The organism is Aquimarina megaterium XH134, from assembly GCF_000520975.1.
GTDB lineage: Bacteria > Bacteroidota > Bacteroidia > Flavobacteriales > Flavobacteriaceae > Aquimarina > Aquimarina megaterium.
In genome coordinates, this window is sequence record NZ_JACB01000062.1 from 1 (window position 1) to 55236 (window position 55236).

Below are 55236 nucleotides of genomic sequence, written 5' to 3' on the forward strand. Positions count from 1 at the left end.
AGCGAATTTTTCAGATGTTTTATATTGAGGATATAGTGCTAGTCCGTAAAACCCAGAAGCATCTCCGCTTTCTTGTGGTTCTGTAGATACGTAGGTTGTGTTTACGCCGAGATAAAAATCTTGTGTAAGATCCCATCCTGTAGTAAGATCTACCTGAAAAGTAGGACCTACTTCTCCTGGTTCTCCTTCATTACCATATCTAAAATTTAGAAAAGCACTACCATTATCCAGGGTATATCCTATTTGTGCTCCAGCGATATAGGTGTCAAAAGGGTTATTGTCTGTATAATCACTAGGGTTCATTACAGCAAGCATAGCAGACCATTTTTCACTTATTGCAATATCTGCTTTCAAACCAGTATGTGAGAAAGGGCCGTATGAGAACATATACGAAGTAGAGTAATTGAAATTTCCAGTTGGTGAAATCACTTCATACCCTATAAAAGTATTGAAATTACCGAAGGTTAGTTTAATGCTTTTGGTTACATTCCAGTAGACAAATAATTGGTTAATGATTTGAGCAGAATCATCAGAATTAAATACAGCATCTTCGCCTCTGGGTCCAAAGACAAGATCAGCTACGAACCCAACTTTTTCGCCTTCATATTCCAAGACGGTATTAGCCATACCTAATGCAAAGCCATTATCGTTTGCAAATGATGTTTTTGGAGCTACCGAGTTGTCATTAGGCGCTCCAAAATTGTACCTGTAGTATCCGTCGATAGATCCTGATAAGTTTATGTTAGATAATAACTTATCTAGTGTTGATTTTGGTTTTTCTTCCTGGCTAATAACTTTGGAACTTAACAAGATTAAAGTAAAAAGAACTACTTTTTTTAAAAATGTGGTGGTTTTTGTTTTCATAATAAACATTGATTACCGTTATAATTAGTTTTTAATTGGAACGATAAAAATATATAAAAACAAATTTGACCCTATAAAAAATAGGGTATGATTGTGTATTTTTATTTATTTTATAATTTATACCCTATTAAAATTAGGGTATAACTTTTATTTTGATGTATTTTGAGAATTTGAAAGCGTATTTTTAAGCTTTTCTTACAATATGTGCTTGTTTTGGTCTAAAAAATTTTAATAAATAGATTAGAAAGTAGAAGGTGATCAAAAAAACGATATGTATATATTTAGATGAAAGGTATTGAGGTGATTAATGTGCTAAACACTTAATGTAATGCCTGATTGCCTTTTTCTTCGGTTCTAATTCGGTAAGCATCCTGGATATTTGATACAAATATTTTCCCGTCACCGACTTCTCCGGTTTTGGCAGAATCAATTAGTGTACGAATTGTTTTTTCTTCAAATTCATCAGAGACCACTACAGATAAATAACTGCGGGGAATATCAGATGTATTATAGGAGGTCCCCCTATATATACGACTTTTCTTTTCATTACCGACACCAGTTACATCCCAATAAGTAAAGAAATTTATTTCAATTTTATGTAGAGCTTCTTTTACAGCTTCGAATTTTGATTTGCGTATAATTGCTTCAATTTTTTTCATAAGCCTTTATTTGAATTAATCTCTGGTATATTTTTATAGTATTATTTTACTATAAACATCCCTAAAAATATGAAAAGAACTCCAGCTACAAATGATCCAATAGCATAGATCATGAAATTGATAAAATCTCCAGATTTTAGTAATACATGATTTTCATAAGCAAATGTAGAAAAGGTAGTAAATCCCCCGCAAAAACCGGTTGCTAAAAAGGTAACTGTGTTTTGCGATATTACATTGTTTTTAAGAGCTAGCCCAAGAATAATCCCAATAAAGAGACTACCTAAAATATTAGCTGTAAAGGTACCATATGGGATTCCTGTAGAAGAACTATTAAGGTATTTACTTATAAGATAACGTGCGATGCTGCCTGTGCCACCTCCGATAAATACCAAGAGTATTTGTTTCATCTGTTTTATCTATTGTTTTTTTAAGCCCAGGGTAGCATTGATGTATGTTTGTATAAAGCTTCCAATGATATAGGATCAACTAAATTGCTCTATAGTATAGTGTTTAATGTATTAAACTGCATTCTATCAAATCATAGAATGCAGTTTATAAGGTGCTATTTTATTGGAATATAAATTTCGGTAACCCACTCAGCAGGATTTGGTTGTAATGTTGGTTCTACTCGATATACTTCGAAAGCTGCAGATTCTGTATTTGGCTCTAAGTTATTTTCTGCAATATACTTATAACCAGCCTCCCATGCTTCTTTTAGATTGTTGTAATCTCCTTTAAGTGTGGTTTTAACCACTTTCTGTCTTGGTAAAAAATCACAAAGAATAGCGCTTTCTTTTGGAGTAACTACTTTATCTCTGGTTGGTATTGCAGTAGAGAAAATTGCAGTTCCCTGTTCTTCGTTATACTCGTTATATAGTGTAAATGGCATTCCTGTTCGTGGAAGATTGTTTTGTTTCATATACGTATCTACCGCAGGGATCATTTCCTTCATTTTTTCAGGAATTACAGCTATTGAAGAAGCAGTAGCACTGTACATATAGAAACCGCCCCCATGCTCTGTGATTCCATCTACATGAACCGTATATTTTTTCATTTTTTCATCAGTAAATGCATCGAGTTTTTCGAGTCCGCGAGCATACATAGGTTTTAGCATTTTCGATATACTACTATCTTGAGTAGCCCAGAATGCTTTTTCCATAAAAGATTGTTCACCTTTCATACCCCAGGTTACTTTAGTCTTTTTATCTTCAATTTTTTCAAATTTCCAGTACACATCACTTATGCTTTCACCCATAGGAGTGATAAAGGTAATTTTTTGATCTATGCTGGTAAACGGAGAAGTTTTTATGGTCTCCATTTTACCATCTCCTTCTGTTTCACTTTTCCAGCTATAAGAAGCTCCTTCACCACTTGTTTTTTCTGGATATTCCATGATGAAATCATCAGATTCATCCATCCAAGGCCCCCATTTATCCCAGGTTCTATACTCATTGATTGTAGCAAATAACAATTCATCAGGAGCATCGATTACTCTACTTTCTTCTACTTGAAACTCACCGTCTATGGTAGCAACATAAACAGCTCCGCCAATTATTACTAATAATAATAGAAAAAATAAATATTTTACTATTTTCATGTTAGTTAGTTTAGATTGTTTGGTCAGCTAATATAAACAATTTTAACATCCTTTTATTTTGTTACATTTGTCAAAACAATAAAATAAAATAAATGAAACTCGACAGAATATTATTTTTTATAGCGATCACTAGTTTAATGATTGCGTGTAAAAAGGATCCAAGTGTTAAGGATCAAATTGACCAACAGGAACAAAAGCAGGAGGTAACAGAGGAAAAGTTTGATTATGTTGTAGAGCAATTTGCAGATCTTAAAATTTTAAGATACCAAATACCAGGCTGGGATAATCTTACTTTGAAAGAACAAAAATTAGTATATTATCTTACTCAGGCTGGGTTAAGTGGAAGAGATATTATGTGGGATCAGAATTACCGTCATAATCTTACTATTCGAAAAGCATTAGAAAAAGTCTACACTTCTTATGAAGGTAATAAGAGTGATGCAAATTGGAAAGCTTTTGAAACGTATCTAAAACGAGTTTGGTTCTCTAATGGGATTCATCACCATTACAGTAATGATAAGATCAAGCCAGAATTTAGCCAGGATTATTTTAGCTCTCTGCTTGCAGCTACAGGTACAGAAGTATCTAAAGAGGTATATGAAGTGATTTTTAATGATCAAGATGCTAAAAAAGTAAATCAAGCAAAAGGAGTTGATAATGTAGCACTATCTGCAGTTAATTTTTATGGACCTGGCGTTACCAATAACGATGTTACTTCGTTTTATGGTAAAATGAAATCTCCAAATGAAGAGAAACCTTTGTCCTTTGGTTTAAACTCTCAGTTGGTAAAAGAAAATGGAAAATTAAAAGAACGAGTATATAAGTCAGGAGGATTATATGGATCTGCAATCGACGAAATTATCAAATGGTTAGAGAAAGCAAAAGGTGTAGCAGAAAATGAAGCTCAGGGAGATGCTTTGGGATTATTGATCGAATATTATAAAACAGGAAATTTACAAACCTGGGATGATTATAATGTGGCATGGACAGCAGCTACTGATGGTAATATAGATTACATTAATAGTTTTATTGAAGTGTATAATGATCCATTAGGATATAGAGGTTCTTATGAAACTATTGTACAGATCAAGGATTTTGATATGTCTAAAAAAATGTCTGTACTATCAGAAAATGCACAGTGGTTTGAAGATAATTCTCCATTAATGGATGCTCATAAAAAAGATAGTGTGGTAGGAGTTTCATATAAGGTAGTAGCTGTTGCAGGAGAAGCAGGAGATGCATCACCAAGTACACCTATAGGAGTAAACCTTCCTAATGCAAATTGGATTAGAGCTGCTGTTGGTTCTAAATCTGTATCCTTAGGAAATATTATCGGAGCTTATAATAATGCTGGCGGTTCGGGACGTTTAAAAGAATTTGTACATGATGATGAAGAGTTCGAACTAGAAGAAAAATATGGACAATTAGCAGATAAATTACATACGGCATTACACGAAGTAGTTGGTCATGCATCTGGAAAATTAAATCCTGGAGTAGGTGAAACTAAAGAAACATTAAAGAACTATGCTTCTACTATGGAAGAAGGTCGTGCTGATTTAGTTGGATTATACTATTTAATGGATCCAAAATTACAAGAGCTAGGATTGGTTGAAGATTGGGAAAAGACAGGTAAAGCTGCTTATGATGGGTATATTAGAAATGGATTAATGACACAATTGATTCGTTTAAACTTAGGAGATGATGTAGAAGAAGCACATATGCGTAATCGCCAGTGGGTAAGTGGCTGGGCTTTTGAGCAAGGAAAGAAAGATAATGTAATAGAAAAAGTAACCAGAGAAGGAAAAACCTACTATAATATTAATGATTATGCTAAGTTGCGCGAAATTTTTGGACGTTTATTAAGAGAGACACAACGTATCAAATCTGAAGGAGATTATAAAGCGGCAGAAGCTTTGGTAGAAGGATATGGTGTAAAAGTCGATCAGGCAGTACATGCAGAAGTGTTAGAGCGTAATAAGCAATTTACATCTGCACCATATAGTGGTTTTGTAAACCCTGTTTTAGTACCTCAAACCGATGAGGCAGATGAGATTACAGGTTTTGAAGTATTCCAACCTAAAACCTTCGAAGAACAAATGTTATGGTACAGTAAGAATTATAACTTCTTACCAGAGGTGAATTAGAGAAAAACTAAATTATGCTAAACGCCCTTTTCTGTATAGGAGAAGGGTGTTTTTTTATGACAGCATCCAATATTTTGTGTAAATGAATAAAAGTTGTTTTAATTAGGATTGGGAGCAACATTGTCTGAGCCATTTCCTTTCCCTTCCGAGAGAGAGAATCCTATATTGATACCAATACCTAGCCAAGGCTTTTTATTGTATTTCCAATTTACTTCTTTATCATTATTACCTAAAAAATCTAATCCAGAAAAAATTCCAAGATTAATGTTTTTGTCAAAATGAAGAATTAAACCAAATGAAGTAGAAAAAGCACTAGCGGTTCGTTCTTCAGTAACATCGCTATTTTTATTACTTAGGTTTATCGAAGAAAGACCAATACCAATAGAGGGTTCATATAACCAACGATCTTCAATTTTTTTATTGAATCTAAATTGAAAACCGATATTCATTCCAAAGTTTATATTCTGTTCGAAATCAAAATCACTTATTCTTATCTTAAAAGGAATGGTGTAAAAACCAGCTCTAACACCCCTGAAAAAGGGGTAGATTGGATTTGTATACGTATTAAAATCTTTTCTACTCATGTTATGATTAATTATAGCATCATCTTTTTCATAGAGCAACCGATTTAGTTTGTACCCAGAGTCACCAGTAGTATCTGTATGGAATTTGTTTACCGTAAATATTATTGTATCATTTTTTTCATTTCCATCGGATGAAGGCAGAATATTTATCACTTTGATTTTGTAACCTTCTTTATAGCTTATGGTTGTGGATTTATCCTTATAATTGGTGTTGAAAATATAATTAGTTTGCAATTCTTGAGAAATACAATAATATGCCCCAAGCAAACTTATTGTTAGTAGTAATACAATTTTTTTCATGAGTATGAGTGTTTAATATATTATAAATCCACATTGAAGATGTTGTAAAAGGTTATTAGAGTTTTTTTAACTTGTTCCAGGATTTTTGTTAGAACCAGGTGTTAGTAATCCTGCAATCGCACCAATTGCTGTAGAAGCGGTAGCGATTAAAATGTCAGGCACATCAAAATTCTCATTGATTTTCTCCTGACTGGTTAGTATAATTACCCCAACACAAATGGTGAGTACAATAATTCCAAGAAATAGAACTACAAGTCTATAAATGAGTTTATCGTTGAACCATGGTTCAGATTTAAACTTTTTAATTGCGGCTACAGGATCTGATTTAAATTCTTGCTGAAGGGTAGCATCTTTTTCCAGAACAGTTTTGAATTGATTGAAAGAACGGACTTTGTTTTGCATGACTTAATGTTTTAATCCAAATCTACTTCACAATCAAGCACAAAAAAATACCCATAGCAGGGTATATTTATCTTTTAAGGAAGGGAAGATTATCTAAAAATCATACTTTTTTTCTATGGCATAGCGCAATAATTCCCCTTTGCCGTGTAGACCTAATTTGCGAATTATATTTTTACGATGTGTCTCTACTGTGGATACCGAATTAAAACGAATAGCAGCGATCTCTGATGAGGTTTTTCCTTGCCCGATAAGTGTTAGGATTTCCCGCTCACTTTTTGATAACAGTTGCTTTTTAGAAGGTTGTTTAGCATCTTTAGAGAAGAGTGTTGGGCTAATAGCAGCATCAAAATAAGTCTCTCCTTTTGCAATCTGTTGTATTGCTGTTAACACTTCTTCCAGGGGTGAGTTTTTAAGCAAATATCCAGATGCACCTGCTTCGATCATTTGTCGAACAGCATCTTCCTGATCAAACATAGAGAAGGCAATAACTTTGGTGTGAGGAAATTCTTTTTTTATGATTTTGGTAGCAGCAATACCATCAATTTTTGGCATTCTAATATCGGTAAGCACAACTTTGGGTTGTTTTCTTCTTACAATATTGAGGAGTTCTTCTCCATCATTAGCCATACCAACAATACTAATTTCTTCTTCATACCGAAGAAGAAGTTCTACACCATCAATAAGAGATTGGTGATCTTCTGCAATAGCTATTGTGATCATATGGGTATATTTATAATGATGTTAGTTCCTTTTCCTATGGTAGAATCAATCTCGAAGGTACCTTCGAGGTGTTCTACTCGTTTTTCGATATTTCTTAACCCCATTCCTTCTTTTTTGGGTAATATTTTGGCATCAAACCCTTTACCATTATCTTCTATGATAATATTTAAAAGAGAATCATGATTGGTTAAAGAGATGTGTATTTCTGAAGCTTCAGCATGTTTAATAGTATTGGTAATGAGCTCCTGTATCATTCTAAAGATTGAAATTTCTAACGTATTGTCCAATCGCTCCTCCAATCCATAATCTTGTATTTCTATGTGCAAACCATCTCCATTAGATACTTGTTTTGCTAAGTTTTTTATAGCGGGGAGCAACCCTTGATTTGCCATCACTCCACTATTTTTCTCATGAGCGATAGTGCGTACTTTTTGATAAGCTTCATCTAACAGTGCATTCGTTTTAGTATATAATTCTTCTACATGTTCAACTTTGGGGTTGTCTCTATTGTTTTGCAAATGTTGAAAATGAAGTTTAACAGTTGCTAATGTGCTTCCTAGGTTGTCATGTAGCTCATTAGCCAGGCGTTGTCGTTCTTTTTCTTGCCCGGATATCATTGCATCGATAGCAGCGAGCTCTTGTTCTTTAAGTAGTTTTTCTGTTTTTTGGATTTGTATTTCTCGTTCTTGTTCTGCAATACGTTGTTTGCGTTTGGTATTTTTATAGATAAGAAGCGCTATAATGATACCAATTATAATAAAAACAATAGAACCAATTAATAAGTTTTTATTCCGAATTCGACTCGTTTCGGTTTTTAGGTTTGTATTTAATAGTTGTACTATTTTTTTTTCGTTTTGAATTATTTCATTTTCTTTTTCTGAGGTCTGAAGTCTGACATTCAATTCTGATATTTTAATTGTATTTTTTCTGAAATCTAACTTTTGTTCATCTCTTATAGATTCTTTTAAGTATATGTAAGCAGAATCATACTTTTTTAAAGGCTCGAAATAGTTAATTGCAGTATATTTTTTTTGTATAAATCTGGACCGAATAGTATCTGAAATATTCCATTCTTTTTTTGCTTTTTCTAAATTTGATTTTGATTTTGAGAAATTATTATTTATTGAAAACAGTTGACTTTTTTGTATTAAACTACTAAATTTTAGATATTTTAAAAAAGATTTTTTCTCCGTTAGTTCTACGACTTTTTGATAGTTTATGATCGCATTATGAATATCTCCTTGTAATTGATGCCTGAGCCCGTCAAAATATTTATAATAAGAGCTTAAATTATCATTGTATTTTTTTTTTTGAAAATGCTTTTGAAGATTAATGAATGCTTTTTCAAATTGTTTTATAGTGTCATCTCCCTTATTGCGTTTAGAAATCAATTTAATATTATAAATATGAAACCAAAATTGTTCTGTATCATTTTTTATTAGGGATTTAAATTCTTTTAAATAATATAGATGGGTATCACTACTTTGTACGATTTCTTGTGAATACAACTCTAAAAAAAAGAACAATGTTATTTTTTGCCATTTGATTTCTTTATTTTGTTTTGCATGTATAAGAGAGTTAGTTAAAAATTTAAAAGTTTGTTCATTTGATGTATTGTTGTAAAGGTGATACATACCTAATGTGAGATTATAAAGTAACAGGTTATTCCTTAATTTAGCTTCCTTAAGTTGATCATATATTTTTTTATCTTTTTTGGGTTTTTGACCTGAGTTATATACTATTTGTTTCATAAAACTGAAATAAGGAAGATCAACCCCCTTGTCCAGTTCTGGAGCAATTTCATTTAAACGCTCAAAATTTAAACTAAATAAGTTATTGATAAAATCAACTTCTTTATAGTTGGATTGTCCTGCAATGGGACACGTAATTATAACAAAAAAAAGGAGTGCTATTTTTTTCACATAAATATAATTTTATTATTAGATGGAACACAGTTTAAGGATGGATAAGAGCCTGATTGGTTTCCTATAAAAGTGTCATCAGAATATTCAAATTTTTTTCTTTCATTTACATAATACCCGTCTCGCTTAAAACATTCACTATCAAAAACGCCATTATTAAAAGCGCGTTTTATCCAATGTTGCTTAGGATCGTTTGCTATATGACCATTCATAGGAATCAAAACACGATATAAGGTAATGAAATCTTCATCTTTTACAATCATTCCATTAGTTTCAGGAAAAAATCTGGTTAGATCTAGCTCGACATTTTCTTGGAAAGAGTTAGCATTAATGTTATGTTGTACTTTAAGGTCAATCACCCAGCCAGGAATATCATCATTGTCGGATTTTTTAGGTTTATCAAAAGGAGTAATTATCTTCAAGTTTTTTTCACCTTTGTAATTAATTAGAAAGAATTTGATCTTAGTAACGACTCTATCATTTGAGCCTTTTATAGGTTGAACATAAAATCTTGAGAAGACTCCAAAAAAGGTGCCATACAATTGACTTGCATAGGTTGCTTGGATTCTGGGTTCTTTTTCATTATTTGTTAATTCTAAAATGATGTTAGAAGAATAGTCCATAAGTATTACTTTATTTAATTAATGATTAGATTTTTGCTAGAGATGCTGATATATTCAATATTCCTTCACCCCATTTTTTGGTTTCCCATCCTGCTGGTTTTAGTACACTACTAAGTAGGATATCTTTAATCTTGTCTGGTTTGAGATCAATATTTTTTCTTTCAGCTAAGGACAACATAAGCCCAATACCCCCACCGACAATGGGAGTCGCAGCTGATGTGCCCTTGAAAGTGCAATAATCAAGGTATTCTACCCCATTTAATCTATAGTTTTTCCCAGCTTCCCCGGAAAAGTCAGTTGTGATCAAATGTTTTCCAGGTGCCGCTATGTCTACTTCATCTCCCTCATTAGACCACCAACCTCTACTTTGTTTAGCGATGTATTTCCCATCTAAATCTACTGCTCCTACAGATATTACTTCTCTAATTGTAGCCGGAAACTTTACAGATTTTGAGTTGTTTCCTACAGAAATTACAAAGGTTACATTGTTGTTATTGATGTAATATTTAATGCAGTCTGTTATACTTTTTTCCCCTGCAGGCTTAAAAGAATGTTTATTCCAGGGTATTATTATTACTTTCGAGTTTTTAGAATTTACTAACCAATCTATAGCTTTAATAATCATTTCTGGTGTATAAAGATTTTCATTAAAACAGCATTGTAGATGTTCTCTTACAACGGCAGAGGCAATGGAACAACCTGCTCCTAAATTAATCAAATCTTTATTTAAAATTGCATTGGTGGTCATAGCTGTAGCAAGTCCAATACATTGCATCCCATGAGGTCTTTTTTTATTTATTTGATTTGGAGTTTTGGAAGATGAAAAATTTTTTTGAGTAATACCTCCCGTAATAGAGTTATTTTTTATAGCATTATGGTTTATGTCGATAATCGAATCCAGAATACCTATTGTAATATTTGGAGTATTGATTTTGGTTATATCTTTTACTGAGGTATTTATAAGTCTATGTGCACATTCATTTAAAAAGCTTGATTTTTCTATGAGTGTATGTGCTTCTTTTTTATCATCATCGGGCTCCGAAGGATCAAAATCTATTTTTTGGTATGTTTTAAAATTAGGTTCAATATATTCAATGGGTGATGCATTTTTATTGGTTAAGTTAAAAAGCTTATTGAAATCATTTACAGATTTGGCTTCAGAATCATACCTAAAAATGAATAATTGATTTTTTATATTCTCAATATTTTTACATCCATGGTTTTCTCTAATATCTTTTAGTTGAACATTTTTATTAAGTTTAAGCAGGAAAGAAGATGTTCCAGTAAAAAAAATTTCATCTTCATCTTCATCAATATTAAATTTAATTTCTATTTGAACACCCAGAAATTTTTCATCAGTAATTTCCTTTTTTAGATCTAGGTAATCTAAGGAATCTTTTGTACTTATAGTAAGTATGTAATTGTCTGTTTTTTGAATATCAAATTCTGGAAATTCTTGTTTTTTAACTTGTATATATTCTTCCACTAATTCATGTTCCCAATCTGTAGGTAGAAAGATGGCCAGAGATGAACCACTTATTCTCTGTTTTTCTTTCTTATGCCAAAAATAATATGATATTTCTTTCATCTCTAGGTTATTTAGTTACTCCAAAACTCTCAAAAAACAGAGTGTTAATCCATACCCAATACAAGGTATTTTATCCTAATGGTTTAAGAAAAACCAAAAAGATAAGCAGATTACGTACCAATACGGTAGTAACCAAAATGCAACTATTTTGACTGAAATTCTAGGGGTGTTTATGGTTTACTCGGGTTGTAAATACGTTTTTAACGCAAAAAGCAACAAAATAAAGATAATAAAACCAATGAGAATAAAAAGACTACCCTTATAATATTTGCGATGTAGTTTGATATCTTTTCGATAGCTAAATATCATTAAGATGATAAATGCTACGACAAAAAATCCTGCAAATATTAACTGGCCCTGACTAAACATAAATTGTTATTTTTACGGCAAAGATAATCTATAAAAATATACTGATGAAAGATAAAATTGCTGCGGTACAAGAATTTCACACTTCATTTAAACTAGGATATAAAAACGAACCCATAGCCGATCTAGGAGAGGCTAAAAACACACTTCGATTTAACCTGATGAAAGAGGAGAATGAAGAATATTTTGAGGCTGCTCAAAACAATGATTTGGTAGAAGTTGCTGATGCTTTGGGCGATATGTTATATATTTTGTGTGGTACTATTATCGAGCATGGTATGCAACACAAGATAGAAGAAGTGTTTAATGAAATCCAGCGTAGTAATATGAGTAAACTGGGTGAAGATGGACAACCTATTTACAGAGAGGATGGTAAGGTGCTTAAGGGGCCTAATTATTTTAAACCCAATATCAAAGAAATCTTAGATCGATAAATAACTAAAACTCCCGAAAAAATATTTTTTCGGGAGTTTTGTTTTCATAATATAGTCGGTATAATTTTCATACCTCCAAACTACACTTTATATCTCCAGCCAAAAGTATCTTCGGCTTTATTGTATTGAATATCCATTAGTGCTTTTTTGAAATAAGAAGCATAAGAATTTTCTTGCTTTTCGATTTCGTAATGCTCTCCTTTATAACCAAATGCTTTTACAGGGCTCACCACAGCAGCAGTTCCTGCGCCAAAAACTTCTTTTAAACTTCCGTTTTTTGCAGCTTCAACAATTTCGCTAACCTTAACAGGTCGTACATCTACTTTAATACCTTCTTTTTCGGCAATAGTAATCAAGCTTTTACGAGTGACCCCATCAAGAATTCTATCACTAACAGGAGCTGTAAGTAAGGTGTCATTAACTCTAAAGAATACATTCATTGTTCCTGCCTCTTCCATATATTCATGAGTACTAGCATCGGTCCAGATCACTTGTTGGTATCCTTGTTCTTGGGCTAGTTTTGTTGGATAGAATTGCCCTGCATAGTTTCCGGCAGCTTTTGCATATCCAAAACCTCCGTTAGCAGAACGACTAAATTTTTCTGCAACCAATACACTTACATCACCACTATAATAGGATTGAGCAGGTGAGCATATGATCATAAACTTATATTCATCTGCTTCAGAAGCAGAAACACTTGCCTGGGTTGCAATCACAAAAGGACGTATGTATAATGAATTTCCATAACCAGGCTTAATCCATTCATTATCCAATTTTAACAAGGCATTTAGTCCTTCAAAAAAGTAATCTTCAGGAAATTCTGGTATAGCCAAACGTTCTGCAGATATATTGATACGTTTAAAGTTTTCATCGGGTCTGAATAAAAAAGTATCTCCATTATCATCTTTATACGCTTTCATCCCTTCAAAAACTGCTTGGCCATAATGAAAAACACGAGCAGAAGGTTCCATAGTGAGCGGACCGTAAGGAACAATTTCTGGATTTTGCCATTCTCCATTCACATAATCACAGACAAACATATGATCTGTAAAAATTTTCCCGAAATTAAGATTTTCAAAATCTACTTGTCCGATTTTGGACTCACTTACTTCACTAATTTTCAAGGCTTGAGAAATTGTGTTTTTCATTTGTTTCAGTCGTTTTAATTATTTTACATTACATTGATTAAAAGGTTAAGAATGAGTGTAGTCACTACATACTATGGTAAGAGATTTAAAATAGCTACTTTGAAGAAAAGAATATCTAAATTTCTTAATGCTCGTTTTACTTGGTTATCTTTTAAAAGTTAATGATAGCATTAGGCTTTTTTACAGCTTGTTATCATATTCTTTGTCTCAAAACCAAAGGAATACTAACATCCTTTTAATTCACTACAAAAATACCCTTTTCTTATAAAATAAGAATTTTAAAAATGTTTAATTTTGCAAAACATAAAGATAATAAAGGATTATGAAAAAAAATGCACTGTTTTTTGTAGGATTGTTAGTACTAATAGGTTGTAATTCATCGACTAAGACAGAAAACTTTTTTTCTGTTAACGATATTTCAAGTGAAAATTATAAAAGTTTTGGTGATAAAGTATCTTCAGATCATATTTACAATAGAGATGCAATAGCAGAAAAATATGAAAACTTAAAAGAAGGCGATACAGTAGCAGTTGCTTTTTCGAGTACGGTAAATGCTGTTTGTAAGGCTAAAGGTTGTTGGATGAAAGTAGCTTTGGATGGTGATAAAGAAACTATGGTGAAGTTTAAAGATTATGGTTTTTTTGTGCCAAAGAACATAGAAAATGATACTATCATTGTTCAGGGTAAAGCATTTGTGACTGAGATGTCTGTAGATGAACAACGCCATTTTGCCAGTGATGCAGGAAAAACCGAAGAAGAAATTGCCAGTATTACAACTCCTAAGAAAACGTATTCTTTTGTAGCAGAAGGTGTTTTGATAAAAGAATAATGCAAGAAGAGATACAACGTAAAATTATTACCACTGCCGATGGTTCAAAAACCATTCATTTGCCAGAGTTAAATGAGCATTACCATTCTAAACATGGTGCAATTAATGAAGCAAAGCATGTGTTTATTAAAAGTGGATTCGATCATATTCTGAGTAAAAATAAGTCGGGTTCGCTGGATATTATGGAGATAGGTTTCGGAACAGGTCTAAATGCTTTTATAACATTTCTTGAAGCAGAAAAAAATAATCTACCAATTTATTATGTTGGAGTAGAAGGATATCCAGTAGCACTACCAGAGGCCAAACTAATGAATTATCCCGAAGTACTTGCTGTAAAAGAGAAACAACAGGTTTTTGATACAATGCACCAATCATTATGGGAATTGCCAGTAGATATCACTTCAAACTTTAAACTCGTTAAGCGTAAGCAGTTTTTTGCAGATATAATAGATGAAAACAGTTTTGATTTAATCTATTTTGATGCTTTTGGAGCTAGGGTACAACCCGAACTTTGGACAATAGAGATTTTTAGGAAGATGTATGAAGCACTTCGTTCGAGAGGAGTTTTGGTTACTTATGCGGCAAAAGGCAGCGTAAGACGTGCAATGCAAGAGGTAGGTTTTGTAGTAGAAAGACTTCCCGGGCCACCAGGAAAACGAGAAATGCTTAGAGCTACAAAAGTAAAATCATAAATATACTATTTATTAGGAAGTTAGAAGAATACTAAACGTATGTTAAACCTATAATAAAGAGATAGGTTTTATTGTAAGTCGGTAGTATTTTGCAGTAAATTAATTATCTAATAATCACTAAAATTTAGACATGTGAAAGTTTTAATTACTGGTGCAACAGGTTTGGTAGGCCAGGAAATAGTTAATCTGTGCCATCAATCTGGAATCGAAGTAAACTACCTTACCACTAGTAAAGATAAGCTAAGTTCTAAAACGAACTATACAGGTTATTTTTGGGATCCAAAAAAAGGGGAAATCGATACCAATTGTTTTAATGATGTCGAAGTGATTGTTAATCTAGTTGGAGCAACGGTAGCAAAACGGTGGACATCTTCTTATAAAACAGAAATATTAGAAAGCAGAACACATACTGCTTCTCTTATTTTAGAATCATTAAAAAATATAAAACATTCGGTTCGTCATATTGCTTCTGCAAGTGCTATTGGTATATATCCAGATTCTTTTCAGAATTATTATACAGAAGATGCTCCAGAGTGTGACACTGGATTTTTAGGAGAAGTAGTTACCCAATGGGAGAATGCTGTCTTGCAGTTTAAAACGTTAGATATCGAAGTTAGTCTACTTCGTATTGGATTGGTTTTATCTGAGAAAGGAGGAGCTTTTCCCAAAATGGCAAAACCTATTCGATTTGGAATGGGAGCTTTCTTTGGAAATGGTAAACAATGGCAAAGTTGGATTCATGTTAATGATCTGGCCCGCATGTTTATGTTTGTTATAGAAGAAGAGTTAACAGGAGTTTTTAATGCGGTGGCTCCTAATCCTGTTTCTAACAAAAAACTAATGAATACTATAGCAGAGAAATTAGATAAAAAAATAATTTTGCCTAATGTACCAAGGCTAACAATGAAATTGTTTTTAGGAGAAATGCATAGCCTTTTGTTTTCTAGTCAGCGGGTTAGTAGTAGTAAGATTTCTACTACAGGATTTGATTTTAATTTTGATAATATTGCTTCAGCAGTAGATGTGCTTATCGATAAAGAGGCTAGATAAAAAAACCGATACTCTTATGAGTACCGGTTATAGTTTTTATAAAGAAAACAGGATTAAGCTTTATTAGCTTTAAGGCTAAGTTTTATTTCGATATCGTCATTAATGAATTTATCTCCCAGGTTCTCAAAAACCGATTTAGATCCATAATTTACGCCCCATTCTGTACGATTAATAGTAAACACTTCAGTGTTTAATGTTATTACATCACCTTCAACAGAAGTTGTGGCAGGAAATGAGATGTTTTTCTTAGTACCTTTTATAGTTAAATTTCCATCAATAAAAGTTTTTCCTTCTTTTTCACTAATTCCGGTTACTTCAAAAACAGCTTTCGGAAATTTAGCAACATTAAAGAAATGATCTTCTTTTCCTTCTCCTTCTCCTTTAAGGTGTCCTTCCAGATAGGCTTTATCATCTCCTTCAAGATCAGTGACATTTATAGAGGTCATATCAATGGTAAAAGATCCACTTGTGATTGCTCCTTCTTTAGTTTCAAATGTACCACTAGCTAGCTTTAAGGTTCCTGTATGCTTTTCTAAAGGCTTAGATCCAACCCAGTCTATAGAACTTGATGCAACATCGACATTATACGTAATAGCTTCTACCGGAGCTTCTTTTACCTCCTCTGGAGTATTAGCTTTTGTTTCGTTTTGTTTTTCTCCTTTACAAGAATAAACAGTTATTAGAAGCACAGTGATAACAAGTGTGCTAACAAATTTAATTTTCATAAATATTAGTTTTAGTTAAAAATGATGTCAAAATTATTTTTTTATAGAAGGAATACTCTTAAATATATACTAAAAAAATCCTGTGACATTATGACATTAATTCAAAAATGGCAGTACTTTTGCTTATTCAAAATGAAAACGTATAAAAGGTACGAGTTACATGAGTAAGAAAAATAAAAACACTGAAGATGTAAAAGATCAAGTAGAAGAAGTACTTGATGCTCCTGTTGAAGAGACAGAGAAAGAAGAGGTAGTAGATGCAGAAACACTACTAAAAGAAGAACTTGAAAAGGAAAAAGACAAGTTTTTAAGACTTTTTGCCGAGTTTGAAAATTATAAAAAAAGAACCTCTAAAGAGCGTTTAGAATTGTTTAAAACTGCAAGTCAGGACGTTATACAGTCAATGTTACCTGTGTTAGATGATTTTGATCGTGCATTAAAAGAAATTGAAAAATCAGAAGATACAGCGCTTATTGAAGGCGTAGAGCTAATCCATAACAAACTGAAGGAAACTTTAAAAAGTAAAGGTTTATCTGAAGTAGAAGTATCTGCGGGAGATGTTTTTAATGCTGATGATCATGAGGCAATTACCCAAATACCTGCTCCAAATGATGATCTAAAAGGAAAGATTGTAGACGTTATAGAAAAAGGATATAAGTTGGGAGAGAAAGTAATTCGTTTTCCAAAAGTTGTGACTGGTCAATAAGAAATTATGAAGGAAGATTTTTATGACATATTAGGTGTTAGCAAAAATGCTACAGGAGCTGAAATAAAAAAAGCGTATCGTAAGAAAGCTATAGAATACCACCCCGATAAAAACCCGGGGGATAAGACTGCCGAAGAAAAGTTTAAAAAAGCTGCAGAGGCATATGAAATTTTGAGTGATCCTGATAAAAAGGCACGTTATGATCAGTATGGACACCAGGCTTTTGAAGGCGGCGGCTTTGGTGGCGGTGGAATGAATATGGATGACATATTTAGTCAGTTTGGTGATATTTTTGGTGGTGGCTTTGGTGGTTTTAGCGGTTTTGGCGGCGGAGGCGGAAGACAACGCAGAGCTAAAGGAAGTAACCTTCGTATTCGTGTTAAGCTTACATTAGAGGAAATCGCAAATGGTGTTGAAAAGAAGATTAAGGTAAAACGAAAAATTCAAGCACCAGGTACCACCTATAAGACATGTAGTACATGTAATGGAGCAGGACAAGTAACCAGAATTACTAATACTATATTAGGGAGAATGCAAACATCTTCTCCGTGCCCTGCCTGTGGAGGAGCTGGTCAGACAATAGATCATAGGCCTGCCGATGCAGATGCTCAAGGTTTAAAAGCTATAGAAGAAACAGTAAGCATAAAAATACCAGCAGGAGTAGAAGATGGGATGCAGCTTAAAGTTGCTGGAAAAGGTAATGAAGCTTCTGGTAATGGAATCGCAGGAGATCTTTTGGTCGCTATAGAAGAACAGGAACATCCCGAATTGCAGAGAGAAGGAAATAATTTACACTATGATTTATACATTAGTTTTTCTGAAGCTGTTTTAGGAGCGTCCAGAGAAATTGATACGGTATCGGGTAAAGTGAGAATTAAGATAGAAGATGGAGTACAAAGCGGTAAGATTTTGAGATTGAGAGGAAAAGGAATTCCAAGTCTTAACGGTTACGGAAAAGGAGATCTTTTGGTACATGTTAATGTCTGGACACCAAAAGCCCTAAGCAAAGAACAACGAGAATTTTTTGAAAAAATGGCTAAAGATGATCATTTTAGACCTAGCCCCGATAGTGGAGATAAGTCATTTTTTGAAAAAGTAAAAGATATGTTTTCTTAATAAAATTATGTGATTAGACCTACTTTTAATCATTATAATTCTATTAACGTTTGATTAAGAAAAATTCGTATATTTGAGACATCACTAGCGCATTTAGTGATAATTTTTCTTTTTCATAGCAATTTTTTTCCCATCCTTAATACTTGTATTCAGGGTGGGTTTTGTTTTTAGAATTATGTACTTACGTAATTCAGGCTAAAAAAGAGAGACCAAATTTATTGCTGTTTTATCTTATTAATCATTAACATAATTAGCATAAGTTTTTAAGTTTTCGTATCATTCGGGTTTCATATTAAACTACAATCATATTTTATATCTATGGCTAATCTTTTAGAGGTACAACAAGCCACTAAACAATTTGGAAATTTTACAGCATTGCAAGATGTATCAATCCAGGTACCTAAAGGAAGTATATTTGGATTACTTGGTCCTAATGGAGCTGGCAAAACAACACTAATTAGAATCATTAATCAAATCACTTTGCCTGATAGAGGAAGTGTATATCTGGATAATGAACCGTTAAAACCACAGCATATTAGAGATATTGGTTATCTACCAGAAGAAAGAGGTCTGTATAAATCTATGAAAGTAGGTGAACAAGCATTGTATTTGGCTCAACTTAAAGGTCTTAGTAAAGCCGAAGCCAAAGAACGTTTGACATATTGGTTTGATAAATTTGATATTTCACATTGGTGGAACAAAAAAATACAAGAGCTCTCTAAAGGAATGGCACAAAAGGTACAGTTTATTGTAACTGTACTTCATAAACCTAAGCTACTAATTTTTGATGAACCATTTAGTGGTTTTGATCCCATAAATGCCAATGTTATTAAAGATGAAATTCTACAACTACGAGATGAAGGAGCAACAGTCATATTTTCTACTCACCGTATGGAAAGTGTTGAAGAATTATGTGATCATATTGCCCTAATAAATAAGTCTAAAAAAATACTAGAAGGGAAGGTAACCGATATAAAGAGAGCCTATAAATCTAATACATTCGAAGTAGGTATTTTAACCGAAAATAACACCGATTTATATACCACATTACAAGGTAAGTTTGATGTAACCCCCGCAGATTTTAAAACAATTGATGATCAATTGAAAATGAAAATAACTTTAGATAATAATACATCCTCGAATGAATTATTACAGTATTTATCAGATAAAGGCCAAATAATGAGATTTAATGAAGTGATCCCAGGAGTTAACGAGATATTTATTAAAACCATTACAGAGAATGAGTAATCTAAAATTAATTATCAAAAGAGAATTTATAGCTCGAGTTCGGAACAAGACCTTTGTAATGATGACCTTTTTAAGTCCTTTGATCATGGTAGGTATGATTTCTTTAATTGCCTGGCTCGCGACCTTAAACAATGATGAAATTCGTAAAGTAGCATTCTATGATGAAACAGGATTGTTTAGTACTGATTTTAAAGATTCTGGGGATGTCGACTATATAGATTATAGTCATCTAACTTTAAACGATGCAAAAGATTCTGTAGTTATCAAAAAACTTGATGGACTATTGTATGTGCCAAAGAAAAACTCTAATAGTGAACTTGCCAAATCAATACAGTTTTATGCAGATGAAGCACCAAGTATTTCAATACTTAATAGAATTGAAAAAATTATAGCTAACAAGTTAACCAATCAAAATTTTGAAGAAAAAGGACTGGATCTGGATGCCATAGAAAACTCAAAAGCCAAAGTAAATATTCTAATAGAAAACTTTTCTGGAGAGAAAACATCAAAGATGTCTAGTTATATAAAAATGATTTTTGGTGGTGTAGCGGGGTATTTCTTAATGATGTTTATTATCATTTATGGTAATATGGTAATGCGATCTGTTATCGAAGAAAAATCTAATCGAATCATAGAAATTATCATTTCTTCTGTAAAACCATTACAACTTATGATGGGTAAAATTCTGGGAACTTCTTTTGCAGGGATTCTTCAGTTTCTCATATGGGTGATTTTGGGTGGAGTGTTACTTGCTGTAGTATCTTCGGTTTTTGGGATAAATCCACAACCTGTGGGTATAGATCAATCGATGGCTATGCAAGGAGATAGTCAGCAAGAAATACAACTAATACTTCAAGATATCATGAAGCTTCCATTAGGGACTTTAGTGTTGTCTTTTTTTATTTATTTTATAGGAGGATACTTTTTGTACAGTTCGATTTATGCTGCTATAGGAGCAGCTGTTGATAGTGAAACCGATTCGCAACAATTTATGTTACCTATTATCTTGCCACTAATGCTGGGGATTTATGTAGGGTTCTTTTCTGTAATAGAAAATCCTCATGGCACAGTATCTACAGTGTTTTCTATGATTCCTTTAACTTCTCCAATAGTAATGTTAATGCGTATACCTTTTGGGGTACCCTGGTGGGAAGTATTGATTTCTATGCTTCTATTAGTAGGAAGTATTATCTTTATCACATGGCTGGCAGGAAAAATATACCGGGTAGGAATACTTATGTATGGTAAAAAACCAAGCTATAAAGAGTTATTTAAGTGGATGAAATATTAACGCTATGATGCAGGAAGAAATTACAGAACAAGTAAAGGAGCAGGTTAAAGAAGTTATTCCTAAAAATATTTGGGATACCCTGCAAGAATTTTTTAGTTATGAAATTTTTCATTTCGGAACAGACGAACATCCCTTTGTACTTACTGTAGGTTTATTATTTTTTGTATTACTGGTTTTTGTTATTACTTCGGTTATCTTAAAACTTACAAAGAGAGTTTTTACCCGTAAAATGCAGAGTCAGGATAAACTTAAGTTTGAATCGGTATTCTCATTTTCAAAATATTTCATTTATCTCATTGTTATCTTTTTTGCATTAGATAGTATTGGATTTAATATCACAGCTATATTTGCTGCTTCTGCTGCATTATTAGTTGGTGTAGGTCTTGCATTGCAAACTTTTATTCAGGATATTTTATCCGGGATATTTATTTTTATAGATCAAACGGTACATGTAGGCGATATTATAGAATTAGATGGTAAAGTAGGACGAGTAGAAGAAATAAAATTAAGAACGACTAGAGCAGTAACCATTGATAATAAAGTTTTAATTATCCCTAATCATAAATATATGTCCTCGTCCTTATATAATTGGACTCAAAACGGGACAGTAACCAGAGAATCTGTTTCTGTGGGCGTTGCTTATGGTAGCGACACACAATTAGTGAAAGAGTTATTGATTAAGGCAGCATCTTCTAATTCAAATGTGCTAAAAGACCCACCTCCAATGGTTTTATTCACAGATTTTGCAGATAGCTCATTAAATTTCAAAATAATTTTTACTATTGATGATAGTTTTCAATCAGGAGTTCCTAAAAGTGAGATTAGATTTGAAATAGATCGTTTGTTTAGAGAGCATAACATTAATATTCCTTTCCCACAACGAGAAGTTACCATTATAAAAGAATGAAAAAAAAGAGATAGAAAAGTATAACATACGCCCCAAAAAATGAGAAAGAAGAACCTGATTTTGATATGCATATTATTATATAGCTTTAATGGCGTACGTTGTCAGAGTACTGATTTAGCAAGAATCGAATATACATATATCCCACAAGCCGATAGTGATAATGTCTATAGCCGTATTAGAGTTTCTGCTAATTATCCTATTAAAATGGATGATAAAGGAACTTATCTGGTAATCGGTGCACAATATAGATTTAATAATCTACAGATAGATGATGAGTTGGGATTTGATGATCGGGGAGAACTAAATAGTTTTCATACAGCAGCTGTAGAGTTGGGGTATACCTTTAAGATGAAAAACAATTGGCGATTTGGGACTAAATTTGGAGTTGGAATTTCATCTAATTTTGAAGGATCGGGTTTAGAGAGTGATGATTTTAGATACAGAGGATCTTTATATTTTGTAAAGACCTATAAAAATATACAAGAACCAAAAACAGCTCGTTTAATTGTAGGAGTGCAGTATACTAACCCTGCAAGCCTTAATTTTCCACTTCCTATCATTAATTATTATAAAAGATTTCATCAAAGCTGGTCCTATGCTATAGGGACTCCTAAAACAAATCTTAAATATTTTTTTAATGAGAAAAGTACACTTCAGGCTTTTGTCGGGCTGGATCGTTTTTATGGTAATTTACAAAATAACAGAGCATATGTAAATGAAAACGGAGAAACAAAAGTAATAGAAAATGTATCGATGTTTAATGTTATGGGAGCATTGGGGTATGAATATTATTTTACGGAACACTTATTGTTTTACACATATGCAGGATATACATTAAGTAATGAAATTCGTTTGCGAGATGGTAATCAAGAAAATGTATTAGCAATCAATGATAAAAATACATTCTATTTTCGTAGCGGAATAAAATTAAAAATATAATGGCAAAAATATTAGTAATCGAGGACGAAGCAGCAATCCGTAGGGTTCTGGTAAAAATTTTATCTGAAGAAAATAGTAAATATGAAGTCTTTGAAGCCGAAGATGGGCTTTCTGGTATAGAAAAAATCAAAGCAGAAGATTACGATCTTGTGCTTTGTGATATCAAAATGCCAAAAATGGATGGGGTAGAAGTATTAGAGGCTATTAAAAAGATAAAACCCGAGATTCCTATTGTCATGATTTCTGGTCATGGGGATCTGGATACTGCCGTAAATACAATGAGGTTAGGTGCTTTTGATTATATTTCTAAACCGCCAGACCTTAACCGTTTACTCAATACAGTACGTAATGCCTTAGATCGTAAGGAACTCGTTGTAGAGAATAAAATGCTTAAGAAAAAAGTCTCCAAAAATTATGAGATGATTGGAGAATCAAAAGCTATTTCTGATATCAAGAGTATCATCGAAAAGGTTGCTGCAACAGATGCAAGAGTTTTAATTACCGGCCCTAATGGTACAGGTAAAGAATTAGTTGCGCACTGGATTCATCAAAAAAGCGATCGCTCAAAAGGACCAATGATAGAAGTAAACTGTGCAGCAATACCTGGGGAATTAATAGAAAGTGAACTTTTTGGACATGTAAAAGGAGCTTTTACATCGGCCAATAAAGACCGCGCCGGTAAGTTTGAAGCTGCTAATGGAGGAACCATATTTCTTGATGAAATAGGAGATATGAGCCTTTCTGCACAAGCAAAAGTACTTAGAGCACTACAGGAAAATAAAATACAAAGAGTAGGTAGTGATAAAGATATCAAAGTAGATGTACGTGTAGTTGCTGCAACAAATAAAGATTTAAAGAAAGAAATAGCAGAAAATAAATTTAGAGAGGATCTCTATCACAGATTGGCAGTGATTTTGGTAAAAGTTCCGGCATTAAATGATAGAAGAGATGATATTCCTTTATTGATAGAGTATTTTGCTAAAAAAATATCAGGAGAACAAGGATCACCTATTAAAACGTTTTCTCCCAAAGCTGTAAAACAATTACAGCAATATGATTGGACAGGTAATATAAGAGAACTACGCAATGTAGTCGAACGTTTAATTATTCTTGGCGGTAACGAAGTAAGTGAAGAAGATGTAAAACTATTTGCGGCTAAGTAATTATTAATCTTCATCCTTTTATATGATCATAACGATCAATTATATTTTTTGATGAAAACAATTGTTGTAATTAATACGTCTTATATTACGACCAATTCTAGTATATGCCCAAAATAATGAGAAGAATTTTATTGTTGACTTCGTTGTTGTGTATACCCCATATGTCCTCTGCTCAATATGATCCGGGAGCAACTAATTATGGATTTGCAGCGGCAAAAAGTTTTGGACTCGAAAATGAATTAGCATTAGGAGTCAGGATAGAATATGCTTTTAATTGTTACACCACTTTTTTAGGAGAATACAATCGTTCATTTGCTATAGGTGCAGATCAAGAGTATGAAGGGTATAATGAACTGGCAATTGGAGTAAATTTAATTTTATTTAATTGGTATCCTACTACAATAACCGCCGGAATAGGATATGTAGGTAATGATTCAGATGAATTTGAAGCAATTGAAGAGGATGCTTTTCTGGGGTTTAGAACAGGAAGTTTTAACCATGGAGCGCAAATAAAAATAAGAGCATTACATCAGATTTCTATACCTGTACATATTTTTGCAGAACTTAATGTTAAGAGTTTAGGACGTAGATATGATACGTTTATGGTTGGATTTAGCTATGATTTTTATGCTAGGTAAGCCTGCTTATTTTTCAAATGTTTCTTATTAGACCTTAGATTTTGTTAAAAAAATATATTAAAAATGGGTATTGATAAACTATTTTCCTACAAACCCAAAACTTTAGTATCTTTCGGGTGATAACACAAATCATAGTATGAAGAAGATAAATCATAAAGATTTTATGGTATCTAATACCGTAGAATTATCCAAAATCCCAACCACCTTTGACCTTAATGAGAGCGAGAAAAAAATTGAGAAAGAACTCGAAGAAACACGTGAGAAATTAGGAAAGCTTCAGGATACTTTATACGCCCATGGCAAGTATGCTGTGCTGGTTTGTCTTCAGGGTATGGATACCGCTGGTAAGGACAGTTTGATTAGAGAAGTATTTAAAGATTTCAATACTCGTGGTATTATTGTTCACAGTTTTAAGGTGCCTACAGCGTTAGAACTAGGTCATGACTATTTATGGAGACACTATATCGCTTTGCCACAACGAGGAAAGTTTGGAGTCTTCAATAGAACACATTACGAAAATGTTTTGGTAACACGAGTACATCCAGAATATATAATGGGAGAAAATATACCTCATATCAATACAGTCGAAGATATTAATGATGCATTTTGGGAGCAACGTTTTGAACAAATTCGAAATTTTGAAAAACATATTGCCGAAAACGGTACTTTGATTTATAAATTTTATTTGCATTTATCAAAAGAAGAACAGAAGAACAGGTTACTTCGAAGACTAGAGAAGAAAGAAAAAAACTGGAAGTTTTCTGCAGGAGATCTAAAAGAACGTAAACTTTGGGATCAATATCAGGATTGTTATCAGGATGCCATAAATAGAACTTCTTTACCACATGCCCCGTGGTATGTGATTCCTGCCGATAATAAACCCGTAGCACGATATATTGTAGCAAAAACGTTATATACAACACTAAAAGAATATGATGATATACAAGAACCAGAATTAGATAACAAAACAAAAGCCAATCTGGATTTGTATAAACAAGAATTAGAGAACGAATAAAAAAGTTTAAGAAAATACTATGGTAAGAACTATAATCCCCATCATTTTTGCAATTTTATCACTTAATAGCTTTGCGCAGAATGAAGTAAAAGAAGATGCTGTTACATTAAAAAAAATATATGATACCTCACTACTTGATGGTAAAAGTTATGCATGGCTGGATTATCTCTCTAATCAAATCGGGGGGAGACTTTCTGGTTCTGTAAATGCTCAACTAGCTGTAGAATGGGGGGAAAGAGAGTTAAAAAAGCTAGGCTTGGATAAAGTATGGTTACAACCGGTAATGGTACCAAAATGGACTCGTGGTGTAACAGAATTTGCCTATATCGAAACAGAACCAGGCATAACGACCAATGTGCCAATTTGCGCATTAGGAGGCTCTGTGCCAACACCAATAGGAGGTATTAAAGCTCCTATTGTAGAAGTTAAAGGATTAGAAGAACTCAAAAAACTAGGCACTGCTCAGATTGAAGGGAAAATAGTGTTTTTTAACAGACCTATGCAAGCAGATCTTATCGAAACATTTAGAGCTTACGGAGGGTGTGTAGATCAACGATATTCTGGAGCAGCAGAAGCAGCTAAGTTTGGCGCTGTAGGAGTACTTGTTCGTTCTATGAACCTTAGACTAGATGATTTCCCTCATACAGGATCAATGAGTTATGGTGACCTGAAAGATATAGATAAAATTCCTGCCGCAGCAATAAGTACTAATGGAGCAGATTTGTTAAGCTCTATGTTAACATTAAATCCTAAAATTAAATTCCATATTAATATGAACTGCCGTACCTGGAAAGATGTACAATCATACAATGTGATTGGCGAGATTACAGGAAGTGAATTTCCTAAAGAATATATGGTAGTTGGTGGGCATTTAGATTCTTGGGATTTGGGAGATGGTTCTCATGATGATGGGGCAGGAGTAGTACAATCTATGGAAGTATTAAGACTATTTAAAGAAATAGGATATACGCCTAAGCGGTCTATTCGCGTAGTATTATTTATGAATGAAGAGAATGGATTACGGGGTGGTAAAAAATATGCAAAAATTGCTAAAGATAAAGGAGAGAATCACGTTTTTGCTTTAGAAAGTGATTCCGGAGGATTTACCCCCAGAGGCTTCTCATTTGATTGTGATGATGCTAATTTCGCCCAGGTACAAGACTGGAAACCTCTTTTCGAACCCTATTTGATACATTCTTTCACTCAAGGCGGAAGCGGTGCCGATATCGGGCCACTTAAAAAAGATGGAATTGTACTCGCGGGATTACGACCAGATTCACAACGTTATTTTGATTATCATCATGCAAAGAATGATACTTTTGATGCCGTTAATAAACGAGAACTCGAACTAGGTGCTGCTACAATGACCAGTTTGATGTATCTTTTTGATAAATATGGAACGAAATAATATTTTCGTTGGGTTCTTGTCAATAATAAAATAACTGGCGGTTATGATAAACTATCAACTCCAGTGTATTTTACCTTGACTTTTTTAGAACTAGTAATTTCCAGAATATTTAACCATTAAAAAAATAACGTTAAATATACGATAAGAATCATTTAGTTTATTTCGAGTTCTAATACCTTTGCGTCTTCAAAATTGTAAAATGCTACAACAATACACTAAAGAATTTCGATATAATCTAAAGTTGGCTACACCAGTAATGTTGGGTATGTTGGGACATACTTTTGTTGGCTTAGTCGATAATATTATGGTGGGACAGTTAGGTACCGCAGAGTTGGCAGCTGTATCTCTGGGTAATAGTTTTATGTTTATAGCGATGTCTTTGGGGATAGGGTTTTCTACTGCAATAACACCATTGGTGGCAGAGGCCGATGGAGAAAACAATTTTGCTAGTGGTAAATCAGCATTTAAGCATGGGTTATTTCTATGTACTACATTAGGAATTGCATTATTTTTGTTGATACTCGTAGCAAAACCATTGATGTATTTAATGAAACAACCTCCAGAGGTGGTCGAACTGGCAATACCATATCTGGATCTGGTCGCTTTTTCTTTGATTCCGCTAGTAAGTTTTCAGGCATTAAAGCAATTTTCAGATGGATTGTCTATGACCAAGTATCCTATGTATGCAACTTTGGTTGCTAATTTGGTAAATATAGCCCTCAATTATGTATTGATTTTTGGAAAATTTGGTTTTCCGCAAATGGGAATAGTAGGAGCAGCCGTCGGAACATTAGCTTCAAGGTTTGTAATGGTTATCTTTTTATGGGTTTTCCTAAAAAATAAAGAAAAATCTACCTCATATGTGACTCATATCAAGTTTTTCTCGCTAGAGAGAAAAATGATAAATAGAATAATAGCCTTAGGATTTCCTTCTGCATTACAAATGTTTTTTGAAGTGGCAATTTTTACTACTGCGATATGGTTATCAGGTATTTTAGGTAAAAACTCACAGGCAGCTAATCAAATAGCATTAAACCTATCTTCTATGACGTTTATGATAGCTATGGGATTAAGTGTAGCTGCAATGGTGCGTGTAGGTAACCAAAAAGGGCTTCAGCATTTTATAGACCTAAGAAGAATCGCAATTTCAATATTTCTGCTCACTTTTTTATTAGCAGTTGTGTTTGCTTTAGTATTTGTTCTGTTTAACGATTTACTTCCTCGAATATATCTTGATATAGAAGATACCGAAAATATGGCAGATAATACCGAGGTGATTGCCATTGCAGCAAAACTATTAGTTATTGCTGCATTATTTCAAATTTCCGATGGGATACAAGTTACTGTATTAGGAGCCTTGAGAGGTCTTCAGGATGTTAAAATCCCTACTTTAATTACATTTATAGCCTATTGGGTAGTAGGATTTCCTATTAGCTATTATTTAGGATTATATACAGAATATAAAAGTTCAGGGATTTGGATTGGATTGCTGGCAGGCCTTTCTGTTTCTGCATTGCTTCTATATCTTAGATTTAATGCTTTGACCAAAGGTTTAATTCATAAGAATTAAAATCATAACGTCTTTTTTGCCTATAAAATCTAGGCTTTAGAAGTAATTTTTTAAATAAAAATAAAGACCAAATACCATTTTCATACTTATTACGTTTATTTGGTATTAACGAATAATTAACTATCTTTCCAAAAAAAGAGAATACAAAATATGAGAGTCCCAAATTCTAGATTTTGTCTACTGCTTGTAACGCTTATGATATTGGTTACACAGAGTAGTATAAGTCAAAACTTTGTTCATAGTAAAAATCAAAACCTTATTCCTAACCCTAGTTTCGAAGCTACAAATGCAGCTATTTCACGACTGGATATGGAGATGCAAAACTTTGGAATTGTTAAGGATTGGAAAGCTACAATTAATTCTCCAGATGCTTATCACCCTAGATTGGCTGATATTAGATTTATTCATAAATCACCTAATTTTTTAAAACAGTTTGGGGAACAGGAGCCCAGAACAGGAGAAGGTAAAGTAGGAATGTATATTGCCGGTGGTCCTTATAAAGAAGGAGTAACAGCCAAATTAAAACAACCATTATCCAAGGGGAAATATTACTATTTTCATATGTATGTTTCTTTAGGAGAAGGCATCTCGAATTCCTGTACTTCATCTATTGGATCATATTTTACTGCCAGAAGGCCAAAAATAACGACTACCTCTAGATTTCCTTTAAATATAGAATCTTCCAAAATGGTATGTAATACCAAGGGATGGACTAAAGTTTGTGGAGTATATAGAGCAAAAGGAACAGAAAAATATATTTCTTTGGGATATTTCTCAGATAGCCCAAAAGGAAAATCTGTAAAAGGAGGAGGGTTTGATACGGCCTACTATTTTGTAGATGATGTCTTACTAATGGAAATGAGAAATACCAAAAACCTTACATCTAGCCAGGTGTGTGATATGGCTCTTGATTTTTCACCTGTAGAATTCTTGGTGGGCGAAAGTGAAGCATACAAAGAAATTAAAGAAGCATTAGATTCTTATATTCAGTATGTAACGATATTTAAAGTAAGCAAAGTTAAAATTATTGGCCATGCAGATGATGCCGGTTCATCTTTTGAAAACGAAATCATGTCTGCAATGAGAGCAAGTAATGTAAAAAAATATTTTGTAGAACAAGGTATAGACGAATCTTTAATCGAAATAGTAGCGGCTGGAGATACTATGCCCGTTGTTACTGCAGATTCTAATTTGGATCCAGAATCAAACAATAGAGTAGAAATTAAAATTGAATAGTAGTTCCCTAATAATTTTCTGATTTCCTTAAAAAAGATAGTACCTTTGAAACTTTGTAATTTTAAGTATTCATTATGGACTTCCCAAAATTCTTATTAGGCGATAATACTGATTATCCAGATGCCATTTTTGTAATTCATACCGAGTTTCCGAGATGTATTATCAATCTGGAAAATGATGAAATAGAATGGCTTGAAGAGTTTGATAAAAATGATGAAAAAGAATTGTTAGAGGAAGCAGAAAATCTTTTTAAAACTGCTAATGATTTTTATGATCGTGAAATAGAACGTTACGACGAATAAAAATAGATAAACGACCATAACAATGGAAGACCTCATACAATTAGATAAAGAACTTTTTTTATACCTCAATAATCTGGGTACATCTGTATGGGATGGATTTTGGTTATTTATGACAGAGAAATTATACCAAATCCCTCTGTATTTAGTATTATTGATTTTTTTCTATAAATATTTTGGAGTTAGAGGTACGATCATCACACTGGTGGTTGTCGCATTATTAATTACTGCTACCGATCAACTATCAAATTTGTTTAAAAATGTGTTGTTTATGCGACCACGGCCATGTAGGGCAGATGGTGTAGCAGAGTTTACACGTTTTATTGCAGAACGATGTGGGCGACATGGATATTTTTCTGGTCATGCAGCTAGCTCTATGGCATTAGCTTTTTTTACAGGATTAGCCTTACGAAAACACCTAAAGTATATCTTTCCATTTATGGTGGTATGGTCAATTGTTGTTAGTTATAGCAGAATTTATATAGGAGTACATTATCCGGGCGATATCGTTACTGGTATGGCAATAGGTATTTTATTAGGAGTGGGAGCGTTTAGGCTACATACATTTCTGGTAAAGAAATACGGAGAAGTCAGATGATAAGAAGTAGGTTGTATATATTTTAGCTTAAAACCTCTTCTTTTTCTTCTTTTTGCCAAAAAGACGCTTAAAGAAATTATCTCTTTTTTCGGGTTTACAATCCAAATCCTTTAAAACTTCCTTTGCACTTTCTTCGAATTTACTTTTTGTAATAGGATCAAATGTACTATCCAGGTTCATCTTTTGATACAATTTGGCAAAAATTGGTAGTGCAGTATTGGCTCCTTGCCCCAAAGCAGTAGTTTTAAAACCAATATTGTAATTATCATTTCCTACCCAGGTGATCGTTACTAGATTTGGAGTAATCCCAACAAACCAACCATCTTTATTATCTTGAGTGGTTCCTGTTTTACCTGCAATATCATTTTTGAGGTTATAAGTGGTTCTAAGTCTGGTTGCAGTACCTTGTTCTACAGTAGATTTCATCATTTCTAAAAGCACTTGTCTTGTATAATCATTATAGGCAGGAGTCTCAGCTATTTCGGGTTCGAAAGAAGCAATTAAACGACCATTTTTATCTTCAATTCTCGAAATATAATAAGGCTTCACACTTTTACCTTCATTTACATAACTTGCATAAGCTCCTGCCAATTCTTTTAATTTGATACCATCTGTACCCAGCGCCATTGCAGGTTCTTCAGAAAGTATAGCAGTGACTCCTAGTTTTTTTACCTGATCTACAACTTTAGGAATCCCCACTTTATTGAGCACCTTTACTGCAATAGTATTAACAGAGTTACTAAGCGCTTTTTCTAGTGTAAAATTAAGATATGGATCATTTTGTTCTGATGCGTTTTTAGGTGTCCAGTTGTCTAAATTTGTATAGGTGATCTCTTTTGTCGAGAAATAAGAACAAGGCTTCATACCATTTTCTATAGCAGTGGTATACACAAAAGGTTTAAAAGTAGAACCAACCTGTCTTTCACTTTGCGAAACATGGTCATATTTAAAATAACGATAATCAATCCCTCCCAGATATGCTTGTACTGCACCCGTTGTTGGTTCGATAGCAATCATTCCGGTATTCAGAAATTTTAAATAATGTTGTATACTATCCAGAGAAGATATTTTTTTGGTAATGTTACCACTCCACTCGAATAGTTCTATGTCTTTCTTTACAGAAAGAGAATCTTCAATTTGCGCTTCTGTCAACCCTTGTTCCTTGTATATCGAATAGATTTTAAGGCTTTTGATCGCATTCTTAACGAGATCTTTATCGGTCTTCCAGGGAGCAGCACTACCAAAAGATTTTTCATAATCGTTTTGTAATACTTGCATATGTTCTTTCATAGCTTCTTCTGCCAAAATCTGCATTTTGTAGTCGAGTGTAGTGTGTACAATCAAACCATCATTATAGATGTCATAAGTACTGCTGTCTGGTTTTTTATGTTTCTCTAAGATATTGATCAATTCTTTTTTTACTTCTTCTCTGAAATAAGGTGCCAACCCAAGATCGTGGTTAAAATGTTGATAATCCATTATGATAGGCTGACTCATGGTTTGATTTGATCGATGAGCACTTAGGTATCCATATTTAACCATTTGTTGAAGTACAACATCTCTTCTTAACTGGCTTCTTTCAGGAAACAACCTTGGGTTATAACTATGATTAGCTTTAAGTGTCCCAACAAGTGTGGCGGCTTCAGAGAGTGTTAATTGATGAGTAGATTTATTAAAGAATTTCTGGGCTGCACTTTCAATTCCGTAAGTGTTATCCGGAAACGGAACAGTATTAAAATATAATGTGAGAATCTCTTTTTTTGAATATATATCTTCTATTCTTTTGGCAACAAAAGATTCTTTCAATTTATTGATTACAGTACTAAATAATTTATATTTTTTTCTTCCAAAGAGATTTTTTGCCAATTGTAAAGTTATGGTACTACCCCCTCCCGAAGATTTATCCCGAAGTAAAATGGTCTTAAAAAATACGCGTAAAAGACTTGTGTTATCTACACCATCATGTTCATAAAAACGTACATCTTCTGTAGCTACTAGTGCATCTATAAGATGCTGAGGTAAATCCTCGTATGATATGGGTTGTCTGTCATAGATATAATATTTACCAATCATATGACCGTCTTTATCCAGTACTTGAGTGGCCTCGGCCTGTTTTAAAGAACCTAATTCTTCTTTATTAGGTAATTTACCCCAGAAACCAAAATATATACTAGCATAAAAGCAAATGCTGAAGAAAATGAACCCACCAATAGCATAGAATAGCCATTTTATCCATTTTTTTTTAAATATTGTCTTTATCATAATCATAATACCGACATACATAACGTCGAAAATGCCATATTATTAGGGGATATGAGTTTCTTACTTTTTATAAAATCTCTAATGAATAATACAATCGATTATCATTATGAGTACTGAAAAAGGTAGTGAAGCAATACACATAAATTTTCTGAAAACTTTCGGAAATAAGTTATGATTAGATAAAAATTTAAAATTTTTAACAAGTAAAAATTTTAAAAAAATAATTGATTTTTAAAGTTGATTTCTTAAAAGTTTCATTTTTTTTATTTAGACTTGTAGTAACAAATTACTCAGTGAAATAATATACACTCAATTGAAAATTACTTGGAGTAAGTGAATAAAAAATACACCAAGATTTATAATCGAGAAAATAGCATTTAGCAAAAAAAATGCTGTTTTAAATATGTAAAGTATAGAATTAATTCTTAAACCTGTGAGTCCTATGAAAAGAGTAATTGTTGACTACAAAAAACTTAACAAAGACATTTTAAACCTACTAGTAGAAAAGTTTCCCGATGGTTATAATGATAGAGATATAGTTCATTTTAGAAACCAACATAATGAAGCAATAGAAGCTGTAGAAGTAAGAACAGAAGAGACAATCTATTTGGTTAAAATTAGCAAACGTCTGGCAGATACTATGGAAAGTTTTGAAGAGGAAGAAGAAAGTGTAAGTGCTAGCAATAATATACCTGAAGAAGTGAATAAAGATCAGGTAGCAGGTATTGATGATAAGTAACCTTATGACTATTATGTTATTATTTCAGATAAGATGGCGACATAAATAAAGATCATTTTTTTTCGAAGTATACATTCTCTTTACTTTTGATGTTTTTTTTATATGAATTAGGAGATTCTCCTGTTTTATTTTTAAAAAGCCTACTAAAATATGAAGGGCTTTCGAATCCTAGTATAAAAGAGATTTCTTTCGAGCTGATTTGGCTATAAAGAAGTAATCGTTTTGCTTCAATAATTATGCGATCAATAATTATTTTCTTGCTCGAAGACCCATTAACAAGCATTGTGATTTCGGTTAGCTTTCTATTTGATAAACCTAACTCCTGAGCATAAAAATCACACTCGTGATAACTAGAGAAATTAAGTTCTAATAATTCTAGAAATTTATAATACATCTTTTTTTCATAAGATTGATTTAAATTTTGGTTACCGCTATTGATTTCATTGCATTTTCGTTGTAATTTTACTAATAAAGTAAGTAATAAAAAAACGATTGTATTCCTTCTTCCATAAGAATATAATGGAGATAAGTACTCATAATGAAGTTGATCCAAAATTGCTTCAAAATGTGATACATCATCTTTGTCTAAAACAATTGTATTTACCTTGGATATATTATGAATTATTGATAAAAAAGAGATGTTATCGATTGTTGTTTGAAAAGGAATAAGTTCACTGTCAAAACGAATTAGAAAACCTTGCATGTTTTTTCCTTTAATAAAATCGTGTACCTGCCCTCGCTCTATTAAATAAAAAGTGTTTGGAGTTTTTAGATTCACAAGCTCATCGTCTATGTTCTGAAGTGCTTCACCAGATTTAAAATAAATAATCTCATGATATGTATGACGATGTGGATCTCTGTCTTTTCTATTTCTGTTTTTTTCATGAAGTAAGGGACGCATAAAAAAGGGTAAATCTTTTTTATCCGAGAATTTATCTAATCGAATCAAATCTTTATCTTTCATACATCAAAAATAACTCATTATGCTACACTAATAATAATGAAAAAACAAAAAGTGCAACAATTATAGCACTTTTATGAATCTACTTTGTTTTTAAATAAACGAGATTGCAACTAATAAATTATACTATGTTAACTTCATTACAAATAAAAGAGGAAGCAAATCGGTTACATGATTCAGAAAAAAATAAAAACCAGGTAGTAGCCACAACAAATTATTTTCCCGAGATGGATATCAATGATGCCTATCAAATTCAGGAAGAGTGGGTTAATATCAAAAAAAAAGAAGGTAGAAAAGTAGTCGGGTATAAAATTGGGCTTACTTCAAAGGTTATGCAAGTCGCTATGAATATCAATGAACCTGACTATGGAACACTACTAGACGATATGGTTTATGAAAATGGTTGTGAGATAAAGACTTCTGATTTTTTAGACCCTAGGATAGAAGTAGAGCTAGCTTTTGTGCTAAAAAAACCACTTTTTGGCGATACTCTTACAATAGAAGATGTATTGGATGCAACAGATTATGTAGTGCCTGTACTAGAACTTATTGCAGCACGTACTTATCGAGTAGACCCCAAGACCAATTACGTTAGAACTGTTAAAGATACGATTTCGGATAATGCAGCGAATGCAGGGATTATTTTGGGCAATACCAGAATTAATCCTCGAGATATAGATCTAAGATGGGTAGGCGCATTATTATACAAAAATGGAACTATAGAGGAGTCTGGTGTTGCTGCAGCGGTACTCGATCATCCTGCCAAAGGGGTCATTTGGTTAGCAAAAAAATATGCAAAACATAATATAACATTAGATGCAGGGCAAATCATTTTGGCAGGCTCTTTTACACGTCCAGTTATTGTAAAAGCCGGAGATACTATTACCGCTGATTATAATTCATTGGGAAAAATAACTTGTAATTTTATGTAATACCATGAAAATTTCTAAAAACACATTCAAAGAAGCAGTATGCAATCGTGAAACCATTTATGGTATATGGAACGGTATTGTAGATACCATTACAGCAGAGATTTTGGCTGGTTCTGGATTTGATTGGATTGTAATTGATGGAGAGCATGCTCCATTTGATTTACGAACTATTCAGACTCAACTACAGGTAATGGCTGCATATGATGTGCAGGTTATTGTTCGTCCACCTGTTGGGGATTCGGTACTTATAAAACAACTTATGGATATGGGAGTGCAAAGTTTGTTAATTCCTATGGTAGAAAGTGCATCTCGGGCAGAAGAACTTGTAAAGGCAATGCGTTATCCCCCAGAAGGATGTAGAGGTATAGGTACAGCATTGGCAAGAGCATCAAAATGGAATAGAACTAATGATTACTTTCTAGATGCTAATAATGAAATGTGTTTGATCTGCCAGGTAGAATCTGTTCAAGGAATTAATAATTTGGAAGAAATCTTAGCAGTAAATGGAGTAGATGGAGTATTTATTGGACCAGCAGATTTAGCTGGATCTATGGGGTATTTGGGACAACCCAACCACCCAAAAGTAAAAGAGGTAATAGTAAAAGCTATTCAGTGTATTAAGACTAAAGGAAAAACAGCAGGTTTCCTGTCTGTCTCAAAAGAAATTGTTAACTATTATAGTGAGCATGGTGCTAATATGATTGGAGTTGGGATTGATACTCTTTTATTAGCAAAAGCAGCAAAAGGATTAGCAGAAGATTATAAACCAGAACAAAAGAATAATACGTCAAATACGCACTACTAATTTGTAAAAAGTACAATGATTGTGATAGTGAGAATTTGATTCAGCGATAAAAACAATAAATATATAGGTATGAAACACGTAAGATTTGCATATAATGGAGGAATCCATCAGGGAATTTATGAAAATAATACAATACTAAAAGGTACACAAGAATTTAATCCTGATGATGTTATGTTTCTTCCACCTGTCGATCCACAGGGAGTTGGTAAAGCGATAGGTGTGGCTTTAGCTTATGCAGATCATGCCAAGGAATTAAAATTAGAGATTCCAGAATATCCCATATTGTTTCATAAAATGCCTCACACAATGATTGGGCATACATCTAATATTATTGTTCCGGCGGGGATAGATTATATGCATTACGAATGTGAACTTGTGGCAGTAATTGGTCGTTCTTGCAGAAAAGTTAAAGCTGCAGATGCATTAGATTATGTTGGATATTATATGGTGGGCAATGAAATCACAGTTCGTGATTTTGTGGTTAATTATTACAGACCACCACTTAAAGCAAAAGGATTTGATACCTGGGGGCCTTGTGGCCCTTGGATGGTCGATGCCAAAGATATAGACCCTAATAATGTTTCCCTTAAAACCTGGGTTAATGGAGAATTAAGGCAAGAAGGGAATACCAAAAATATTAGACATAGCATTGCAGAATTAATAGAATATATGTCAGGTTTTATGACACTTAATCCCGGTGATATGATATGGTCAGGAACTCCAGAAGGAGTATCACATATTTATCCCGGAGATACAGTAGTATGTGAAGTAGCAGGTATCGGAAAATTAGAAAATTACTTAATAGCAGAATAATGTTAGACAAGAATTTAGAAGTATTACAACGGTTTTTACCTCAATTAAAAGAAAGAGGTATCAAGAACCTTATCAATGGAAACACTGTTGAAGCAATTTCAGGAAAAACATTTGAGAATACGACACCTATAGATGGAAACTTTATAACCCACGTGGCCGAAAGTGATAAAGAAGATATTGATAATGCAGCGCAGGCGGCAATGGATGCTTTTGCAGAATGGAAAGCGATGTCTCATAAAAACAGACGAGATATTTTATATGCCATAGCAGAAAAAATAGAAGAACATGCAGACGAAATTGCAGTGTTAGAAAGTTATGATACAGGACAACCTATCCGCTTTATGAAAAAAGCAGCGATTAGAGGTGCTGCAAACTTTAAGTATTTTGCTGATAAGGTTATTGATGCACAAAATGGGTTATCTACACCAGATACTCATCATGCAAATTATACCATTCGTCAACCCATAGGCCCGGTTGGGATCATTACTCCCTGGAATACTCCGTTTATGCTAAGTACATGGAAAATAGCACCAGCTCTGGCAGCAGGGTGTACTGTTGTTCATAAACCTGCAGAATTTAGCCCTGTAACAGCAAACAGACTTGCAGAATTAGCACATGAGGCAGGATTGCCAAGAGGAGTATGGAATGTTGTGCACGGCTTTGGAGAAAAAGCAGGGAAATCATTAACAGAACACGAATACATAAAGGCAGTAGCATTTATTGGGGAGACTACAACCGGTAGCCATATCATGAAACAAGGAGCACCAACATTAAAAAGAGTGCATTTAGAATTAGGAGGGCAAAATCCTATTATTGTTTTTAATGATGCTGATGTAGAGCGGGCTTTAGATGCTGCAATTTTTATGAAATACAGTCTTAACGGAGAACGATGTACATCAAGTAGTAGATTACTATTACAAAAAGATATCTATTCTGATTTCGTTGAAAAACTAAAAAAGAGAGTCGCTGCTATAAAAGTAGGGCACCCATTAGACCCAGTAACAGAAATTGGTCCTATGATTCATCCTACACATCAGGAAAAAGTATTGAATTATGGAGAAATAGGAAAAAATGAAGGCGCAACTCTGGCAGTAGGTGGTGGTAAACCAGATGGGTTAGAAAAGGGATGTTATGTAAATCCAACACTTTTTATTGATGCATCAAAAGATATGCGTATTGCCCAGGAAGAAGTCTTTGGACCATTCTTAACTGTAATTCCATTTGAAACTGAAGAGGAGGCAATTAAAATAGCCAATGCTGTAAAATATGGATTAACAGCGTATATCTGGACAAAAGATGTAAGCCGTGCGCATCGAATAGCACACCAAGTAGAAGCAGGAATGGTTTGGATAAATTCTCAAAATGTAAGACACCTGCCTACACCTTTTGGTGGTGTTAAATACAGTGGTATAGGAAGAGATGGCGGAGAGTATAGTTTTAACTTTTATATGGAAACCAAAAATATCTCTATAGCACTAGGAGATCATGATATCCCAAAATTGGGGATTGAATAATAGTAATGATAAAAAAATAAGTATGGCACTAGTACCTCATAACTTCGATTTACCTTTTAATATTATTCGTTGTAGCCATGTAGAATATGCTGTAACCGATTTAGAAGAATCCCATAAATTTTATGTGGATATATTAGGTTTAATTGAGACCGAAAGAACTGAAGATACCATTTACCTGCGTGGTTTAGAAGAACAACAGCACCACTCTTATATTTTAAAAAAAGCAAAAGACCCTTCTGTACTGGCAGTTGGATTTAAAGTAGCTTTTGAAAAAGATTTAGATGCGTTAAAAACACATTTAGACAACATTGATGTTGATACTGAGTGGGTTTCAAAATATGCCGAGGACCGAACACTACGAGTCGTATCGCCACAAGGTTTTATTTTAGAGTTTTATGCACGTATGAAAAAAGTACCTCAAAAGCTCAGAGAATATAAAGCTTATCGAGGAATGCATCCGCAGCGGTTTGACCACTTTAATGTTTTTACACCCAATGCGCAAGAAACATATGAATTTTTTGTAAGTCAACTAGGATTTAGACTTACCGAGTATTCTACTACAGAAAAAGGAGAAATGTGGGCTGCCTGGATGCATCGAAAAGGAAATGTTCATGATATGGCACTAACCAATGGTGATGGACCTAGATTACATCATTCGGCTATTTGGGTACCTACCGCACTTAATATTATTCATCTACTAGATGTGATGTCTACCACCGGATATGTGAATAATATCGAGCGAGGCCCAGGAAGGCATGGCGTGTCCAATGCTTTTTTCTTATATATTCTAGATCCAGATGGTCATAGAATAGAAATTTATACCTGTGATTATTTAACTGTTGATCCCGATTTAGAACCGTTGGGTTGGGATTTAAGTGATCCACAAAGGCAAACACTATGGGGAGCGCCGGCACCAAGAAGTTGGTTTGAAAACGGAAGTACATTTATAAATACCAAAGTAAAAAAAGCAACCATGGAAGCACGTCCAATAATAGCAGATTAGTATGCCACATATAACATTAGAATGCTCAGGTAATATAGAAGCAGATTTTAGAACTGTTTTTCAAACCTTAACCGATGAACTCGTAGCCACGGGACATATTCCTCGATTAGGAGTAAAGTGTAGAGTTGTACAATCTAGTGATCATTTTATTATTGATGGTAATCCAGATTATAAAATGATAAATCTATTGATTCGTTTACGCGAAGGTCGTTCTCTCGAAGTTCGAAAAGAATTATCAGAAATCGGAATGAAAGTGTTGCAGAAATATTTTCAAAAAGAGATTAATGCTAAAGAAATTATCCTTTCTACAGAGATAAAAGAATTGATAATGGGACTAGACTTAACCAAAAATGCTGTAAGATAAATGAAATCAATACAAGAACTTTCGTTACACCCAAAGACTACATCTTTTTTTAGTGACCTGTCTAAGAAGAATTTTATAAATAATGAGTGGGTTTTAGCAGATTGCGATGAAGTTAGCCAAGTAATTAATCCTGCTAATGAAGAGGTGATTGCTACTATTCCTATTTCTTCACGAGAAGATGTAAACAAAGCGGTGGGGGCAGCTAAGAAAGCCTTGTATGCTTATGAATGGCGAAAAATGCTTCCTGCAGACCGAGAGCGGTTACTCTATAAACTAAGTGATTTAATTGAAGAAAATGCAGATCATATCGCCGAAGTAATCACTTTAGAAAATGGAAAACCCTTTATAGAAGCCAGAAAATCTGAAGTATTAGGTGCGGCCAAAACGTTTCGATACTATGCCGGATGGTGTAGTAAAATCGAGGGAGAAACCTTTAATATTTCTATTCCGCAACCCCATAATAAACAAAATTTTGCTTTTACATGTAGAGAGCCTATAGGAGTAGTAGCTGCAGTTATCCCTTGGAATACCCCATTCTCTATTGCAGCTTGGAAATTGGCACCGGCCTTGGCAACAGGTTGCACGGTGGTATTAAAACCATCGGGAGAAACACCACTAAACGCCTTGGTGTTAGCAGAACTTATTGCAGAAGCTGGTTTTCCGGCAGGTGTAGTCAATATTATATTGGGTAATGGAAAAACTACAGGAAATGCTTTAGTATCACATCCTGATATCGATAAAGTAACTTTTACAGGATCTACTACTACTGGAAAAGCGATAGGAAAAGCTGCAATAGATTCTATTACAGCAATATCATTAGAACTGGGAGGGAAATCCCCTGCAGTTGTTTTTGAAGATGCAGATTTAGATTGGGCATCCCAATGTGTATCTCAAGGTATTTTTAGAAACATGGGACAAATTTGTGTTTCGGGTTCTAGAGTATATATACAGGAAAAAGTTTATGATAAAGTCATGACTAATATTATGCACAGCGCTCAAAAAATGAAAATTGGACATGGATTTGAGGATAATGTGGCTTTAGGGCCTTTGGTGTGTAAATCACATTTAGATACTGTTACCAATTATATAAAATTAGGTAACGAAGAGGGAGCTACTTTAATTTCTGGTGGAAAAAAGATAAAAGATAAAGGATATTTTTTAGAGCCTGCTATTTTTTCTGCTACAGATAACAACCTGAGAGTATTACAAGAAGAGATTTTTGGCCCTGTATTGGTTGGTGTACCTTTTAAAACTATTGAAGAAGCAATTCAATTGGCTAATCAGACTAATTATGGTCTCTCTTCTACTGTTTTTACTAAAGATGTTTCTAAGGCTATGAGAATGGTAGATGAACTGGAAGCCGGCTGGGTATGGGTAAATTCTAATGCTAGGTCAGATCCTCATTTCCCTTTAGGTGGATTTAAACAATCGGGGATAGGAAAAGAATTGGGAAAAGAAGGGTTATATGCTTTTACAAAAACAAAAGCAGTAAATATAGTATACTAAACTATGACAAAATTAACGGGGGGACAGATCGTAGTGCGATCATTAATAAAACAAGGTATTAAAATTGTTTTTGGTTTGCCAGGAGTGCAAAACGACTGGTTGTACAATGCATTTTATGACTATCAGGATGAAATAAAGGTAATACATACACGCCATGAGCAGGGAGTCGGGTATATGGCATTAGGATATCACCTGGCATCTGGTAAAACAGCAGTCTATAATGTGGTTCCTGGGCCAGGATTCCTTAATAGCTCGGCAGCTTTGTTAACAGCCTATGGATTGAATGCAAAGGTACTGGCATTAGTTGGTCAAACTCCTTTAAAAACTCAGGGAAAAGGCTGGGGAGTATTGCATGAATCTAACGATCAATTAGGGATAATGAAACGCCTTACCAAATACTCGGATAAGGTGAGTGATATTAAAGAAATACCAAATAAACTACAGAAATCCTTTCAGGAAATCGAAACAGGAAGGCCACAGCCTGTGGGGCTAGAAATTTCTATGGATTTATTAATGAGTTCTGATGAAATAGCGTTTCCGGCTTTCGCGAAAGCAAAACAAGAAAACGAAATAGATACATCTATAATTAACAAGATAGTAGAGGCTTTAATACATGCAAAAAATCCATTAATTTTTGTAGGAAGTGGAGCTATGGACGCTAGTGAAGAAATAACAGCACTGGCCAATTATATGCAAATTCCGGTATTTGCATATCGAACCGGAAAAGGTATTGTCTCTTCTAGAAATTACCTAAGTCATCCTGTTCCGGCTGCGTATGAATTATGGAAAAAAGCAGATGTAGTTGTAGGGATAGGAAGTCATGTGCGTATGCCAATATTGAAATGGGGGATCGATGAACACATGTCATTTATTAGTGTTAATATAGATCCTAATGATCATGATAAAATTACAATACCCGATATAGCATTAACAGCTAATGCAGTGCAAGCATCAAAAGCAATCTTAGAGACACTTAAAAACAAGATTCCTCAAAGAGCGAGTAGAGAAAAAGAAATGCTGGCATTAAAAGCTGGCTGGAAAGAAAAGACAGCATATTTAGAGCCTCAGGCAACGTATTTAAGGATTATAAGAGAAGAATTACCCGACGACGGGATTTTTGTAGATGAGTTAACACAGGTTGGGTTTGCCAGCAGAATGTTATGGGAAGCTTATGCTCCCAGAACCTATTTGTCTACTGGGTATATGGGGACTTTGGGATGGGGGTTTCCTACAGCACTTGGAGCAAAAGTGGCAAGACCAGAATTGCCTGTAGTTACAGTTTGCGGCGACGGAGGGTTTATGTTTGCTGTACAAGAGTTAGCTACAGCTGTACAACACAAGATAGGTGTAATTATTTGCCTGTTTAATAATAATGCCTATGGTAATGTGCAGAATATGCAGATCAATAATTATGGAGATAAAGTGATCGCTAGCGATTTAACAAACCCAGACTTTATTACAATGGCAAAATCATACGGTGCTCATGCAGAAAAAGTATCAGACTTTGATAGTTTTAGACGAGCAATACAAAAAGCAAAAGAACAAGAATTACCAACACTAATAGAAATAGGAGTAGGTATTGATATGCCTTCTACAGATCAATTTAAATCGATGCCAAAGCTGAGAGGTGTAAAATAATCTATAAAGATGTATACAGATGAAAATAGCTATTATATCAGATATTCATGAGAATTTCCATAATCTTATTCTTGCATTAGAGGAAATCGAAAGGCAGAATTGCAAACAAATACTTTGCTTAGGAGATTTAATGAATGCTGGTATTGCAAAAGTATTATCGTGCTCTACGATTCCTGTATTTATGATTTGGGGAAATAATGATGGCGAAAAAGTAGAGATTACTAAAGTGGCACATTATCAGGGAGGTAATCTTAGTGTGAGCCTAAATACATATGATTTTTTAGAAATAGATAATCGCAAAATTTTTATTTCTCATTACGACGACCTTGCTATTCCTATGGCGAACTCGGGATTGTATGACGCTGTGTTTTTTGGGCATACTCATATATCTTCACTTCAAAAAGAAAATAAGACATGGGTTGTAAATCCCGGAGAGATTTCTGCTCACAAAACAGGAATAGCCTCTTTAGCCATTTATGATACAGACGCTAATGATGTATACATCTTAGAGCTTGAGAATAGCAAAACATTAAAAACAGAATTAGTAACCGATTTTTTTAAGAAAAATAAAGAAGTATTGAAGCTTCGCTCTGAAAAAGCTTTTAATGTGTGAGAGACAACAAAAAGTGCTGTAATAGTAGCACTTTAATGTATTATGTTTCAAAAACAAATTTTTACTTTTCTAGAGCCTTTACCAAAATAATCAAATGATGTATAAAAAGCATATATTAGACACTATACCTTATAAAGTAGGCGCGACAAAAGCTGAAAGTAAAAACAAAAATGAAAACCAAAAAATATATAAGCTTTCTTCTAATGAGAATTTTTTGGGGCCTTCGCCAAAAGCGTTAGAAGCAATACAAGAATCATTAAATGAATTGTCTGAATATCACCATAGGGATGATTCTGTGTTGAAAAAAGCCTTAGTTGATCACTATGATAATGGTATTGAAGCAGATCAGTACATAACAGCTAATAGTGGTGTAGAGATTATTGATATTATTTGTAGAGGGTTTTTAGATGCTGATAGTGAAGTAATCGTTTCGTCTCCAACATTTAAAGCTTATGGCAATTTTGCGGCTATAGAAAATGCTACAGTTATCGATGTCCCTTTAAAAACACCTGATTTTAGTTTAAATGTAGAGGGGATTATTGATGCGATTAATGAAAATACACGATTGATATTTTTAACTACACCAAATAATCCCACGGGAACTATAGTTTCTAAAAAAGATGTTGATTATTTATTAGATAATATCCCAGATACCGTTATTGTAGTTTATGATGAAGTATATTTCCATTTTGTTGAAGATCCAGATTTTTGTAATGCTGCATATTACATTAAGAAAAATGAAAATGTAATTGCTATTCATAGTTTTTCAAAAGCATATGGATTAGCTGGTATGCGTATTGGTTATGCATTTTCGACCCCTAAAATTGCTTCGTATCTGCAAAAAATTGGTAGACCTTTTATGATTAATGTGTTAAGTACTGCAGCTGCGGTTGGAGCCTTAACAGATGATGAGCATATAGAAAACACTCAAAAATTAATTAGCGAACAAAAAAAGTGGATGTACACACAATTTGAGGAGCTGGGTATTACATATTGGAAAAGCGAAGCTAATTTTATTTTGTTTAAATCCCCAATTGCTGAAGAAAAAATAACAAGCTCATTTCTGAAAGCTGGTATTATGGTAAGACCATGTAGTAAATTTGGAGTGAAAGACCATATTAGAGTAACAGTAGCAACCCCCGCTGTAAATACCATGTTTTTTGAAGTGTTAAAGACATTACTATCAATTTAAACGAATTGTAATATGGATTATTCATCATATATTGTTTTACCCAAAGAAGGAAAAATATATTCTATACTGGATACAGTCGCTTCAGAGGCTAAAATTGTATGTTTTACAGGGTTACCCGGAGTAGGAAAAAGTCTATATGTACAGCAATTTGCCTATATGGCATTAGAAAAGAATAGAAAGATCTCTATATTACAATGGGATGGTGCACGCCAGGGTTTTGAAACCGAACAGGTGTTGAAGATTTATCCTGAAATCGATGGAGTTACTCATGCAGGTATCAGAAAATCTTGCGGACTATGGTCTAGAAAAGCGGTTTATAACTGGTATCAATTACACAAAAACGATAATGAAGTGTTAATCCTTGAAGCTCCTTTGGTAGGAAACAGATTAATAGAATTAGGAAAAAAAACAAAAGATGAATTAGAACCTATATTATCAAGTAATAGTACTCAATTTATACTACCTGTGCCTTCAGATGAACTTAGAAAATTAATAATAAGTAAACGAGTAAAAACTGCAAAGAACCCTAATCATGAAATGGAGAAAGCAGATGCGCAACCACATGTCCTTATGGCATTATATCGCGAAATATGCGAAGTAGGTAAAGAGTTGGGGATGAAAGAGCAATTAAATGAAAACAATGAATATGATGCATCTTTTTATGAATCACTTTATAGAAAAGTACTTCGAGCAAGGCACGTAAAAACACTATTTGTAAATGAAGTTTTTGAGGTGAATTCGGCATATGATATTCGACAAAAATTCTCTAAAATGGCACCCTCAACAGAAGAAGTCTCTTATTTTATATCACTGGTACAGGAAAAGTATCCAACAGATGAACAATTAGAAATAGCAGTAAATAATTGGTATGTATTGAAATAGACTTAAGTACAGAAATTCTTATCTTCTTTAAGTAACCATGGAGATTTGTTTGGATTCTTATATGGAGTTTAGTAAAAGAAAAAACCGATATTAAAGTTCTGTTCAGCATTAAATATAGTTAGGTATATGGTTGTTTTCAACAACTACAAAAGTATATAGATTATGTTTTTTTATTTTAAAAACCCTATTTTGCATCATGTGGATGAATGGGAAAATCATCCAAATACTTGAAAAAAGATGTAAATGAGGAAAACAGAATATTATCTGCTTCTATTTCTTATTGGAACACAATTAAGGGGGCAAACATTGAATAACGAAAACAAAAATTCATTTTTTATTTCGCCAGAAGTAATACTAGGAAAAACGACAGAACCTAATACTGGTTTTCCTAAGACTAAAATCCTTAAATCTATTTTTGTTAGTGTAGGAAGTTACAACAAAAAGGTAGATGCACAATGGAGCTCTAGACTGGGGTATCCAAAAACCGGGCTAGCATTAGGAATTACCGATTTCGGAAATATTGAAAAAGTAGGTAAAGCCTATATCGTAATGCCTTTTGTCGAAATTGGATTATTTCAAAAAAAAACAAATAGATGGCATCTTAATATGGGGTTTGGTGCATCCTATATTGATACAAAGTATGACCCAGAAATAAACCCTTTTAATAAGGCGGTAACAACAAGTCTTAATTGGTCGTACAAAACTTTTTTGTATTATGATGTTTTAGTTGGTAAATCAACACAATGGCGTTTAGGACTTGGATATGGTCATTATTCTAATGGACACACGAGATTACCCAATCAAGGGCTTAACTCTTTTTTGGTAAGTGCTTCTTCATCTTTTGGAGAACCTCAAACTATTCTTGAGGAAGATGTTACAGTGTTGAGAAAAGAACGAGTCAAATCCTCACAGAACTATTTTTCATTTCGCAGTGGTATAGGTCAAAATGTACTCTCTGAAGAATTTAATGATAAAAAAGAAGTGTATTCTGTTGCATTATCTATGGGTAAAGTTGTTAACAAGATTTTTAAGATTGGAATCGGTTTTTATGGTAGATTCTATGAGCACTATTATGATTATATCAAAAATGATGAAATGCTAATACAGGAACAAGTTCCTTTTTTTAAAGAAAAACCTGTTGCATATGCAAGCAATTATGGTTTTTTTTCTAGTACAGAAGTTTTTATAGGACATATTGGTGTAGAATTTGAACTTGGACTTAATATATATAAGCCATTTTATAAAATTGAATGGCAGCTTAGTCAAGGAGAAACACGAGGAGATCAATATACTCTGGGAGAGTTGGATTGGTATTATGAAATAAAGCGAACAATTTCTAGTAGGTTAGGAGTGAAATGCTATTTGTTTAATACACATGACTCACCCAAAAATAATATTTTTTTTGGAGCAAATATTAATGCAAATTTAGGACAGGCTGACTTTTCTGAACTTAGTTTAGGGTATGTGTATCGTTTTAATTTTAAAGAAAGAAAAAAAGCATATTCAAACTAATACATTTTTTTGTGCTATTTATTTAATCCTAACAAATACCTAGCAGCAGCAAAGGGAGTAATTTTGTGTTGTTGCACGGCTTCAATTTTTGAATCTAGAGCAGCTTTAACTTTAGGGTTGTTATAAAAAGAGTTCTTTAATTGTTCTTCAATAGTTTGTAATAGCCAGAATTTATTTTGTTGGATTCGGTTTTTCTCAAAAAATCCATTTTCAGAAGTGATTTTAAGATATTTTAAGATCATTTTCCAAATATCATCGATACCAGTACCTTCTATAGCACTACACGTTAATACTTCTGGTGACCAACTGTTTTGGGTAAGAGGATATAAGTGCAGTGCTTTTCTAAATTGATTTTTGGCTTTACGGGCACGTGTTAGGTTATCACCATCTGCCTTATTAATTACAAGAGCATCTGCCATTTCTATAATCCCTCGTTTGATGCCTTGTAATTCGTCTCCTGCACCTGCCAATTTTAATAATAAAAAGAAATCTACCATACTATGCACAGCAGTTTCACTTTGTCCTACACCTACAGTTTCAATAATAATAACATCATATCCTGCAGCTTCACATAGGATAATAGACTCTCGTGTTTTTTGTGCTACTCCGCCTAATGAGTTTCCTGATGGAGAAGGGCGTATAAAAGCTTTAGAGGATCTTACCAATGACTCCATTCGGGTTTTATCTCCCAGAATACTGCCATGCGAAATTGTGCTACTAGGATCTACTGCCAAAACCGCAACTTTTTTCCCTTTTTGTAATAACAAATTACCTAAAGCTTCTATAAAGGTACTTTTGCCTACTCCGGGAACTCCTGTTATACCTATTCTTATAGAGTTATTGGCATAAGGAAGGCACATCTCGATAAGTTGCTGTGCTTTTTCAATATGGTTTTGTTGGGTACTCTCGATTAATGTAATTCCTTTACTTAAAGCAGCAGTATCCTGGGCAATGATTGCTTTAAAAATAGGGTCAATTACAACTTCCTTTTGCTGTAACTTTTTAAATCGATCAATTGCTTGACTACTAGTGCTAGAAGGTGTTTTAGAGAGAGGACTAGTATGTTTGGTAGAATCTTTGGACACAGAATGACTTTATGGCAAAGTTATAAATTCCTTTTAGAAACTTGTAATTAATGCATAGACCTTCTGATATTTTAAGTATTTGCAGCACTATATACTTAAAATGATACAAGTTTATCAAAGAGAACGTATTTATACTTTTATAGGGACTGCAATTGCAGTTCTATCCCACGCAAGATATAGTATGGTAAAATCATTTGCATTTTCAAAATAAATAGAAAATTGTTCTACTATATTTAATAGAGGTTGTACGGGGACTTCTACAGTGAGCACATCGTACGAGGCATCTCGTTTGGCAGTACCATCCATGCCTACTCCCCAATCATATTCTTTACTATTAAAAATTACTTTCCAGGATTTTGGATTTGGGATAGTCCATAGGGTATAGGTCCCTGCCTTAAGTACGGTACCATCAACGAGAAGATCTTTGTCTGTTGTAAATGTAGTGGCTTCATTGGCACCAGTTCTCCATACTTCATTAAACGGAACCAGATTACCAAAAATTTCTCTACCCTTTTTGTATGGTCTGTTATAAAAAACAGTGAAAGTAGCATCTTTTGCTGTGTGAGTAACGATTTCTTCAGGACTATGTTTTTTGGTACTTTGTTTCATGAAGTACATTCCTACAAATCCAATCAATACTAATCCTAATAAAATAAGTATTGCTCGTTTTAAAAGTTTTGGCATAACAATTTTTTTTAATCCTAAATATACTTCTTTTACAACTTATGTCTGTGTTTAAATATTCATAAAAGTAAGAAAGCTTTAGTAAGTAACTAAATAAAAGGGTAATATTTACATCATTTATACTACAAATGTCATAACAGGTACAGAGATCATAAATATATATTGTGTTTTTTAATTATTTGATATACAGTATATTGTTGGTGTACTATGATTTTTATGCATAATTTTGCAACATAGAATATATGTTTTCGTCTATATAGATGAGTACGATTTAAAACAGTTTTAAAGAATAATCACTAACCATAAAGTTAAGAAAGTTTGTTACAAAGCGAGCTAATAGAACAATGTAGGAATAACGATCGTAGAGCGCAAATGAAACTCTATAATAAATACTGTGATGGTATGTATTATGTAGCGTTGCGTTTCCTTAAAGATCCATTTGAGGCGGAAGAAGCTATGCAAGAATCTTTCATCAAGGCTTTTACGCGACTTCATCAATTTACTGGAGATGTCACTTTTGGAGCTTGGCTTAAACGAATTGTTATAAATAAAAGCATAGATATGCTAAAAGCTAAGAAAATGAATATGGTTGCGATTAATGAGCAGGTTATGACTACCGTAGAAGAGCAGAATGATTGGTCGGTGTCTGATTCTGTTACTGTAGATGAGGTAAAAAAAGCAATTGAAAAATTACCGGAAAAATATAAATATGCCGTCATGCTATTTTTAATAGAAGGGTATGATCATAATGAAATTAGTGAGGTACTGGATATTACACCAGTTTCTTCAAGAACATTGGTACATAGAGGAAAAAAGCAGCTACAGGAAGAATTAAAACATTTGAGACATGGCACAGGATATTAGAGAACTTTTAAAGCAGGATAAACAGATTCCTGCCGAGCAATTAAGAAAAGGACACCAACAAAGGTTTATGTCCAGGTTAGAGAATGAGCTCCCTAAAGAAACCAGAAGGTTTGACTATAAATGGCTTAATATTGCTGCTAGTATTGTTGTTATCTTTTCAGTTTCTTTACTTACATATAATCAACTTGGTAATAGTAGTGCCGAAGGACCTGATATAGTAGATATGAATACTACTCCTGTAAAAAATTCCTCTGTAATATTAGCAAAACAATCTTCTCCTCTGGCAGAAATATCTCCTGAGTATCAAGAAGTCGAAAATAGTATACTTACCAGTATAAAATTTCAATTATCACAGATTACAATTGATGATACAAATAGAGAGTTGGTAGAAAGTTTTATGGCCAGATTAGATAATCTTGATAAAGAATATCAGAAACTTAATAAAGAATTGATAGAAGTTGGACCCAATGTTCAAAGTGTAGAGGCTATGATGGAGAATTTAACGATACGGTTATCACTTTTAAATAGACTAAAAGATAAACTAAAAGAATTAGAGAGAATTGAAAACGAAAATTACAATGAAGTACAGGCTTAATGTAGCGACTCTTGGCTTATTGTGTTGTGCAGGCTTATTTGCACAAGACAGACAAGACAAATTAAATGAAAAGCTATCAGTAAATGAGGATGTTACTGTTGTTCTTAATACGAGTCATACTAATATTGTTTTTGAAACCTGGAATAAAAATACAATCGAGGTAGAAGCTTACTTAGAAGGTAATCTTTCTGATGAAAACAGCAAACATATTCTTGATAGTTGGCAAGTAGATGTATTAGGAGATAGCCAGAAAGTAACTATTAATTCTACGGCAGGAAATTTATGGAGTAGAAATGTCACTGCTTCTAGTATCACAATGGATAGAAAAAGCTTACAGGAATTAAGGATGTTAAGTCCTATGATTACTGATATGTTAGGACCTCTTATGGAAAACATAGCTAAAAACCCTATGCCGAGTACGCTTTCTCAAAATCAAGCTAACGTTAATTATAATAACGGAACCTTTAAAGAAAATGATGAAAAATATATTAAGCAGTGGGAGAGCCAGATACGCGAAAAGTTTATTGATGAACAAAAGCAAAAATGGGCTAAACAATTTGAAGCTGACCCTAAAAGCAAGATAAAATTAGAAACCTGGGATGAGCAATATGGAAGAAAAATGGATGCATGGGCATCTCAATTAATACAAGATATTGGTAATCAGCAGAACGGGACAGCTAATGTTACAGTCTATAGATATAGTACAAGTAGAGTTAATACTAATAGTACAAGTAAAATCATTAAGGTACGTATCCCTAAAGAGGCTAAACTAAGACTTAATATTCGCCATGGAGATGTGCAATTAGCAGAAAAATCTAATAATATTAAAGCTTCTCTATCTCATACTAAATTATCTGCTAATGTTATAGATGGTAAACAAACATTTATTAAAGCTTCTTATTCACCCGTTTTTGTTCGACAATGGAACAATGGTAGATTGGTGATCAATTATGTAAAGAATTGTAGAATACAAAATGCTAAAAACCTTCTTGTTAATGCAGATTCTAGTAATGTTTTTATCCAACAGCTTGATGAAAATGGAGCGATCTCGGGAAGTTTTGGTGTAATTACCATTGCCAATCTTGGAGAATCTTTTTCTACCTTAGATCTGGCAGTTCAAAACAGTGATTTTAAATTAAATTTACCCAAAACAGCATTTAATCTGTCATATAGCGGGGCGCAAAGTATAATTTCTTTACCTAAGACTTTAGAAATAAATACAAGAAAGAATTTTGGTAATGTGTTTGTTAATGGGTTTCAGAATACGCGTAGTACAGATAAAATAATTACAATTAATGCTAAATATAGCGAAGTTGTATTAAATAATAAATAAAGTTTTTTCATAGTAATGTAGTGTTAATTATAGAAAAGCTCTATCGGTTTAGACTGGTAGGGCTTTTTTAGTAGTACAATCCTATACCTAATTTAAATACATTCAATTCTTTACCCTAAAAGAAAGAAGAGTTTTTAAGAGAATAGCACTTACTAATTGATTAGATTTTTAAATTCACCTTAGATCAACCTTAGCTTAACATACCATATTTTTTTCTATTAGATAAAGGGGAAAAACGTAAGTATATTACAGAATAAGTCTTTTAATCTGTTAATTTTTGCTTTTAATCTGATTTTTTAACAATGTTTAAAAAATAAAGACTTGACTATCAGTATGTTAACATTAAATAAAGCTTAATTTAACATTTTTTGTGTCATTTGTCGAATATCGAAAACATTTGATCTAAAAGTCTGGTTTTTAATTTGTTTAACTATAATTAAGTAATATCATTGTATGGTAAAACCGTAATAAAATAATAACAACCCCCACTATAAAGTTTATAAAGATGAAATCAATAGCGTGTTTTTTTAGCTTATTTTTATTCTTGACTAGTTATGCAAATGACTTAGACCAAACCTTGCAGGTAGAGAAGGAAGGTCTTGTTGTGGTAGTTGTAGATTTTCAGGATGGAGATAAAATCAAATTATTCGAAGTAGAAAGCGGAGATCATATTTTATCTAAAACTCATGGAGAAATTGATTTGAGTCAATTGCCAATGGGATCTTATTTACTTGAAAACAATCAAGGAGAGTCTGTTGTTATTGTTCGCATGGAGGAAGATATTAATATTGAAGGTGCAATAGAAAATGTAGAAAGTAATTTTGTAGTAGAATATGATAGCGAAAGAGTAGACATGCCTTCAGAAGTTAATGTTGAAGAAGAGTTTGTACATTATTACGAAAATTCTGAAACAAACCTTTTAGAAATAACTAGAGAAGGAAATTTTGTTACTGTAGTTAATTTTGAAGAAGGAGATAAAATCAAATTATTTGAAGTAAAAAACACAGTACATATTTTATCAAAAACAACAAACTTTGTAGATCTTAGTCAATTACCGGTTGGAGTTTATGTTTTGGAGAATAATAGAGGAGAATCTGTTGTTGTTGAAAAATATGTAGATAACGACGTTCTTGTAGCAGATATGTAATAAAGAATTTTTATACTATATAAGAGCCTTCCAAATTTGGAGGGCTTTTTTTATTTAACCCATATAAAACCTTAAGGTAATTAGAGATGGATTTAAGAAACTCTTAGAGCGTTTTATAGATCTGTTTATATAATACCTCATATATGACCTAATGTTAATAGGATACCATGCCTAAATTTGATTATATACTTCTGTAAATTCAGGATAAGGTTCCCTATCCTTTAGTAGGATAGTCAAAGACGTAAACAAAAAAATATCCTGATGATCACATCAGGATATTTTTTTGTTAAGTAATATTCTTGTTTATTTATCGAGGTTCTTCGTCATAGTGAAGCCAGTGAATAAACCAATTCCTGCCATTAAGAAAATCGTACCAGGATAAGCAATATCTTCATCTACACCTACAGATAAATGTAGAATTCCAGCTATGAAAATTCCAACTCCAATACCCATTAATAATAAAGATAAATTTAGAATAAGTACTTTCCATATAGGAGTCACTCTTTTTTCTTTACTACTATAAAATATAGAAGCATCTGCTCCTTTTTCTATAAGCGCCATACGCTCTTTATTTCTAGCTGAAATAAATAAATAAATAATTCCAAAAAATACTCCTAAGATTGCGGGCATTATAATTACTTCTGATCCCATCATGTTTTTAGTTTAAAAGATTAATACTGTTCGTTTTCTAATTAAGACGAAGAGTAACTCGAAGCGGTTACAAAAAAGATAAAAAAAATATTTTGTACTTTTTAATAGAAATTATGTAACCAATAATTATATAGTGTCGTCATATGAGAAAATGAACCATCAATCAGATCAATATTATATTAATCAAGTGCTAGAAGGGCAGGTGAATGCTTTTTCGGTTCTGGTAGAACGTTACCAGGGTTTAGTATACACAGTAGTGTATCGTATGATTAAGAATAAAGAACAGGCAGAAGAAGTTGCTCAGGATTCTTTTATCAAGGCATATAAATCCTTAAGTAACTATAGAGGTGATGCCAAGTTTTCTACTTGGTTATACACTATTGCCTATCGAAAAAGCTTAGATGCAATTAAAGCAAGTAAAAGAATGATTACTTCTGAACTTATAGAAGAGGTAAGTGAAGGAGAAATGGAACTGGTTGGTGATGCATTAAACTATTTGCAAACAAAAGAAAGAAAAAAAATTATATCAGATAGTATCATGAAGCTTCCTGAAGATGAAGCTGCGATTGTTACACTATACTATTTTGAGGAAAAAAGTGTAAAAGAAATTGTAGAAATTGTAAATTTAACAGCAGATAATGTGAAAATAAAGTTATATCGCAGTAGAAAAAAACTATACTCGATATTGAAGTATCACATTTCTCCAGAAATTAGTAGTAAAAATGGAAGAGCAATATAAAGACATTAAGGGCTTAGTCAAAGAAGCTGGATTAGAGACTCCTTCAGTAAACTTTTTGAAGAATGTTATGGACCAGGTAGAGCTTTCGGCTATTGAGGTGTCACCGGTATACAAACCTTTGATTTCTAAGAAAGTTTGGTTTGTCGTTGGAGTTGCTGTTGCTGTGTTGCTGTGCACCATACCTTTTTTATCAGAGAGTAAAGAATCGATTTTAAGTACTATTGACTTTTCTTTTTTTAATAAAATAAGTTTTAAAAATCCATTTTCTGAATTTACATTTCATAAAACTACCATATACGGTATATTATTTCTTGCTCTTTTGTTTCTTATACAAATAACTATTTTAAAACGAAGGATCGATAGGCGATTCTCCCTATAATTGTTTGAGTAGATTTTACTCTCGAAGAATAAAATTTTAAATACAAAAAACTACCTAAAAAATGAACTAAAGCAAGACGTGCTCTATAATACATTTTTTAGGTAGTTGGTATAAAATAACCAGGTTTATTAGGTTATTTCTTTACAATGGTATGTATTTCTGAAGTTCCTTTGGATGTTATTTTTACGAAATAGTTTCCTTTTTCGGTTATTGTTCTTCCGAAAGGAAGTACTCCAGGGTTT

General features: G+C 33.2%; 56 protein-coding genes. 38 read left to right on the forward strand and 18 right to left on the reverse strand.

Features of this window, described 5'->3' with window-relative positions; all coding sequences use genetic code 11:
- From Z053_RS0124960 to Z053_RS0124975, 4 genes are all read right to left on the reverse strand, one after another.
- The coding region (locus tag Z053_RS0124960) for an outer membrane beta-barrel protein (protein WP_025667691.1) at positions 1-864 on the reverse strand (864 nt) is incomplete at its 3' end.
- A 320-nt stretch (positions 865-1184) separates the two neighbouring features.
- A complete protein-coding gene (locus tag Z053_RS0124965) occupies positions 1185-1523 on the reverse strand; it encodes a P-II family nitrogen regulator (protein ID WP_025667692.1) in 339 nt (112 codons plus the stop codon).
- 41 nt (positions 1524-1564) lie between these two features.
- The gene (gene crcB / locus Z053_RS0124970) at positions 1565-1930 is read right to left on the reverse strand and encodes a fluoride efflux transporter CrcB (RefSeq protein WP_025667693.1); all 366 of its coding nucleotides are present in this window, start codon (positions 1928-1930) and stop codon (positions 1565-1567) included.
- Positions 1931-2085: 155 nt separating this feature from the next.
- Positions 2086-3120, reverse strand: a complete 1035-nt coding sequence (locus tag Z053_RS0124975) for an SRPBCC family protein (RefSeq protein WP_025667694.1) — start codon at positions 3118-3120, stop codon at positions 2086-2088.
- 92 nt (positions 3121-3212) lie between these two features.
- Between Z053_RS0124975 and Z053_RS0124980 the strand changes: the two genes are divergently transcribed.
- On the forward strand, positions 3213-5264 hold the full coding sequence (locus Z053_RS0124980; protein WP_025667695.1) for a dipeptidyl-peptidase 3 family protein: 2052 nt from the start codon (positions 3213-3215) through the stop codon (positions 5262-5264).
- Positions 5265-5362: 98 nt separating this feature from the next.
- Here the strand turns inward: Z053_RS0124980 and Z053_RS0124985 are convergent, their stop codons facing one another.
- From Z053_RS0124985 to Z053_RS31995, 7 genes are all read right to left on the reverse strand, one after another.
- Positions 5363-6148, reverse strand: coding sequence for a hypothetical protein (locus Z053_RS0124985; RefSeq protein WP_025667696.1), 786 nt, complete (start codon positions 6146-6148; stop codon positions 5363-5365).
- A 66-nt stretch (positions 6149-6214) separates the two neighbouring features.
- Positions 6215-6550: a hypothetical protein gene (locus tag Z053_RS0124990; protein WP_025667697.1), complete on the reverse strand. Its 336-nt coding sequence runs from the start codon at positions 6548-6550 to the stop codon at positions 6215-6217.
- A 93-nt stretch (positions 6551-6643) separates the two neighbouring features.
- Positions 6644-7270: a response regulator transcription factor gene (locus Z053_RS0124995; RefSeq protein ID WP_025667698.1), complete on the reverse strand. Its 627-nt coding sequence runs from the start codon at positions 7268-7270 to the stop codon at positions 6644-6646.
- A complete protein-coding gene (locus Z053_RS0125000) occupies positions 7267-9192 on the reverse strand; it encodes a sensor histidine kinase (RefSeq protein WP_025667699.1) in 1926 nt (641 codons plus the stop codon). Before Z053_RS0125000 ends, Z053_RS0124995 begins: the two co-directional genes overlap by 4 nt.
- Positions 9189-9815, reverse strand: a complete 627-nt coding sequence (locus Z053_RS0125005; protein ID WP_025667700.1) for a hypothetical protein — start codon at positions 9813-9815, stop codon at positions 9189-9191. Before Z053_RS0125005 ends, Z053_RS0125000 begins: the two co-directional genes overlap by 4 nt.
- A gap of 25 nt (positions 9816-9840) precedes the next feature.
- On the reverse strand, positions 9841-11403 hold the full coding sequence (locus Z053_RS0125010) for a S8/S53 family peptidase (RefSeq protein WP_025667701.1): 1563 nt from the start codon (positions 11401-11403) through the stop codon (positions 9841-9843).
- Positions 11404-11580: 177 nt separating this feature from the next.
- Positions 11581-11772 (reverse strand): hypothetical protein, encoded by a 192-nt coding sequence (locus Z053_RS31995; RefSeq protein WP_035096817.1) that lies wholly within the window; start codon positions 11770-11772, stop codon positions 11581-11583.
- Positions 11773-11816: 44 nt separating this feature from the next.
- Here Z053_RS31995 and Z053_RS0125020 point away from each other — a divergent pair, with 44 nt between their 5' ends.
- Positions 11817-12203: a pyrophosphohydrolase domain-containing protein gene (locus Z053_RS0125020; protein WP_025667702.1), complete on the forward strand. Its 387-nt coding sequence runs from the start codon at positions 11817-11819 to the stop codon at positions 12201-12203.
- Between the two features lie 80 nt (positions 12204-12283).
- Here Z053_RS0125020 and Z053_RS0125025 read toward each other — a convergent pair whose 3' ends face one another.
- Positions 12284-13351, reverse strand: coding sequence for a branched-chain amino acid aminotransferase (locus Z053_RS0125025; protein ID WP_025667703.1), 1068 nt, complete (start codon positions 13349-13351; stop codon positions 12284-12286).
- A 322-nt stretch (positions 13352-13673) separates the two neighbouring features.
- On the opposite strand from Z053_RS0125025, the gene Z053_RS0125030 reads away from it, so the two are divergent.
- The 3 genes from Z053_RS0125030 to Z053_RS0125040 all read left to right on the forward strand — a co-directional run bounded on the left by Z053_RS0125030 (position 13674) and on the right by Z053_RS0125040 (position 15922).
- Entirely contained in the window at positions 13674-14180 is a 507-nt protein-coding gene (locus Z053_RS0125030) for a DUF4920 domain-containing protein (protein ID WP_025667704.1), read from the forward strand.
- An 11-nt stretch (positions 14181-14191) separates the two neighbouring features.
- Complete coding sequence (gene mnmD, locus Z053_RS0125035; RefSeq protein WP_025667705.1) at positions 14192-14872, forward strand: tRNA (5-methylaminomethyl-2-thiouridine)(34)-methyltransferase MnmD; 681 nt, start codon at positions 14192-14194, stop codon at positions 14870-14872.
- A 132-nt stretch (positions 14873-15004) separates the two neighbouring features.
- Positions 15005-15922 carry a TIGR01777 family oxidoreductase gene (locus Z053_RS0125040; protein ID WP_025667706.1) on the forward strand — a complete coding sequence of 306 codons (918 nt, stop codon included), beginning with the start codon at positions 15005-15007 and terminating at the stop codon, positions 15920-15922.
- 53 nt (positions 15923-15975) lie between these two features.
- On the opposite strand, the gene Z053_RS0125045 is transcribed toward Z053_RS0125040, so the two are convergent.
- Positions 15976-16647, reverse strand: a complete 672-nt coding sequence (locus Z053_RS0125045) for a YceI family protein (RefSeq protein WP_025667707.1) — start codon at positions 16645-16647, stop codon at positions 15976-15978.
- Positions 16648-16807: 160 nt separating this feature from the next.
- Between Z053_RS0125045 and Z053_RS0125050 the strand changes: the two genes are divergently transcribed.
- The 14 genes from Z053_RS0125050 to Z053_RS0125115 all read left to right on the forward strand — a co-directional run bounded on the left by Z053_RS0125050 (position 16808) and on the right by Z053_RS0125115 (position 30781).
- Positions 16808-17353 carry a nucleotide exchange factor GrpE gene (locus Z053_RS0125050; RefSeq protein WP_025667708.1) on the forward strand — a complete coding sequence of 182 codons (546 nt, stop codon included), beginning with the start codon at positions 16808-16810 and terminating at the stop codon, positions 17351-17353.
- A gap of 6 nt (positions 17354-17359) precedes the next feature.
- Entirely contained in the window at positions 17360-18469 is a 1110-nt protein-coding gene (dnaJ, locus tag Z053_RS0125055; RefSeq protein ID WP_025667709.1) for a molecular chaperone DnaJ, read from the forward strand.
- A 318-nt stretch (positions 18470-18787) separates the two neighbouring features.
- A complete protein-coding gene (locus tag Z053_RS0125060; RefSeq protein WP_025667710.1) occupies positions 18788-19717 on the forward strand; it encodes an ABC transporter ATP-binding protein in 930 nt (309 codons plus the stop codon).
- The gene (locus tag Z053_RS0125065; RefSeq protein ID WP_025667711.1) at positions 19710-21008 is read left to right on the forward strand and encodes an ABC transporter permease; all 1299 of its coding nucleotides are present in this window, start codon (positions 19710-19712) and stop codon (positions 21006-21008) included. Before Z053_RS0125060 ends, Z053_RS0125065 begins: the two co-directional genes overlap by 8 nt.
- Positions 21009-21012: 4 nt before the next feature.
- Positions 21013-21915, forward strand: coding sequence for a mechanosensitive ion channel family protein (locus tag Z053_RS0125070; RefSeq protein ID WP_370540762.1), 903 nt, complete (start codon positions 21013-21015; stop codon positions 21913-21915).
- 39 nt (positions 21916-21954) lie between these two features.
- Complete coding sequence (locus Z053_RS0125075) at positions 21955-22854, forward strand: hypothetical protein (RefSeq protein ID WP_025667713.1); 900 nt, start codon at positions 21955-21957, stop codon at positions 22852-22854.
- On the forward strand, positions 22854-24017 hold the full coding sequence (locus Z053_RS0125080; RefSeq protein WP_025667714.1) for a sigma-54-dependent transcriptional regulator: 1164 nt from the start codon (positions 22854-22856) through the stop codon (positions 24015-24017). Before Z053_RS0125075 ends, Z053_RS0125080 begins: the two co-directional genes overlap by 1 nt.
- A 116-nt stretch (positions 24018-24133) precedes the next feature.
- On the forward strand, positions 24134-24655 hold the full coding sequence (locus Z053_RS0125085) for a hypothetical protein (protein ID WP_152538394.1): 522 nt from the start codon (positions 24134-24136) through the stop codon (positions 24653-24655).
- A gap of 136 nt (positions 24656-24791) precedes the next feature.
- Complete coding sequence (locus tag Z053_RS0125090; protein WP_025667716.1) at positions 24792-25670, forward strand: PPK2 family polyphosphate kinase; 879 nt, start codon at positions 24792-24794, stop codon at positions 25668-25670.
- A gap of 19 nt (positions 25671-25689) precedes the next feature.
- Positions 25690-27078, forward strand: a complete 1389-nt coding sequence (locus Z053_RS0125095; RefSeq protein ID WP_025667717.1) for a M20/M25/M40 family metallo-hydrolase — start codon at positions 25690-25692, stop codon at positions 27076-27078.
- A gap of 199 nt (positions 27079-27277) precedes the next feature.
- Positions 27278-28648 carry an MATE family efflux transporter gene (locus tag Z053_RS0125100; RefSeq protein WP_025667718.1) on the forward strand — a complete coding sequence of 457 codons (1371 nt, stop codon included), beginning with the start codon at positions 27278-27280 and terminating at the stop codon, positions 28646-28648.
- 195 nt (positions 28649-28843) lie between these two features.
- On the forward strand, positions 28844-29884 hold the full coding sequence (locus Z053_RS30520) for an OmpA family protein (RefSeq protein WP_025667719.1): 1041 nt from the start codon (positions 28844-28846) through the stop codon (positions 29882-29884).
- Between the two features lie 74 nt (positions 29885-29958).
- Positions 29959-30186 (forward strand): hypothetical protein, encoded by a 228-nt coding sequence (locus Z053_RS0125110; protein WP_025667720.1) that lies wholly within the window; start codon positions 29959-29961, stop codon positions 30184-30186.
- Between the two features lie 22 nt (positions 30187-30208).
- Positions 30209-30781, forward strand: a complete 573-nt coding sequence (locus tag Z053_RS0125115; protein WP_025667721.1) for a phosphatase PAP2 family protein — start codon at positions 30209-30211, stop codon at positions 30779-30781.
- Positions 30782-30808: 27 nt separating this feature from the next.
- Here the strand turns inward: Z053_RS0125115 and Z053_RS29320 are convergent, their stop codons facing one another.
- Positions 30809-33043: a penicillin-binding protein 1A gene (locus tag Z053_RS29320; protein WP_035096827.1), complete on the reverse strand. Its 2235-nt coding sequence runs from the start codon at positions 33041-33043 to the stop codon at positions 30809-30811.
- A gap of 442 nt (positions 33044-33485) precedes the next feature.
- Here Z053_RS29320 and Z053_RS0125125 point away from each other — a divergent pair, with 442 nt between their 5' ends.
- On the forward strand, positions 33486-33782 hold the full coding sequence (locus tag Z053_RS0125125; RefSeq protein WP_025667722.1) for a hypothetical protein: 297 nt from the start codon (positions 33486-33488) through the stop codon (positions 33780-33782).
- A gap of 52 nt (positions 33783-33834) precedes the next feature.
- On the opposite strand, the gene Z053_RS0125130 is transcribed toward Z053_RS0125125, so the two are convergent.
- A complete protein-coding gene (locus Z053_RS0125130; RefSeq protein WP_025667723.1) occupies positions 33835-34746 on the reverse strand; it encodes an AraC family transcriptional regulator in 912 nt (303 codons plus the stop codon).
- Between the two features lie 125 nt (positions 34747-34871).
- Here Z053_RS0125130 and hpaH point away from each other — a divergent pair, with 125 nt between their 5' ends.
- From hpaH to Z053_RS0125195, 12 genes are all read left to right on the forward strand, one after another.
- Positions 34872-35675: a 2-oxo-hept-4-ene-1,7-dioate hydratase gene (gene hpaH / locus Z053_RS0125135; RefSeq protein WP_025667724.1), complete on the forward strand. Its 804-nt coding sequence runs from the start codon at positions 34872-34874 to the stop codon at positions 35673-35675.
- Between the two features lie 4 nt (positions 35676-35679).
- Positions 35680-36480 carry an aldolase/citrate lyase family protein gene (locus tag Z053_RS0125140; protein WP_025667725.1) on the forward strand — a complete coding sequence of 267 codons (801 nt, stop codon included), beginning with the start codon at positions 35680-35682 and terminating at the stop codon, positions 36478-36480.
- Positions 36481-36549: 69 nt separating this feature from the next.
- Positions 36550-37293 (forward strand): fumarylacetoacetate hydrolase family protein, encoded by a 744-nt coding sequence (locus tag Z053_RS0125145; protein WP_025667726.1) that lies wholly within the window; start codon positions 36550-36552, stop codon positions 37291-37293.
- Positions 37293-38807, forward strand: coding sequence for a 5-carboxymethyl-2-hydroxymuconate semialdehyde dehydrogenase (hpaE, locus tag Z053_RS0125150; RefSeq protein WP_025667727.1), 1515 nt, complete (start codon positions 37293-37295; stop codon positions 38805-38807). The genes Z053_RS0125145 and hpaE overlap by 1 nt, the downstream gene beginning before the upstream one ends.
- 22 nt (positions 38808-38829) lie before the next feature.
- A complete protein-coding gene (gene hpaD, locus Z053_RS0125155) occupies positions 38830-39810 on the forward strand; it encodes a 3,4-dihydroxyphenylacetate 2,3-dioxygenase (RefSeq protein ID WP_025667728.1) in 981 nt (326 codons plus the stop codon).
- Between the two features lies 1 nt (position 39811).
- Positions 39812-40174, forward strand: coding sequence for a 5-carboxymethyl-2-hydroxymuconate Delta-isomerase (locus Z053_RS29325; RefSeq protein ID WP_025667729.1), 363 nt, complete (start codon positions 39812-39814; stop codon positions 40172-40174).
- Positions 40175-41680 carry an aldehyde dehydrogenase family protein gene (locus Z053_RS0125165; RefSeq protein ID WP_025667730.1) on the forward strand — a complete coding sequence of 502 codons (1506 nt, stop codon included), beginning with the start codon at positions 40175-40177 and terminating at the stop codon, positions 41678-41680.
- A 3-nt stretch (positions 41681-41683) separates the two neighbouring features.
- Positions 41684-43318: a thiamine pyrophosphate-dependent enzyme gene (locus tag Z053_RS0125170; RefSeq protein ID WP_025667731.1), complete on the forward strand. Its 1635-nt coding sequence runs from the start codon at positions 41684-41686 to the stop codon at positions 43316-43318.
- A gap of 19 nt (positions 43319-43337) precedes the next feature.
- Positions 43338-43931 (forward strand): metallophosphoesterase, encoded by a 594-nt coding sequence (locus Z053_RS0125175; protein ID WP_025667732.1) that lies wholly within the window; start codon positions 43338-43340, stop codon positions 43929-43931.
- A 94-nt stretch (positions 43932-44025) separates the two neighbouring features.
- Positions 44026-45123 (forward strand): histidinol-phosphate transaminase, encoded by a 1098-nt coding sequence (hisC, locus tag Z053_RS0125180; protein WP_081748337.1) that lies wholly within the window; start codon positions 44026-44028, stop codon positions 45121-45123.
- Positions 45124-45135: 12 nt separating this feature from the next.
- The gene (locus tag Z053_RS0125185) at positions 45136-46005 is read left to right on the forward strand and encodes a type 1 periplasmic-binding domain-containing protein (RefSeq protein WP_025667734.1); all 870 of its coding nucleotides are present in this window, start codon (positions 45136-45138) and stop codon (positions 46003-46005) included.
- A 243-nt stretch (positions 46006-46248) separates the two neighbouring features.
- Entirely contained in the window at positions 46249-47517 is a 1269-nt protein-coding gene (locus tag Z053_RS0125195) for an acyloxyacyl hydrolase (RefSeq protein ID WP_035096821.1), read from the forward strand.
- A gap of 14 nt (positions 47518-47531) precedes the next feature.
- On the opposite strand, the gene meaB is transcribed toward Z053_RS0125195, so the two are convergent.
- Together meaB and Z053_RS0125205 are read right to left on the reverse strand one after the other, a co-directional pair.
- The gene (gene meaB / locus Z053_RS0125200) at positions 47532-48602 is read right to left on the reverse strand and encodes a methylmalonyl Co-A mutase-associated GTPase MeaB (protein WP_025667736.1); all 1071 of its coding nucleotides are present in this window, start codon (positions 48600-48602) and stop codon (positions 47532-47534) included.
- A 129-nt stretch (positions 48603-48731) separates the two neighbouring features.
- Complete coding sequence (locus Z053_RS0125205; RefSeq protein WP_025667737.1) at positions 48732-49286, reverse strand: DUF2911 domain-containing protein; 555 nt, start codon at positions 49284-49286, stop codon at positions 48732-48734.
- 318 nt (positions 49287-49604) lie between these two features.
- Here Z053_RS0125205 and Z053_RS0125210 point away from each other — a divergent pair, with 318 nt between their 5' ends.
- From Z053_RS0125210 to Z053_RS0125225, 4 genes are all read left to right on the forward strand, one after another.
- Complete coding sequence (locus Z053_RS0125210; RefSeq protein ID WP_025667738.1) at positions 49605-50150, forward strand: RNA polymerase sigma factor; 546 nt, start codon at positions 49605-49607, stop codon at positions 50148-50150.
- Entirely contained in the window at positions 50134-50745 is a 612-nt protein-coding gene (locus Z053_RS0125215) for a hypothetical protein (protein ID WP_025667739.1), read from the forward strand. Before Z053_RS0125210 ends, Z053_RS0125215 begins: the two co-directional genes overlap by 17 nt.
- The gene (locus Z053_RS0125220) at positions 50729-52078 is read left to right on the forward strand and encodes a hypothetical protein (protein ID WP_025667740.1); all 1350 of its coding nucleotides are present in this window, start codon (positions 50729-50731) and stop codon (positions 52076-52078) included. The genes Z053_RS0125215 and Z053_RS0125220 overlap by 17 nt, the downstream gene beginning before the upstream one ends.
- Before the next feature lie 505 nt (positions 52079-52583).
- Positions 52584-53225 (forward strand): hypothetical protein, encoded by a 642-nt coding sequence (locus Z053_RS0125225; RefSeq protein WP_035096823.1) that lies wholly within the window; start codon positions 52584-52586, stop codon positions 53223-53225.
- Positions 53226-53528: 303 nt separating this feature from the next.
- On the opposite strand, the gene Z053_RS0125230 is transcribed toward Z053_RS0125225, so the two are convergent.
- Positions 53529-53876, reverse strand: coding sequence for a DUF6249 domain-containing protein (locus Z053_RS0125230; protein ID WP_025667742.1), 348 nt, complete (start codon positions 53874-53876; stop codon positions 53529-53531).
- 151 nt (positions 53877-54027) lie between these two features.
- On the opposite strand from Z053_RS0125230, the gene Z053_RS0125235 reads away from it, so the two are divergent.
- Positions 54028-54615 (forward strand): RNA polymerase sigma factor, encoded by a 588-nt coding sequence (locus tag Z053_RS0125235; protein WP_025667743.1) that lies wholly within the window; start codon positions 54028-54030, stop codon positions 54613-54615.
- On the forward strand, positions 54599-54994 hold the full coding sequence (locus Z053_RS0125240) for a hypothetical protein (protein WP_025667744.1): 396 nt from the start codon (positions 54599-54601) through the stop codon (positions 54992-54994). Before Z053_RS0125235 ends, Z053_RS0125240 begins: the two co-directional genes overlap by 17 nt.
- Positions 54995-55236 lie beyond the last annotated feature (242 nt).

Coding starts and splice junctions, on each gene's coding strand:
- Z053_RS0124965 (WP_025667692.1), bottom strand. CDS start 1,523: ATGAAAAAAATTGAAGCAATTATACGCAAATCAAAATTCGAAGCTGTA.
- crcB (WP_025667693.1), bottom strand. CDS start 1,930: ATGAAACAAATACTCTTGGTATTTATCGGAGGTGGCACAGGCAGCATC.
- Z053_RS0124975 (WP_025667694.1), bottom strand. CDS start 3,120: ATGAAAATAGTAAAATATTTATTTTTTCTATTATTATTAGTAATAATT.
- Z053_RS0124980 (WP_025667695.1), top strand. CDS start 3,213: ATGAAACTCGACAGAATATTATTTTTTATAGCGATCACTAGTTTAATG.
- Z053_RS0124985 (WP_025667696.1), bottom strand. CDS start 6,148: ATGAAAAAAATTGTATTACTACTAACAATAAGTTTGCTTGGGGCATAT.
- Z053_RS0124990 (WP_025667697.1), bottom strand. CDS start 6,550: ATGCAAAACAAAGTCCGTTCTTTCAATCAATTCAAAACTGTTCTGGAA.
- Z053_RS0124995 (WP_025667698.1), bottom strand. CDS start 7,270: ATGATCACAATAGCTATTGCAGAAGATCACCAATCTCTTATTGATGGT.
- Z053_RS0125005 (WP_025667700.1), bottom strand. CDS start 9,815: ATGGACTATTCTTCTAACATCATTTTAGAATTAACAAATAATGAAAAA.
- Z053_RS0125010 (WP_025667701.1), bottom strand. CDS start 11,403: ATGAAAGAAATATCATATTATTTTTGGCATAAGAAAGAAAAACAGAGA.
- Z053_RS31995 (WP_035096817.1), bottom strand. CDS start 11,772: ATGTTTAGTCAGGGCCAGTTAATATTTGCAGGATTTTTTGTCGTAGCA.
- Z053_RS0125020 (WP_025667702.1), top strand. CDS start 11,817: ATGAAAGATAAAATTGCTGCGGTACAAGAATTTCACACTTCATTTAAA.
- Z053_RS0125025 (WP_025667703.1), bottom strand. CDS start 13,351: ATGAAAAACACAATTTCTCAAGCCTTGAAAATTAGTGAAGTAAGTGAG.
- Z053_RS0125030 (WP_025667704.1), top strand. CDS start 13,674: ATGAAAAAAAATGCACTGTTTTTTGTAGGATTGTTAGTACTAATAGGT.
- Z053_RS0125045 (WP_025667707.1), bottom strand. CDS start 16,647: ATGAAAATTAAATTTGTTAGCACACTTGTTATCACTGTGCTTCTAATA.
- Z053_RS0125050 (WP_025667708.1), top strand. CDS start 16,808: ATGAGTAAGAAAAATAAAAACACTGAAGATGTAAAAGATCAAGTAGAA.
- dnaJ (WP_025667709.1), top strand. CDS start 17,360: ATGAAGGAAGATTTTTATGACATATTAGGTGTTAGCAAAAATGCTACA.
- Z053_RS0125060 (WP_025667710.1), top strand. CDS start 18,788: ATGGCTAATCTTTTAGAGGTACAACAAGCCACTAAACAATTTGGAAAT.
- Z053_RS0125065 (WP_025667711.1), top strand. CDS start 19,710: ATGAGTAATCTAAAATTAATTATCAAAAGAGAATTTATAGCTCGAGTT.
- Z053_RS0125070 (WP_370540762.1), top strand. CDS start 21,013: ATGATGCAGGAAGAAATTACAGAACAAGTAAAGGAGCAGGTTAAAGAA.
- Z053_RS0125075 (WP_025667713.1), top strand. CDS start 21,955: ATGAGAAAGAAGAACCTGATTTTGATATGCATATTATTATATAGCTTT.
- Z053_RS0125080 (WP_025667714.1), top strand. CDS start 22,854: ATGGCAAAAATATTAGTAATCGAGGACGAAGCAGCAATCCGTAGGGTT.
- Z053_RS0125085 (WP_152538394.1), top strand. CDS start 24,134: ATGAGAAGAATTTTATTGTTGACTTCGTTGTTGTGTATACCCCATATG.
- Z053_RS0125090 (WP_025667716.1), top strand. CDS start 24,792: ATGAAGAAGATAAATCATAAAGATTTTATGGTATCTAATACCGTAGAA.
- Z053_RS0125095 (WP_025667717.1), top strand. CDS start 25,690: ATGGTAAGAACTATAATCCCCATCATTTTTGCAATTTTATCACTTAAT.
- Z053_RS0125100 (WP_025667718.1), top strand. CDS start 27,278: ATGCTACAACAATACACTAAAGAATTTCGATATAATCTAAAGTTGGCT.
- Z053_RS30520 (WP_025667719.1), top strand. CDS start 28,844: ATGATATTGGTTACACAGAGTAGTATAAGTCAAAACTTTGTTCATAGT.
- Z053_RS0125110 (WP_025667720.1), top strand. CDS start 29,959: ATGGACTTCCCAAAATTCTTATTAGGCGATAATACTGATTATCCAGAT.
- Z053_RS0125115 (WP_025667721.1), top strand. CDS start 30,209: ATGGAAGACCTCATACAATTAGATAAAGAACTTTTTTTATACCTCAAT.
- Z053_RS29320 (WP_035096827.1), bottom strand. CDS start 33,043: ATGATAAAGACAATATTTAAAAAAAAATGGATAAAATGGCTATTCTAT.
- Z053_RS0125125 (WP_025667722.1), top strand. CDS start 33,486: ATGAAAAGAGTAATTGTTGACTACAAAAAACTTAACAAAGACATTTTA.
- Z053_RS0125130 (WP_025667723.1), bottom strand. CDS start 34,746: ATGAAAGATAAAGATTTGATTCGATTAGATAAATTCTCGGATAAAAAA.
- hpaH (WP_025667724.1), top strand. CDS start 34,872: ATGTTAACTTCATTACAAATAAAAGAGGAAGCAAATCGGTTACATGAT.
- Z053_RS0125140 (WP_025667725.1), top strand. CDS start 35,680: ATGAAAATTTCTAAAAACACATTCAAAGAAGCAGTATGCAATCGTGAA.
- Z053_RS0125145 (WP_025667726.1), top strand. CDS start 36,550: ATGAAACACGTAAGATTTGCATATAATGGAGGAATCCATCAGGGAATT.
- hpaE (WP_025667727.1), top strand. CDS start 37,293: ATGTTAGACAAGAATTTAGAAGTATTACAACGGTTTTTACCTCAATTA.
- hpaD (WP_025667728.1), top strand. CDS start 38,830: ATGGCACTAGTACCTCATAACTTCGATTTACCTTTTAATATTATTCGT.
- Z053_RS29325 (WP_025667729.1), top strand. CDS start 39,812: ATGCCACATATAACATTAGAATGCTCAGGTAATATAGAAGCAGATTTT.
- Z053_RS0125165 (WP_025667730.1), top strand. CDS start 40,175: ATGAAATCAATACAAGAACTTTCGTTACACCCAAAGACTACATCTTTT.
- Z053_RS0125170 (WP_025667731.1), top strand. CDS start 41,684: ATGACAAAATTAACGGGGGGACAGATCGTAGTGCGATCATTAATAAAA.
- Z053_RS0125175 (WP_025667732.1), top strand. CDS start 43,338: ATGAAAATAGCTATTATATCAGATATTCATGAGAATTTCCATAATCTT.
- hisC (WP_081748337.1), top strand. CDS start 44,026: ATGATGTATAAAAAGCATATATTAGACACTATACCTTATAAAGTAGGC.
- Z053_RS0125185 (WP_025667734.1), top strand. CDS start 45,136: ATGGATTATTCATCATATATTGTTTTACCCAAAGAAGGAAAAATATAT.
- Z053_RS0125195 (WP_035096821.1), top strand. CDS start 46,249: ATGAGGAAAACAGAATATTATCTGCTTCTATTTCTTATTGGAACACAA.
- Z053_RS0125205 (WP_025667737.1), bottom strand. CDS start 49,286: ATGCCAAAACTTTTAAAACGAGCAATACTTATTTTATTAGGATTAGTA.
- Z053_RS0125215 (WP_025667739.1), top strand. CDS start 50,134: ATGGCACAGGATATTAGAGAACTTTTAAAGCAGGATAAACAGATTCCT.
- Z053_RS0125220 (WP_025667740.1), top strand. CDS start 50,729: ATGAAGTACAGGCTTAATGTAGCGACTCTTGGCTTATTGTGTTGTGCA.
- Z053_RS0125225 (WP_035096823.1), top strand. CDS start 52,584: ATGAAATCAATAGCGTGTTTTTTTAGCTTATTTTTATTCTTGACTAGT.
- Z053_RS0125230 (WP_025667742.1), bottom strand. CDS start 53,876: ATGGGATCAGAAGTAATTATAATGCCCGCAATCTTAGGAGTATTTTTT.
- Z053_RS0125235 (WP_025667743.1), top strand. CDS start 54,028: ATGAACCATCAATCAGATCAATATTATATTAATCAAGTGCTAGAAGGG.
- Z053_RS0125240 (WP_025667744.1), top strand. CDS start 54,599: ATGGAAGAGCAATATAAAGACATTAAGGGCTTAGTCAAAGAAGCTGGA.